This is a genomic window from Blautia sp. 1033sp1_1033st1_G9_1033SCRN_220408, from assembly GCF_040929965.1.
Classification (GTDB): Bacteria; Bacillota; Clostridia; order Lachnospirales; family Lachnospiraceae; genus Blautia_A; species Blautia_A ammoniilytica.
Window position 1 is genome coordinate 1 of record NZ_JBFKZO010000020.1, and the last position, 54,820, is coordinate 54,820.

The 54,820-nt window shown below is 40.1% G+C and carries 77 protein-coding genes; 3 read left to right on the forward strand and 74 right to left on the reverse strand.

The window, feature by feature from the left end; all coding sequences use genetic code 11:
* Positions 1-87: 87 nt before the first annotated feature.
* The 34 genes from AB5916_RS13175 to AB5916_RS13340 form a co-directional block, all read right to left on the reverse strand.
* On the reverse strand, positions 88-633 hold the full coding sequence (locus AB5916_RS13175; protein WP_368191343.1) for a hypothetical protein: 546 nt from the start codon (positions 631-633) through the stop codon (positions 88-90).
* A gap of 13 nt (positions 634-646) precedes the next feature.
* Positions 647-1,273 (reverse strand): hypothetical protein, encoded by a 627-nt coding sequence (locus tag AB5916_RS13180; protein ID WP_368191344.1) that lies wholly within the window; start codon positions 1,271-1,273, stop codon positions 647-649.
* A 37-nt stretch (positions 1,274-1,310) separates the two neighbouring features.
* Positions 1,311-2,273: a sigma-70 family RNA polymerase sigma factor gene (locus AB5916_RS13185; protein WP_368191346.1), complete on the reverse strand. Its 963-nt coding sequence runs from the start codon at positions 2,271-2,273 to the stop codon at positions 1,311-1,313.
* A gap of 219 nt (positions 2,274-2,492) precedes the next feature.
* Positions 2,493-2,903, reverse strand: coding sequence for a hypothetical protein (locus AB5916_RS13190; RefSeq protein ID WP_368191347.1), 411 nt, complete (start codon positions 2,901-2,903; stop codon positions 2,493-2,495).
* A gap of 14 nt (positions 2,904-2,917) precedes the next feature.
* Complete coding sequence (locus tag AB5916_RS13195) at positions 2,918-3,274, reverse strand: hypothetical protein (RefSeq protein WP_368191348.1); 357 nt, start codon at positions 3,272-3,274, stop codon at positions 2,918-2,920.
* Between the two features lie 146 nt (positions 3,275-3,420).
* A complete protein-coding gene (locus tag AB5916_RS13200) occupies positions 3,421-4,944 on the reverse strand; it encodes an RRXRR domain-containing protein (protein ID WP_368191349.1) in 1,524 nt (507 codons plus the stop codon).
* 377 nt (positions 4,945-5,321) lie between these two features.
* On the reverse strand, positions 5,322-5,645 hold the full coding sequence (locus AB5916_RS13205; protein WP_368191350.1) for a hypothetical protein: 324 nt from the start codon (positions 5,643-5,645) through the stop codon (positions 5,322-5,324).
* Positions 5,629-5,793: a hypothetical protein gene (locus AB5916_RS13210; RefSeq protein WP_368191351.1), complete on the reverse strand. Its 165-nt coding sequence runs from the start codon at positions 5,791-5,793 to the stop codon at positions 5,629-5,631. The genes AB5916_RS13205 and AB5916_RS13210 overlap by 17 nt, the downstream gene beginning before the upstream one ends.
* A gap of 96 nt (positions 5,794-5,889) precedes the next feature.
* Positions 5,890-6,732: a hypothetical protein gene (locus AB5916_RS13215; protein WP_368191352.1), complete on the reverse strand. Its 843-nt coding sequence runs from the start codon at positions 6,730-6,732 to the stop codon at positions 5,890-5,892.
* A gap of 507 nt (positions 6,733-7,239) precedes the next feature.
* Complete coding sequence (locus AB5916_RS13220) at positions 7,240-7,698, reverse strand: hypothetical protein (protein ID WP_368191354.1); 459 nt, start codon at positions 7,696-7,698, stop codon at positions 7,240-7,242.
* 96 nt (positions 7,699-7,794) lie between these two features.
* On the reverse strand, positions 7,795-8,694 hold the full coding sequence (locus AB5916_RS13225) for an AAA family ATPase (RefSeq protein WP_368191355.1): 900 nt from the start codon (positions 8,692-8,694) through the stop codon (positions 7,795-7,797).
* Positions 8,648-8,845 carry a hypothetical protein gene (locus AB5916_RS13230; RefSeq protein WP_368191357.1) on the reverse strand — a complete coding sequence of 66 codons (198 nt, stop codon included), beginning with the start codon at positions 8,843-8,845 and terminating at the stop codon, positions 8,648-8,650. The genes AB5916_RS13225 and AB5916_RS13230 overlap by 47 nt, the downstream gene beginning before the upstream one ends.
* A gap of 117 nt (positions 8,846-8,962) precedes the next feature.
* Positions 8,963-9,115 carry a hypothetical protein gene (locus tag AB5916_RS13235; RefSeq protein WP_368191359.1) on the reverse strand — a complete coding sequence of 51 codons (153 nt, stop codon included), beginning with the start codon at positions 9,113-9,115 and terminating at the stop codon, positions 8,963-8,965.
* A gap of 173 nt (positions 9,116-9,288) precedes the next feature.
* On the reverse strand, positions 9,289-9,642 hold the full coding sequence (locus AB5916_RS13240) for a hypothetical protein (RefSeq protein ID WP_368191361.1): 354 nt from the start codon (positions 9,640-9,642) through the stop codon (positions 9,289-9,291).
* Between the two features lies 1 nt (position 9,643).
* A complete protein-coding gene (locus AB5916_RS13245; RefSeq protein WP_368191362.1) occupies positions 9,644-10,093 on the reverse strand; it encodes a hypothetical protein in 450 nt (149 codons plus the stop codon).
* Between the two features lie 11 nt (positions 10,094-10,104).
* Entirely contained in the window at positions 10,105-10,743 is a 639-nt protein-coding gene (locus AB5916_RS13250; protein ID WP_368191364.1) for a single-stranded DNA-binding protein, read from the reverse strand.
* 110 nt (positions 10,744-10,853) lie between these two features.
* Positions 10,854-11,639: a hypothetical protein gene (locus AB5916_RS13255; RefSeq protein WP_368191365.1), complete on the reverse strand. Its 786-nt coding sequence runs from the start codon at positions 11,637-11,639 to the stop codon at positions 10,854-10,856.
* A 27-nt stretch (positions 11,640-11,666) separates the two neighbouring features.
* A complete protein-coding gene (locus tag AB5916_RS13260; protein WP_368191367.1) occupies positions 11,667-12,674 on the reverse strand; it encodes a hypothetical protein in 1,008 nt (335 codons plus the stop codon).
* 47 nt (positions 12,675-12,721) lie between these two features.
* Positions 12,722-13,408, reverse strand: a complete 687-nt coding sequence (locus tag AB5916_RS13265; protein WP_368191368.1) for a hypothetical protein — start codon at positions 13,406-13,408, stop codon at positions 12,722-12,724.
* Positions 13,409-13,619: 211 nt separating this feature from the next.
* Positions 13,620-13,850: a hypothetical protein gene (locus AB5916_RS13270; RefSeq protein ID WP_368191369.1), complete on the reverse strand. Its 231-nt coding sequence runs from the start codon at positions 13,848-13,850 to the stop codon at positions 13,620-13,622.
* Between the two features lies 1 nt (position 13,851).
* Positions 13,852-14,202: a hypothetical protein gene (locus tag AB5916_RS13275; RefSeq protein ID WP_368191370.1), complete on the reverse strand. Its 351-nt coding sequence runs from the start codon at positions 14,200-14,202 to the stop codon at positions 13,852-13,854.
* Positions 14,203-14,220: 18 nt separating this feature from the next.
* Positions 14,221-14,649: a hypothetical protein gene (locus AB5916_RS13280; protein WP_368191372.1), complete on the reverse strand. Its 429-nt coding sequence runs from the start codon at positions 14,647-14,649 to the stop codon at positions 14,221-14,223.
* Complete coding sequence (locus AB5916_RS13285) at positions 14,642-15,214, reverse strand: hypothetical protein (RefSeq protein WP_368191373.1); 573 nt, start codon at positions 15,212-15,214, stop codon at positions 14,642-14,644. Before AB5916_RS13285 ends, AB5916_RS13280 begins: the two co-directional genes overlap by 8 nt.
* Before the next feature lie 479 nt (positions 15,215-15,693).
* Positions 15,694-17,106, reverse strand: coding sequence for an RNA-guided endonuclease IscB (iscB, locus tag AB5916_RS13290; protein WP_368191375.1), 1,413 nt, complete (start codon positions 17,104-17,106; stop codon positions 15,694-15,696).
* A 507-nt stretch (positions 17,107-17,613) separates the two neighbouring features.
* On the reverse strand, positions 17,614-19,020 hold the full coding sequence (locus tag AB5916_RS13295; protein WP_368191377.1) for a guanylate kinase: 1,407 nt from the start codon (positions 19,018-19,020) through the stop codon (positions 17,614-17,616).
* 19 nt (positions 19,021-19,039) lie between these two features.
* Positions 19,040-19,756: a hypothetical protein gene (locus tag AB5916_RS13300; protein ID WP_368191379.1), complete on the reverse strand. Its 717-nt coding sequence runs from the start codon at positions 19,754-19,756 to the stop codon at positions 19,040-19,042.
* A 10-nt stretch (positions 19,757-19,766) separates the two neighbouring features.
* A complete protein-coding gene (locus AB5916_RS13305) occupies positions 19,767-20,078 on the reverse strand; it encodes a hypothetical protein (protein WP_368191380.1) in 312 nt (103 codons plus the stop codon).
* 11 nt (positions 20,079-20,089) lie between these two features.
* A complete protein-coding gene (locus AB5916_RS13310; RefSeq protein ID WP_368191381.1) occupies positions 20,090-20,473 on the reverse strand; it encodes a hypothetical protein in 384 nt (127 codons plus the stop codon).
* Positions 20,474-20,493: 20 nt separating this feature from the next.
* Positions 20,494-20,739: a hypothetical protein gene (locus tag AB5916_RS13315; RefSeq protein ID WP_368191383.1), complete on the reverse strand. Its 246-nt coding sequence runs from the start codon at positions 20,737-20,739 to the stop codon at positions 20,494-20,496.
* Between the two features lie 101 nt (positions 20,740-20,840).
* Entirely contained in the window at positions 20,841-21,167 is a 327-nt protein-coding gene (locus tag AB5916_RS13320; RefSeq protein WP_368191384.1) for a hypothetical protein, read from the reverse strand.
* A gap of 21 nt (positions 21,168-21,188) precedes the next feature.
* Complete coding sequence (locus AB5916_RS13325) at positions 21,189-21,653, reverse strand: DUF3232 domain-containing protein (RefSeq protein ID WP_368191386.1); 465 nt, start codon at positions 21,651-21,653, stop codon at positions 21,189-21,191.
* Between the two features lie 544 nt (positions 21,654-22,197).
* Positions 22,198-23,529, reverse strand: coding sequence for an NYN domain-containing protein (locus tag AB5916_RS13330; protein WP_368191387.1), 1,332 nt, complete (start codon positions 23,527-23,529; stop codon positions 22,198-22,200).
* Positions 23,530-23,531: 2 nt separating this feature from the next.
* Positions 23,532-23,951 carry a hypothetical protein gene (locus AB5916_RS13335; protein WP_368191389.1) on the reverse strand — a complete coding sequence of 140 codons (420 nt, stop codon included), beginning with the start codon at positions 23,949-23,951 and terminating at the stop codon, positions 23,532-23,534.
* Positions 23,952-24,066: 115 nt separating this feature from the next.
* Positions 24,067-26,553: a YfhO family protein gene (locus AB5916_RS13340; RefSeq protein WP_368191391.1), complete on the reverse strand. Its 2,487-nt coding sequence runs from the start codon at positions 26,551-26,553 to the stop codon at positions 24,067-24,069.
* 239 nt (positions 26,554-26,792) lie between these two features.
* Between AB5916_RS13340 and AB5916_RS13345 the strand changes: the two genes are divergently transcribed.
* Complete coding sequence (locus tag AB5916_RS13345) at positions 26,793-30,299, forward strand: DNA polymerase III subunit alpha (RefSeq protein ID WP_368191393.1); 3,507 nt, start codon at positions 26,793-26,795, stop codon at positions 30,297-30,299.
* A 34-nt stretch (positions 30,300-30,333) separates the two neighbouring features.
* Here the strand turns inward: AB5916_RS13345 and AB5916_RS13350 are convergent, their stop codons facing one another.
* From AB5916_RS13350 to AB5916_RS13390, 9 genes are all read right to left on the reverse strand, one after another.
* A complete protein-coding gene (locus AB5916_RS13350; protein WP_368191394.1) occupies positions 30,334-31,377 on the reverse strand; it encodes a 5'-3' exonuclease H3TH domain-containing protein in 1,044 nt (347 codons plus the stop codon).
* An 11-nt stretch (positions 31,378-31,388) separates the two neighbouring features.
* On the reverse strand, positions 31,389-31,949 hold the full coding sequence (locus AB5916_RS13355; RefSeq protein WP_368191396.1) for a hypothetical protein: 561 nt from the start codon (positions 31,947-31,949) through the stop codon (positions 31,389-31,391).
* A gap of 375 nt (positions 31,950-32,324) precedes the next feature.
* The gene (locus AB5916_RS13360; RefSeq protein WP_368191398.1) at positions 32,325-32,888 is read right to left on the reverse strand and encodes an HAD domain-containing protein; all 564 of its coding nucleotides are present in this window, start codon (positions 32,886-32,888) and stop codon (positions 32,325-32,327) included.
* 119 nt (positions 32,889-33,007) lie between these two features.
* The gene (locus AB5916_RS13365; RefSeq protein ID WP_368191399.1) at positions 33,008-35,284 is read right to left on the reverse strand and encodes a coiled-coil domain-containing protein; all 2,277 of its coding nucleotides are present in this window, start codon (positions 35,282-35,284) and stop codon (positions 33,008-33,010) included.
* 214 nt (positions 35,285-35,498) lie between these two features.
* A complete protein-coding gene (locus AB5916_RS13370) occupies positions 35,499-35,924 on the reverse strand; it encodes a hypothetical protein (RefSeq protein ID WP_368191401.1) in 426 nt (141 codons plus the stop codon).
* Between the two features lie 78 nt (positions 35,925-36,002).
* Positions 36,003-36,203 carry a hypothetical protein gene (locus AB5916_RS13375; RefSeq protein WP_368191402.1) on the reverse strand — a complete coding sequence of 67 codons (201 nt, stop codon included), beginning with the start codon at positions 36,201-36,203 and terminating at the stop codon, positions 36,003-36,005.
* Between the two features lie 110 nt (positions 36,204-36,313).
* Positions 36,314-36,499 carry a hypothetical protein gene (locus AB5916_RS13380; protein ID WP_368191404.1) on the reverse strand — a complete coding sequence of 62 codons (186 nt, stop codon included), beginning with the start codon at positions 36,497-36,499 and terminating at the stop codon, positions 36,314-36,316.
* 24 nt (positions 36,500-36,523) lie between these two features.
* Entirely contained in the window at positions 36,524-36,970 is a 447-nt protein-coding gene (locus tag AB5916_RS13385; RefSeq protein WP_368191405.1) for a hypothetical protein, read from the reverse strand.
* A gap of 109 nt (positions 36,971-37,079) precedes the next feature.
* Entirely contained in the window at positions 37,080-37,289 is a 210-nt protein-coding gene (locus AB5916_RS13390) for a hypothetical protein (RefSeq protein WP_368191406.1), read from the reverse strand.
* Positions 37,290-37,503: 214 nt separating this feature from the next.
* Here AB5916_RS13390 and AB5916_RS13395 point away from each other — a divergent pair, with 214 nt between their 5' ends.
* A complete protein-coding gene (locus tag AB5916_RS13395) occupies positions 37,504-37,815 on the forward strand; it encodes an HNH endonuclease (protein WP_368191408.1) in 312 nt (103 codons plus the stop codon).
* 94 nt (positions 37,816-37,909) lie between these two features.
* On the opposite strand, the gene AB5916_RS13400 is transcribed toward AB5916_RS13395, so the two are convergent.
* The 9 genes from AB5916_RS13400 to AB5916_RS13440 all read right to left on the reverse strand — a co-directional run bounded on the left by AB5916_RS13400 (position 37,910) and on the right by AB5916_RS13440 (position 42,105).
* On the reverse strand, positions 37,910-38,080 hold the full coding sequence (locus AB5916_RS13400; protein WP_368191410.1) for a hypothetical protein: 171 nt from the start codon (positions 38,078-38,080) through the stop codon (positions 37,910-37,912).
* Positions 38,061-38,567, reverse strand: coding sequence for a hypothetical protein (locus AB5916_RS13405; RefSeq protein WP_368191411.1), 507 nt, complete (start codon positions 38,565-38,567; stop codon positions 38,061-38,063). The genes AB5916_RS13400 and AB5916_RS13405 overlap by 20 nt, the downstream gene beginning before the upstream one ends.
* Positions 38,545-38,847: a hypothetical protein gene (locus tag AB5916_RS13410; protein WP_368191413.1), complete on the reverse strand. Its 303-nt coding sequence runs from the start codon at positions 38,845-38,847 to the stop codon at positions 38,545-38,547. Before AB5916_RS13410 ends, AB5916_RS13405 begins: the two co-directional genes overlap by 23 nt.
* Before the next feature lie 198 nt (positions 38,848-39,045).
* Positions 39,046-39,309, reverse strand: a complete 264-nt coding sequence (locus AB5916_RS13415; protein ID WP_368191414.1) for a hypothetical protein — start codon at positions 39,307-39,309, stop codon at positions 39,046-39,048.
* 10 nt (positions 39,310-39,319) lie between these two features.
* Entirely contained in the window at positions 39,320-39,724 is a 405-nt protein-coding gene (locus tag AB5916_RS13420; protein ID WP_368191416.1) for an SLOG family protein, read from the reverse strand.
* Positions 39,721-40,155, reverse strand: coding sequence for a hypothetical protein (locus AB5916_RS13425; RefSeq protein WP_368191417.1), 435 nt, complete (start codon positions 40,153-40,155; stop codon positions 39,721-39,723). The genes AB5916_RS13420 and AB5916_RS13425 overlap by 4 nt, the downstream gene beginning before the upstream one ends.
* Positions 40,152-40,373, reverse strand: coding sequence for a hypothetical protein (locus AB5916_RS13430; RefSeq protein ID WP_368191419.1), 222 nt, complete (start codon positions 40,371-40,373; stop codon positions 40,152-40,154). Before AB5916_RS13430 ends, AB5916_RS13425 begins: the two co-directional genes overlap by 4 nt.
* A gap of 207 nt (positions 40,374-40,580) precedes the next feature.
* Complete coding sequence (locus tag AB5916_RS13435) at positions 40,581-40,931, reverse strand: hypothetical protein (protein WP_368191420.1); 351 nt, start codon at positions 40,929-40,931, stop codon at positions 40,581-40,583.
* A 208-nt stretch (positions 40,932-41,139) separates the two neighbouring features.
* A complete protein-coding gene (locus AB5916_RS13440) occupies positions 41,140-42,105 on the reverse strand; it encodes an RNA-guided endonuclease InsQ/TnpB family protein (protein ID WP_368191476.1) in 966 nt (321 codons plus the stop codon).
* Between the two features lie 55 nt (positions 42,106-42,160).
* Between AB5916_RS13440 and AB5916_RS13445 the strand changes: the two genes are divergently transcribed.
* The gene (locus AB5916_RS13445; protein ID WP_368191421.1) at positions 42,161-42,472 is read left to right on the forward strand and encodes a hypothetical protein; all 312 of its coding nucleotides are present in this window, start codon (positions 42,161-42,163) and stop codon (positions 42,470-42,472) included.
* 238 nt (positions 42,473-42,710) lie between these two features.
* Here the strand turns inward: AB5916_RS13445 and AB5916_RS13450 are convergent, their stop codons facing one another.
* From AB5916_RS13450 to AB5916_RS13555, 22 genes are all read right to left on the reverse strand, one after another.
* Positions 42,711-43,649, reverse strand: a complete 939-nt coding sequence (locus tag AB5916_RS13450; protein WP_368191422.1) for a DUF5688 family protein — start codon at positions 43,647-43,649, stop codon at positions 42,711-42,713.
* A gap of 143 nt (positions 43,650-43,792) precedes the next feature.
* Entirely contained in the window at positions 43,793-43,993 is a 201-nt protein-coding gene (locus tag AB5916_RS13455) for a hypothetical protein (protein ID WP_368191424.1), read from the reverse strand.
* Between the two features lie 163 nt (positions 43,994-44,156).
* Complete coding sequence (locus AB5916_RS13460) at positions 44,157-44,495, reverse strand: hypothetical protein (protein WP_368191425.1); 339 nt, start codon at positions 44,493-44,495, stop codon at positions 44,157-44,159.
* Positions 44,496-44,537: 42 nt separating this feature from the next.
* Positions 44,538-44,858, reverse strand: a complete 321-nt coding sequence (locus AB5916_RS13465) for a hypothetical protein (protein ID WP_368191426.1) — start codon at positions 44,856-44,858, stop codon at positions 44,538-44,540.
* Between the two features lie 100 nt (positions 44,859-44,958).
* Positions 44,959-45,609, reverse strand: coding sequence for a DNA cytosine methyltransferase (locus AB5916_RS13470; RefSeq protein WP_368191428.1), 651 nt, complete (start codon positions 45,607-45,609; stop codon positions 44,959-44,961).
* Between the two features lie 137 nt (positions 45,610-45,746).
* Positions 45,747-46,121: a DNA cytosine methyltransferase gene (locus AB5916_RS13475; protein ID WP_368191429.1), complete on the reverse strand. Its 375-nt coding sequence runs from the start codon at positions 46,119-46,121 to the stop codon at positions 45,747-45,749.
* Positions 46,122-46,373: 252 nt separating this feature from the next.
* A complete protein-coding gene (locus AB5916_RS13480) occupies positions 46,374-46,658 on the reverse strand; it encodes a hypothetical protein (RefSeq protein ID WP_368191431.1) in 285 nt (94 codons plus the stop codon).
* 2 nt (positions 46,659-46,660) lie between these two features.
* Positions 46,661-47,605 (reverse strand): hypothetical protein, encoded by a 945-nt coding sequence (locus AB5916_RS13485; protein WP_368191433.1) that lies wholly within the window; start codon positions 47,603-47,605, stop codon positions 46,661-46,663.
* Between the two features lie 11 nt (positions 47,606-47,616).
* On the reverse strand, positions 47,617-47,781 hold the full coding sequence (locus tag AB5916_RS13490) for a hypothetical protein (RefSeq protein WP_342982411.1): 165 nt from the start codon (positions 47,779-47,781) through the stop codon (positions 47,617-47,619).
* 13 nt (positions 47,782-47,794) lie between these two features.
* Entirely contained in the window at positions 47,795-48,121 is a 327-nt protein-coding gene (locus AB5916_RS13495; protein WP_368191434.1) for a hypothetical protein, read from the reverse strand.
* A gap of 28 nt (positions 48,122-48,149) precedes the next feature.
* Positions 48,150-48,326: a hypothetical protein gene (locus AB5916_RS13500; RefSeq protein WP_368191436.1), complete on the reverse strand. Its 177-nt coding sequence runs from the start codon at positions 48,324-48,326 to the stop codon at positions 48,150-48,152.
* 14 nt (positions 48,327-48,340) lie between these two features.
* Entirely contained in the window at positions 48,341-48,775 is a 435-nt protein-coding gene (locus AB5916_RS13505; protein WP_368191437.1) for a hypothetical protein, read from the reverse strand.
* A gap of 1 nt (position 48,776) precedes the next feature.
* Positions 48,777-49,403 (reverse strand): hypothetical protein, encoded by a 627-nt coding sequence (locus AB5916_RS13510; RefSeq protein WP_368191438.1) that lies wholly within the window; start codon positions 49,401-49,403, stop codon positions 48,777-48,779.
* Positions 49,390-49,872: a GNAT family N-acetyltransferase gene (locus AB5916_RS13515; protein WP_368191439.1), complete on the reverse strand. Its 483-nt coding sequence runs from the start codon at positions 49,870-49,872 to the stop codon at positions 49,390-49,392. The genes AB5916_RS13510 and AB5916_RS13515 overlap by 14 nt, the downstream gene beginning before the upstream one ends.
* 21 nt (positions 49,873-49,893) lie before the next feature.
* Positions 49,894-50,346, reverse strand: coding sequence for a hypothetical protein (locus tag AB5916_RS13520; protein ID WP_368191441.1), 453 nt, complete (start codon positions 50,344-50,346; stop codon positions 49,894-49,896).
* A gap of 21 nt (positions 50,347-50,367) precedes the next feature.
* Complete coding sequence (locus tag AB5916_RS13525) at positions 50,368-50,739, reverse strand: DUF3846 domain-containing protein (protein ID WP_368191442.1); 372 nt, start codon at positions 50,737-50,739, stop codon at positions 50,368-50,370.
* Positions 50,740-50,883: 144 nt separating this feature from the next.
* Positions 50,884-51,018 (reverse strand): hypothetical protein, encoded by a 135-nt coding sequence (locus tag AB5916_RS13530; protein WP_368191444.1) that lies wholly within the window; start codon positions 51,016-51,018, stop codon positions 50,884-50,886.
* Between the two features lie 135 nt (positions 51,019-51,153).
* Complete coding sequence (locus tag AB5916_RS13535; RefSeq protein WP_368191445.1) at positions 51,154-51,540, reverse strand: hypothetical protein; 387 nt, start codon at positions 51,538-51,540, stop codon at positions 51,154-51,156.
* Positions 51,537-52,145, reverse strand: coding sequence for a hypothetical protein (locus AB5916_RS13540; protein ID WP_368191447.1), 609 nt, complete (start codon positions 52,143-52,145; stop codon positions 51,537-51,539). The genes AB5916_RS13535 and AB5916_RS13540 overlap by 4 nt, the downstream gene beginning before the upstream one ends.
* Positions 52,146-52,149: 4 nt before the next feature.
* Positions 52,150-52,878 (reverse strand): hypothetical protein, encoded by a 729-nt coding sequence (locus AB5916_RS13545; RefSeq protein ID WP_368191448.1) that lies wholly within the window; start codon positions 52,876-52,878, stop codon positions 52,150-52,152.
* Complete coding sequence (locus AB5916_RS13550; protein ID WP_368191449.1) at positions 52,875-53,027, reverse strand: hypothetical protein; 153 nt, start codon at positions 53,025-53,027, stop codon at positions 52,875-52,877. The genes AB5916_RS13545 and AB5916_RS13550 overlap by 4 nt, the downstream gene beginning before the upstream one ends.
* Positions 53,028-53,168: 141 nt before the next feature.
* Entirely contained in the window at positions 53,169-54,689 is a 1,521-nt protein-coding gene (locus AB5916_RS13555; RefSeq protein WP_368191451.1) for an RRXRR domain-containing protein, read from the reverse strand.
* Positions 54,690-54,820 lie beyond the last annotated feature (131 nt).

Genomic DNA, 54,820 nt, shown 5'->3' on the forward strand with positions numbered 1-54,820 from the left:
CCATAAAATAAACCTCCAAACTGAGTAATTCTATCTTACATCAGTTTGAAGGTTTACACAAACTTTGGGATACTCCCTAAAAAAAGATTAATCGAACGGATATCTCATTTTCGGATTTTCTTCCGGTGGATTCATAGCAGATACTTCTTCTGCAGCAACGTCTGAGTTCTCTTTGACATCCTCTACTCCTTCAGAATCTTCTTTTGATTCAACAGTTAAAAAAGCAGAATCTTTCTTGAACTCAACTAAGTCATCCCCGTATTTTGCTAAAATATTCATATTGCTTTCTTCACCAAAGCATTTTTGAATACGGATTTCCTGCACTTCTGCCCATGGACGATTCCCAAAGTATGCAGGATTAAAACGATATACACCGTTCTCTACACATTTTAAGAATCCAGCCTCAGACAGCTTATTCAATCCGCTTCCTACCGGTCCTGGGCTTTTAAGTCCAAGTTTTTTTGCGATTTCTTTTTTAACATAAGTATTTGTTACAATTTCCATGCAGGCTTCATCCTGATTAAAATAAGCACGGGCAAGAGTCCTTGCTGCTATGGCTGCAAATTTTTCAGGAACATTTTTTTCCTGAAGAATCGTTGAAATATAACTTTTTACTGCTTTTTCTGGTAACATAAGGTCTCCTTTCTTATTCAGCGTATAATGCACTATCGCTGCTTATCTTTTTGAGTGACAGTGTTTCTATTTTTTTCATTATTGCTTCAAAATCCTTATATTTAGCATAAATATAAGTTGTGCAGTTTTCTTTGTCATCCAGTTCTGCATCTTCAATGGAGTTGATGGATGCGAGATCCTTAGATTTCTGAATCTGACAGTCCGATTTGATGGCCAGTCTTTTTTTTCGATCATCATATTCCATGGAGCGGATATCACAAAAATAGATATTGTTTTTGATAGCTTTATACTTTCCTTTTGGAAGGTAGTAAAAAATCATCAAATGGTCTTCATAAATAAAGACACTCTCTTTTTCTTTTCCGAGCAGATCCTTTTTGCCTCCTGAAAGCATATAAAAAACAGACAGGACAATCACTGCCACAAAAATAAGAAATACTGCAACATGGATAGCAATATTGACTGCATCACATCCAAATTCAATCCATAGGTATTGGTTATATGCATCGTAAATAATCCCGGCAATCATAAGCAGACACATTAGGATTCCGATTTTAAATTGGAAATATCTATGTCTAGTTTGTTTATAAACAAAGTTTGACACTTCTGGGCTGGATTTAAAAATATATAATGGATTTAACATAAATTTTCACCTCTTCTTGTTCTGTTAGTTTCCGGCTTTATGATAAAAATAACTTTGCCGGGTCTACATAATCCTTCAAAAGAACACGTTTTCTACTATGTTTAATTTTTCGTATAGCTTTTGCTTCAAGTTGCCGGATACGTTCTCTGGTCACCCCATAGATACTGCCAACTTCTTCCAGAGTAAGTGGCTTATTGCCGTCAAGGCCAAATCTGTATATAAGTACTCCTTTTTCTCTGTCTGTCAAGTTAGACATAAGAATTTCTATAATTTTGGTAAGTTCGTGATTAGTAACAATCTGGACTGTATCCATTGTATTATCATCCTGAATAAAATCAGAAAGTCTATTATCTTCATTTTCGCCTACGGGAGCATCAAGGGATGTGGGTATAGTGGCCGCAGAACGTATTTTTTCAATATCTTTTACAGACCATTTGAGAATTTCAGCTATTTCATTATCAGACGGTTCAAAGCCATGATTAAGTTGAAATTCTTTTTTGATCTTGCAATATTTATAATATTTTTCGTTCATATGTACCGGAATACGAATTAGCCGGCTCTGATCTGCCATAGTTCGAGTTATGGACTGACGGATCCACCAGGTAGCGTAAGTACTGAATTTATAACCCTTTGTATAATCGAACTTTTCTACAGCTTTGATCAGACCAAGATTTCCATTTTGGATAAGATCTTCTATTTCCATACCATGATTTACATATTTTTTCGCAATTGAAACAACAAGACGAAGATTGGCATTGATTAAGGCTTCTTTTGCATTCATATCACCTTTTTCAAATTTCTTAGCTAGTTCAATTTCCTGTTCCGCATTCAGAAGCGGAATCATGCCGATTTCATGCAGATAGAGCTTCATAGAGTCTTCCATGGGAATCTCTACTGCCACAGCATCCATATCTTCATGGAGCATTTCTTCTGTTTCCTGCTCCAGTTCTTTATCTTTTAATTTTTTATCTATATTCTCATCAATATTTTTTTTACTCATAAACAAGCCTCCGTTTTGTATCTAATATGTCATTTTATTGAAGGGTCAGTCAATTTTTGTGAACATTCCCCCTGTCTACGCTTGCACTTAGAGGCGGGGGGATTTTCCGCGTTCAGGATAAAAAACGCCCGAAGGCGTCTTAATAAAATATATAGATGCCTTTTTATGCATTTTGAAAATACGAAAAAAAAGCAGCCCGAAGGCTGCTGAATATGTGAATTAAATCTCAATCACAAATACATAATCTCCGTCACGGAGAGCATCTGCAAGAGCATACAGCTCTGATTCTGTGACGCAGAAAATATCATGATCATCTTTATCCCGGATTCCATTTCTTTCATAACTTCGCACATGAGAAAGGAATTCCCGGTATGGGTCTGTACTGTTGATCACATAGACCTGATTGTAGCCATATGAATCTGTGATAGATTCATGAAGACTTCCAAAATCGGAAAAACAGTCGCGTCCAAGCAGACAGTTCTCCGGATGTTTGGCAATCTGAATATTATAATTTTCAGCTTCTTCCATCCATCCAAGGAAATAATACTCTCCTTTTTCGATACGGATAGCCACTACTGTATCCATATAAGGCTCATTCTGAATAAAGTTACCGTCACCAATTCTGATCATAATTTTTCTCTCCTTTATGCATCCAGTGAATATCCCTGGTTTTTCATATCTTCATAGTCATCAAATCCATACTGCTGGGCACGGATATCAAGATAATTATCCCGTGGGATAGAACCAATATTAGTCTCAACAAGATCTTCTGGTTCTTCCGAAAGGGTAAATCCACCATGGCAGAATCCATATTCATCGGATAACCAGTCAGAGATATCCTTCTTCATCTCATTGTATTCAACCTCTCCAAAGTTACCGTCTTCATCAGCATAATTTTCTTTTGAAAAACGCTCTGGAAGAGCGACTTCCTGTGGGAGGGAATCAAATACTTCCTGATCTTCGTCTGTGTCCCATTTAATTCCTTTTACAATATAGCTCATAAAAATTCCTCCTTAATTTGATAATTTTCGGTAATCCATATGCCAGACAAAGCAGTTTTCATTAACAATCTCCTTCTAAAAAGCGTTCGGAGACCCGCAACTTAGTTATGGAAGGAGAACGCCTTTTTTCTAGTATGGGGACTGGCTTATGAAATAAACACCAGTCCCGTGTTTCTTGTTATGATCTTACATTCTTTTGCAGGAAAGTCCCTGCTTCCCATACCGACTGCCTGAAGGTAAAATCCTTTACAGTGCTGTCCCTTCATCACGTACCGTACTCCTTTATACAGGAATACCGCACCAGGCATCAGACGACCCGGGTTATTGTATCTTCTCCTGCTCTTTACTACTTTTAGCCGGCTCCGCATCCGGTCCGCTGTCTGCATCCCGTATGCTTCCACCTGTTTGTGATACCAGTCCTCCAGGGAGTCTGTTTCCTGTCCGGTACGTTTCTTCCGGTTCTTTGCGACCGTCTTACCGTCCAGCTTATAGACTCTCTCAGTCTGGGCCTTGATCAGGCTCCTGTCCTGTCTGCGGAACTGTCGGATGAGATGGACTTCTGTGAAATCAGGTACCTTTTCCGGTATCCGTTCCAGGGCAAGTGCCCCAATACACCAGGCATCCACTTCATGGAGCTGGTCCTTTTTCGTTTTTTGGTAACCGATGGAACGGCGTACCAGGGAAGCCTCCCTTCCGGTACAGTAATGGACGTGTTCTTTTCCGAACTCCGCTTCCAGCTTTTGGCAGATAAACGGGATAGCCTGGTTCAGGACACTTAACGCCCCGTACTTCTTATCCAGTCCAGCTTTCTTATCCTTCAGCTGTTTTGCAAAGTCCGCATCTTTATGTACCCGGTCATGACAGGTATCACATAACCCTGCGATGTTGTTTATGGTATTGGAACCATTTCTTGAACGTGGGACGATGTGGTGGTACTGGGTGATCTCACCCTTACACATGAGGCACTTTCCATCCTGCAGGTCATAGACAGCCGTGTCTCGGTCATCATAACCTTTCAGCGTCCCGTTTTGGAAGTCCACACCGCATACGGAAGGGTCTTCCAGCAGCATAAAAGCGAACCGGTTAACTTCCAAAGCCACATCCGTTACCGGCAGGTACTTCTGTACCTTGTGCACCAGGTTCACGTGTGTCTGTACCAGGTGTCTGGCAGACGGTGTCAGCCATCCATCCTTCCGTTTCCGGTTACAGAACCGGGCTTCGGTATTACGTATGAACTTACAGGTAATGAACTTATCTGCCTTATAAAGCGGCAGCTTACGCATCCGCATCCCAGCCCTGATCATGGTCCCGTACTTCTTCGCCAGCCGCTGCCTTGCCTTACGCTCCCCGTTCCGGGAAGCCCGGCGGCACTGGCGGCGTTTCTCCATCAGTTTTGCGATCTCCTTATTCCTGGTCTCCACGACCGCGGATAACAGGAGCTCCCCTTTTAGGTCAAGGATTGCAAGACCGATATTGGTACGTCCCGGATCCTCCGCCAGGGTCACCGGCTGGAGGACGGGATCATTGTCATAAAGTAACTGTATGTTAAAAGGAACACGTTCGGCTATGCGTGCTTTCCCGGTGTCCAGAAGCTTCTGGACATGTCTCCTCCTTGTAGTAGGCATCTGCGGTTTCCCATCCATGCCCAAAACGTAAATATACTCCGGCATCCGATGTCTCCTTTCGTTAAGTGTCATGCAGTATCACGGGGAATACGGTACTCCCCGTATCGGTGGTAAGCCTGTGCATGACGGGATAACTGTTTTCCGAGACTTGGTGCCTGCTCTGCAGGGCTGCAGGCTGGAAAAACCCACAGGTGCCATCTCCCAGAGGGAGAACGCAGGCATCATGTCTCTGCTCAATAACCCACTGGCAAAGTGAGACCTGTATCAGCAAGTTCGCGACTTTAGTCGTGGGTTATTGACCGGTCCACTCATAATTATAAGCTTCACAGAAATCTAAAGCTTCTTGTTCTGTTTCACAATCCGCAAAATGTTTCTGGACGCCGCCACCGCTATAAATATATATTTCGCACATAGACTCCTCCTTAGTTACGCTGCCTTGCACTGTAAGTTTTTCCGCCTTCGTCATAAAAGCAGAGATTTGAAAATGCTTCCGCAGAGTAGTCAATATGATAATCAGAATAGGTAGCGAAAGCATCAAAACGTCCAATCCCATCAGCTTCTACTTCGTCAACCGACTCTGTGCCACAACCATAACTTTCTTCATCATTTTCCTTATCTTCTTCTACAAGGCTGACAAGAAGGCTCTTAACCTCATCTTCAGTACCGAAAAAACGTTGGATAGTAACTCCGTCACTATCTGAATTTGCAATCGCTATGATCCAATCTGTTTTATTCATAATCAACATCGTCATCGGCAACCTGTGCATCGTCAAAGTCAGACCAGTCAAAAGCAGAATCAGGAAGATTATTTGCTTTTTCCAAAGCTTCGCTTTCTGTATCAACTTCTACGTTCACATATCCGTATTTGATGACCATTACTTTCATTTTTTTCATAATATTTTCCTCCTTACGCAATCTCTTTTTCTTTTACCTGAAGCTCATCTATGAAGAACAGGCAGCCCGAAGGCTGCCCATAAATATGTAAATGTATTAATGAGAGTAGAAATATCTTCTAGCACATTCTATGAATATGTTAGAACTTTCTACATTTTCAAGGAACTGCATAGTTCCAAGATCCTCTGAGAAGAAGACCTTTCCCTTTCTTCCCCTGAAGAACACAAAAGATGTAGTTGATGCATTTATATAGAGCACATCATTTTCAGAAGTAATCTCTGCATCAACCAGATACACATGTTTTCCCACGTTTACACGTGCATAATTGCTAACGTGGGAATTTCTTAACGAAACATTTGTAAGAGAGACATAGTTTACATTTCCGTTTGTGTCTCTCAAATCGTACCCTCCCTGGATACGATTTCCTTTTATAGAGGTATTGCCACTTATCTGGCAGTTGCGGATATGGCAATTATCTCCAATCGTTGCCCAATCTGCAACTTCAGTTGTGGAGATATAAATTTTATCTCCACTGATAATTGCCTTGCCACAAATCGTGGAATCACTGACTGTAATTCCACGTCCACCAAGATCCTCTTTTCCGTAGATACATGCGCTACCAAATATCTCGGAATCATAAACCTTGGTGACACCGGCTACCTTGGCGTTGCCTTCGATTCGGGATTTCCCGAAAACGAAGGCATGAGGGTACACCCAGCATTCCCCATCCTGGGACAGGGTTTTTTCAGACTCAATGAACCCTCCCAAATCTCCAGCTTTAACGCCTGGGAGATCACGTAATGCCCGGATCTGGTATAAAACCGAGCATTCTATAATCTCCCCGTCGTCGTCATAGACGGGATCCATGATTGCCTGATGTTCTACGTCTTTGAGCACTTCATATTTTTTCATTTTTTTCATTTCTTTAATATTCTTCATATTCTTCATTCTCCTAATCATAATAAAATATTTACTGATGTAATTTTGCTTCACTTCATGTCAGTAGGGGATACAAATCTCTCACCTACACCGTTGTCATTAATTTTTCACTCTGCCTATGTTTCACTTAGAGGCAGGGTTTTCTTATTTAATTTACATATTCACTTTTTCTCCTTTCTTCATAAATTATTGTTTCACTATTAATATGTATTATTGAAAAAAATGCAAGAAAAAAGCCGTTCGAAATGAACAGCCCAAAAAATCGGGTGAGCTTACCCTTTGCCTATGCTAACGCTTAAAGGCAGTGATATTCTATAATTTTCTCCTTTCATGAACGCTACCGTTTGCGATTCTGAGGATTTTCTGAATTTTCGTAGCTCCGGAAATAATATGGATGTCCAGCAAAATCGTATTTTAGGATGCTCTAATACAGCATACACATGATGACGCTCGCAGAATCTCATGTTCTGTTTTCAAAGTTTGTGAAATGGTGTTGCCCAAAGCATATTATTTTCTTCTTTCTCTTGCGGCTGACCGGAACATCATTAATAACATCTCGGATACCGGCTTTGTCCGGTCATGTCGTTTGGCTTTTTTGGTACAAGTCAGTTCTTGACCATCCAGAGTATAAACTCCGACATAATATGGAATTTCTTTAGATATTGCTTCATATACATCAGAAGGTGTCACGAGATAATTATAATCACCCAGGAAATTTAGTCCGTGACCGGAATGAAAATCTTCTACCGACGATTTGACTTCGTAGCAGTAAAAGTCACCTTTTTCAATACCGGAAACACTGTTGTTGACAGGTTTAAACCGTATATAATCCACACGCACAGCACGTTTTGTTGAGTAATCAAAAGTCACTTCTTTGGCCCAGTATATTCGTGAATCATTATACGGATTGATTTTCTTCTCAATGGCTGCAGACAAAGCTGCTGTAATTTCAGGTCTTTGACTCATAGGCATTTTCTCCTATATTTTTTCTATCTTTAATATGTCATATTTTGGGGTTAATGGCGGGTTTTTATAAGAAAAAAAGAACATCCGAAGATGCTCTTATTTTTCAGAGGAAAGCTTTTCTGCTAATACCTGTACGGTATTACTCATGATCTGGCGCTGATCTGTATTATTTCCGATGACACGTCTTATCTCTCCTTCTGTAAACCAATACCCTATGTCATCCAGAAATTTTTCAACCATCTGTCTGCTTTCGCTTTCTGTAAAGGGAAACATTTCCTGCTTAATCGGGAAACGGCTGATAAAAGCTTTATCCAGAATATCCAATCTGTTTGTTGCGGCCAGAACGATCACATCATTAGGTAATTTATCGAATTCCTGCATAAGCGTGATCGTTACTCTTCCAATCTCTTTATCAGCTCCACTATTCAGACTATTTGCACGGTTGCAGCTGATAGTATCTACTTCGTCCAAAAGAAATACACAGGGATTTGAAGCCGCATATGCAAAAGCTTTTGCTATATTACGTGAAGTAACCCCCATATAACTGTCCACAACTCTGGAAAAATTCAGATAGCAAAAAGGAATCTCTTTTTTATAGGCAATGTATCTTCCAAACATGGTCTTTCCGGTTCCCGGCGATCCATAAAGAAGCGTTGCGTTTTTATACGGAATCTGCATTTCCATGAGTTTCTGGGAAACATTGGACATCCGGAATATTTTTTCAACAAGCTTCTGTTGGGAATCTGTTACATAGTATCTTTTTTCGTGGAAAGACAAAGACACATCTTCACATATCAGAATATCTTTTAAGTCAGATGGAAGCTCAAATAGATTTGAACCTTCGGATGCTAGGACAGACTTATAGCGTTTGGTAAAATACTGGTTTTTCTGAGTTTTATCTTCATCCAGACATAATACAGCACATTTTTTTGCAGTGTGGATATCATTTTCAGCAACTGCCTTGATCAGATTCATCTGATTGTTTGTTAAGCCCATGGTTTGTCTCCTTTTCAAAAAAGATATTTCCAACTACTTTAATTTTTTCTTTATGAACCCAATATCCAAAATCCTGACGATAATATTCTGCTTCTTTATCTTTCCATTGTATATACCATCCGATTTCAGTACCGTGTTCTCCAAATAACACTTCACCTTTTAGATGATCATCAGTTTCTACAATATCATGTTCCCAGATATCATTATCAAATGTATCTGTATAACCTGTAAATCTGCACAGGGTATCCGCATTAATTGGAGCATATTCCTATATATTTGCTCTTTTGGTAGAAAATATGAGCTTCTCTAATCTTTCAAATGCATCGTATTTCTGCATGTACCAGCCCACAGTCCATTCTTTCCTGTCTGCTCGAATTGCCTTGTAAAGCGTTCCCATCATAAAATCAGGATAATCACTCATCACCTGTCTCCTTTCTGTCCGCAGGATCTTCCGAATAATAATAGCAGTCCCCTGTACATATATCGTTTCCCCGAGGGCACTCTTCTAAGACTAACGGACTTCGATGATTTTCATCTGCCAGACAGAAATTATCGTCTAGCAGACAATAAACTTTAACTCCGTCTTGTGTCATATCAAGCATCTTCGTTCTCAGCCTCCATGGAATCATCTTCCATTTCATCCATAATTTCTTCCAGAAGAGCTTCCTCGGATTCTCCAGCTGCCTTTTTTTCTTCCCACATTTTACGGAAACGTTCTTTTGCGGCGGCTCGCTGCTTTTCAGATACCTTTCTTGGCGGAGCAACATGGATATAGCTGACCGGAGCATGGCAGACCATACTTCCATCCTTGTTGATGATCACATGATTGACTTCATCCGGTCGCTTTTGTGAATACTTAAGAAGTTTTGATTTGAGAGCAGAACCACTTGGAACAGTAATTTCTGCATATTCTCCACCTTTTACCCAATTGATTGCAAATTCGTTCATATTAGATTCCTCCTTTGTCCAAAGAAATTACATTATCATCATCCAGAAAATTGAGCCAATATCCGAGATCTTTCCTTAGATAAATACCTTCACCCCATTCCACGTAAAAGCCATCGTGTTCTGCAGTTTGAGAGTCAAAGCAGTTTTGGTATCTTCCAAATCGAATAGTTCCGATTTCCTTTCCGAAATGATACTGGATCTTATCGTTTTCCCAAATATCAATCCCGTTTTTTCGATATCCGGTATGTCTGCAGATTGAATCTGGATCAACTTCGATCATGTCCGGCTTAGTGAGACTGCCAGGCGACATAATACTGTCAGCGATGACATAACTTTTTTTCTCATTTTCCTTTGTTTTCTGATAAAGATATCCATGGATCCACTGCCCTGTCTGCAGGACTTTTGCCTTGCAGAGAAAGCGATCTGAGGAATAAGTCGCATTTTCCTGCATAAGATTCCTCCTTAATCTGCTCTCTTTCTTTTGGAATTATCTCTGATAATTCTGGCAATAGAAAACTCATTTACGGTAATACTATGTACTTTCCCCTTGGAATCCTCTTTGTCATACTCTCGACTTTGGATTCGTCCGCTGACATATATCCAGTCGCCTACATGATAAGAACCGGCGTGTTCAGCATCTTTATTCCAACATATAGATGGGATGTAGGAAGAAATCTCCTCTCTATTTTCATCATACTGATTATTTGCCAAGAGAAGGTCTGTGATTTTTGTGCCAAGCGGAGTTTCTCTAAAAACAGGTTTTTTACATATATAGCTGCTAAGCACTAGACGGTTCTCGTCAGGAATTGTAAGAGCTGGTTCCAGTGTTGTGGTCATAATATAAAGGATTAATCTTCCTCTGGAATCGTTCCTTGACTGGAAGGCTCCTGTGATATGGATTCTTTCTGGAAATTTTTCCTTCAAAAGGCTTGAAGGAATAACAACTCGCATTCTGTCGATAGATCCAGAAAGACGGGCAACATCAAGTGTTACCTCGTACAGATTTTCTCCTTTGTATTTCAAATGCTCATGAGTTCCGGCATCTTCAAAAGGATGAATTTTGTCAGTGACCGTTCCGGTCAGCGTACATTCATTTCGCATAATGTATACCTCTTTTCTTTGTTTTTATATTTTTAATATGTCTGATTTTTCTAAACTTGGCTATTTTTTATAAGAAAAAACCGCCCCATAAGGGACGGTATAAACATAGCTTATTTCTTTGAAAATGATGATAATCCGTTTCCAAAATCCGCAAATTTTGAGGTGGATTCTTTTGATGCAGCAGGATTTTCTTTTATCTTTGGATCAGAGATTTCAGGAGAATAGCAATTGCAGATTTCCTCATTGATCGTATCCAGTATTACTTCTCGGTAGCTTTCTACAAAAAAAAGCTTTTTATCAAGAACCTCTGAATTGTCAGTTTTAAGTGCATTATCTACGAACGCTTGTACTTCCTTTTCTTTGTTCTTTCGGTATTTGTAGATCATTCGAACCAGAGCTTTGTTTGCAAAGATTTCTTCCTGATGCTTTCTCAAAGAGTATTTCTGATCGTTCGTAAGTTCATTGCAGAAAATAGCAAAATCATCATTAAAGCGTTCCCGGTCATCAGGATAGTAATCGCAATGGACATACTGCGGTTTCGCATATTCTCTTCTGCGCAGGTCCTGCACATCTTTTTTTGCAGGCTGTAACACAAAGACCATTCTTTTTAAAGAATCCATCGGCATCATTCCGTTGGCAGCCATCATAGCCTCTTTTGTTACATTACTTCCGCTATCTTTTGCAGTAACTATTTTTTCAATATCATCAACTAAATAATGGCCTTTTTTCTTCTGATGCTTAATTTTGGTATAAAATCCATTGTAAAGTCCTGCCTCTTTTTCAAAATGACATTTTCGCCGTAATCCTCTACAGTTTTCAGTCATTGAATATAAAGCATTCAAATCAGGTTTTTCTACGACACAGTATTCCCCATCGGATGTATTTATAGTTTTCATAATATTTCCTCCATGTAAAAAAGTCGCTCATTCCAGCAACAATTTATCTAATTTTTTTTCAATAACTTCAGGCCTTTTGTCTTCCGTGTCAGAAAGCATGCCTTGATGTAAATTAAAAGCCTTTACCTCAGTAACCTTTTTATTCCATGCAAACTCAGTGGTAAGCCTGAATTCTCTTAACAGATCTTTTACTTCCTGGCTATTTTTGTATAGATCCTTACATTTGAGTCTAACCACAGGAAGAACTTCACGTGGCTTTCTCATGAGATAAAACGCCATATCTTTAAGAAAGTCATCGTAAGTATCTGTTGTTTTTGGAAGTTCTAGTTCTTCTTTTACATCACTTGAAGCAACTTCATCCAAAACAATTTCCATATTATTATTTTTCTTGTCAGAAAGAAAAAGGAAATTTGCTTTCCTAAGCTGTTCCAGTGTAACTGGACTACCTGGTTCTCTGTTTTTATAAAGAGCTTTTAATTTTGAATCTTCTAAAGGAGTTTTTCTCCTTTTATTTGCAATATAAACTAACGTCCCTTTTGGAATGCTGCAATCGAACGCATACTGGGCGTAGTCTCTGTTTCCTCTCATTTGATTGATAAGGATTTTCATTTCAGCGCAGGCCTTTCTGCAGTCTTTCTCTTTTTTTAATTCTTTTTTATCTGGTTTTTTCATAGTAACATTGATTCCACCTTTTTTTAGAATCTTCTTTTGTGCCTTAACAATATCTCTTGTTAGCATCATTCCGTTTGCAGCAAGAAGGTGTTCGAAGCCGACAGAGCAATCAGGATCCCTGTGATTGTAAAGCGAAAGAAGCTGTTCATACTGAAAAGGTCTTTTGCGTTCTCCTGTAAAGGATCTGTATAAAGTAGATACACTGACATTACATTCATACGCATACTGTTCTAAAGTACGGCTTCCTCTCATCATATCAATTAAAACTGAAATCGCCTGGTTGTTAATACTTGCGATTACAGAAAAATCTGTTTTATCTAAAGTATTCCAGAAATTAATATCTCTGTATTCATGTCTTTCCATATAAGTTTCCTCCTAAATATATTGATATGTATTATTCTTTTATAAATTTAATAATCTGATAATAAGTCTGTAAGTACCGTATGCAGTTTTTTTACCTTAGAATTTTCAGCAACCGGAATTCTTTGAATATCCTCATATTTTAGATACGTAAAAATATCTTTTTCATAAGTTCCATAAACCTGTAATGTATCAGTGTGAAATTTATGGAGCAATCTTACAAGTGTCTTTTCTTCATATATTTTATACAATCGCTGTCTGATTGCATTAATATTACCGTTGGGCAAAGTTGCCTCAAAAAAAGAAATGTCATCAAGAAATTCGACAAACTTCACGTTTTCCTTTTCCTTCTCTGACATTTCATTCAAGATTGAATCATATAAAATTTGGTAGTTATAGCCCGGAGAACCATTTCCTCCATAAACTTTTTTGATATAGTACTTATAAGCCGCTTTTATGTATTCTTTGGGTAAAAAACCCATAGCTGCAAACATTTTTTCTTCTGTAACGCCGGAATCTGTGGCAGCGTTTTCTACAATAGGATCCACTAACTTTCTCAGTGTTTTTTCTGTTGCACAAACAGATCGTTCCCCTTTTCTTGTGTAAGAAGCAAAAATCCTGGCGTTTCTGCCGCATTGAATTGCAAATTTATTTAACGCAATTCGTCCTCTGGCCTGATGTATCAAGTTTCCAAACAGGCTGAAATCACTTTCGGCTATTTTTTCGTATGTATTCATAAAATTTCCTCCACAGATATAATAATCGAACATAAGCTATATTTATTTTTTCTCCTTTCATCAAAATTTTTATGTTCACGCTTAATATGTAATTTTGAAAAATACACAAGAAATTTTGAAAACTGTTCGTATCCAAGTAATCAATTGTTTTTTAAGATACACAAAAAAAATAGGCAGCCCGAAGGCTGCCTGAAAAAATATGTAAATTGTTTTAATTATTAGCCGGAATGTGAAACATAAGCAATTTTCCGGAATCACTGAAAATATTTCCGCTAATGTTCATCCGAAAAATTTTCCCTCCTTTTTTGATTGCTTCTACTGCAAAGTATAACCCTTTTTCTTTTGCTTCATCCAACGGTACCTCTGAAAATGATGTATTCTCAGACCAGCCGTCTCTTATAAATGCTTCAGAAATCTCTTTTGTATTGGTATATCTTGCCATATCATTTCTCCTCATTTTTTGCAATATAGTATTCTTCACCGTTGGAATCGATGATATAGAAACCATTTTTTACGACACGGACATCTGCAATATCATCCAGAGCCAGATAAGCGCGTTTCTTTGCAGCAAAACATTCGTCTTTTTTGTATGCATAGCATTCGCTGCCATCGGACAGACACATGGAAAGTTCATTTCCATCCGTGTTCCAGTCAACGATATCTGCCGGATCAATGGAATAAGTATCTGCCTGTACCGCCTGGCCAAGTGGCTGGGCGGTACAAAGCATAATTGTTGATACTACTCCAAAAATAAAGAATTTCTTTGCATCGTTTCTTTTAAAAGTTGTACGCATTATTATTTCCTCCTTTGGTTATTCTGCAAACCGGATATATCCAAGATTATCCGGCAGCTTAAAAAATTCTCCTTTTCCTCCGTGAAGCAATGCCCTGGCTTCTGTCCTGGTATATCCAATGGATGTCCAGTCAGAAAAGAAATCCTCCAGATTAGTGTAGTACGCACAAACATCACCATGCAAGGCATAACGCATGGCGTGTTTTCCGACAGCCAGAACAATTTGATCTGTCAGTGTGATATACTGAGACAAATATTCCCGGCTTCTTTTTGACAATGGATATGCAATATACCTGGTTGTCTTCTGGCAGAACTCTTCCGCTTCAGATAAAGTAATATTTCCCTGTAACAGTTCTTTATCACGGGGAGCATACACATTGTAACGGTTGTTATCCTGTGTCCGGATAATCATCCGGTTCAGTTCTTTTACACATACGCCTTTAGACATGATAGATTTTCTCCTCCCGTGTCAGATTATTCCGGATTACTGCTTCACAGTATTTTTCTGGATCTTTTTCGTGGAATTTCTGGAATCTTTCCAGTGCCGATTCCCGGTCTTTCATTCCAGAATAACCAAATTCCAAACGTTTTCCTTCTTTATCCAGGAAATGCAGGTCACAGCCTTTCCGGGTAAACGAGTCAAGGTTTTCATTCATAATTGCATTGTATGCAATCAGACACTCAGCATAGAGTGCAGCCATACGTCGGATACCTTCTTCTGTCTCATACAGAGTTTTGATAGTTCCAAGGTTCAGAGTATTGACCGTATCAGTCAGAGTGAACCTTCCATGAATTGCAAGATCCAGGTAATAACCCTCACTTCCGCCTGCTTTTAAAACAAAACAAGGATCAAACGCATAATCGTATAAACTTGTTTTGTCGTAAGTACTAGCCAGGCTATAATCAATAAGATCATCCGGCCATTTTCCTGATTCTTTGACCTTTGATATAATTTCATTAAAAAGATCAACATTGGTAATCACATCCGACTCTTTTTTTATTTCCTTTAACATTTTATTTTTCCTCCATAATCACATAGGTATGACAGTCTCCACCCGACATGGAAGTAACGAAACGTTCTCCAGCCTGAAGGCGCGTATCAATGTAAGAAACAACCTCATCATTTGGAACTAAAGCTCCGTACTGCTCCTTTTTAGCCAGTTTTTTTGTTAAATCGGGTAGTGTCCTGATTAATTATCCTTTACGTGAAAATAATTTGTTCTTGATACACATTCATAATTTGCCATAATAGTTTCCTCCAATCTCAAAATCATTATTTCATTATCTTTCCGCCAAACATATTTCTTCCGGATACGCCGACATTGTATCGCCGTTTTCAAATTTAATATTCCACATAGGTAAGCATTCCAGATCAGCACCGTTATCGCTGTCTTTTGTAATATCCTTTACTCGATTAATTACTTTAAGACACTCTGCGGGAATTCTCGGTAATTTAATTACCGGGATGAAAGCAGTATAGCTCTTTGAGCCATCAGCCTTTTCCCAGAGGTTTTCGTGCTCCTATGACCCAGTTCCCGCAGTGATGCAGGATCCTGAGCTTTGACAGGCTGACCTGGTTATACTTTCCGGATGTGCGGATGTAGTTATCCTCTGCATCTTTCATATAACAGGATGTTCCGGTAAACCCGGAGATCCAGCCCTTCTTCCCGTTCAATTCCACAAGATCGAACAGGCATGCGGTAATGGATACTTTCTTTCCACCCCGTCTTTTTGTGAAGGTCACGGCCTTCGTGTTCTTGCTGTTCCGTGCGGCTTTCTGGTTCGGTTCCTTCCGTCCCTTCCTCGGTGTCTCCTCGTGAAGGGAGCGTTTCTTTCTCCTTACCTGCTGGATATAAAGGACCTGTTCCCCATCCTTAACGGAAGTGACTCCTGTCTTCACCAGAGCGATGGCTGTGGCATCATTCCCATGGCTCTTTGGGAGCTTCAGCTTCTCCCGGTCCACTTTCGTGATGTTCCCATAGGTAAATACCGCATCCGGGAATGTCTTCCTGAGGCGTTTCCTTAAGATGTTCATGAACGTGGCATCCCGGAGACCCCTGGTGAACTTCTTCTGTTCCTGCATCCACTGATAGAGGATCCCACCAGGAAGATGGTTCTCCGTGGTATGGCAGCAGCTGCATACCGTGGCCATATACTGCGGGTTATCGGAAGCCCCACGGCTCCGGTACAGGATATGGTGCACATGCAGCTTCCCGCCTTTCTTTTTACAGACCTGGCAGGTATACCTGTCACGGGCAAGGACGTAGGCACGGACATTTTCGTAGTCGTACTGCGGCCCTTTCTGGTACAGATCCCCGTGGATCCCAGGGTCTTTCATGCGGGCCGGGTCGAAACGTCCCAGCTCGATGGAAAGGCGGTACCCTTCCGGGAGAAGATCCTGCAGCTTCCTGATCCACCGGATATGGTGGTCCGTCTTTGACTGCAGGGACGGCGGCAGCCATCCTTCCGCCCTATTGGGCGAAAACGTGTTCTTCTGTTTCTTCCAGTGCCGTCCCTTTTTGTCGGGCATCTCACAGTAGACACGTTTAGTCTTCGGTCTCCATTTTGGGTGGCGGTACCGGGTTTTCCGGTAACGTCTCCCTCTCCTTAAGGAAGCCCTTGCTTCCAGGAGTTTCCTCTTCGTCATGGAATCCCTGAGGCTGATCTCCTCCTTATGCAGGACCGTACCGTCTTCCCGCACAACGGACACCCCGATCTGCTGAGACCCAGTATCTATGCCAAGATAACCGGGCTGTGTGGTACTGCCTGTCTTATAGTTCAGTTTTATGGTAAACGGGACTTTCCGGTATACGGAAGCTTTCCCGCCATCAAGTAATAAACGGGCTTTCCTTTCAGACACAGGCATCAGCCGGCATCCGCTTTGCCCTACCACGAACACACTCATGGCTGGTCCCTCCTTTTGTTATTGTGGCAGGTACGCAAGAGTCCTGCCCTCCCATACGGGAGTCATCGCCCTTCGACAAGGTTCCGGATACTTCGTGCACCAGGTCAGTGTCTCCTTCTCCGGGGAGACATCCGTTGCCTGAACCCTGTACCGGCTTTGGCACAACCGGGGCGGGTATTGATATCCGGGACGTAGTGCAATGATATCCACCATCATAAGTGGATCCCATCACCCTGAATCTAGTCAGCGCGCCCTTTCGGGTACTACGGATAACTTCACATGCCTTTCAGCATGCTCGGTTATTCAATAGCCGAGAAGCTGACGTTTTTTGATAAGATTTTTGATTTGCATAAGATTTTCCTCCTAAGATATTTTTTGAAACAAATTTACATATTTATTTTTTTCTCCTCTCTTCATAAATTTTTGTTTCACTTTTAATATGTATGTTCGCTAAAAGTTCAAAGAAAAAAGCAGCCGTAGCTGCTTTAAGTAATGATTAGATAATGGTTAACAAAATTCTTTGCGAAGAGACTGGATTATATCCAGATTTTCTGATGTCTTACCCTTTTGTCCTTTGATGATGTTATGTACCAGCTCGATATTTTTATCAAGCTTTCCATTCTCATTCATGATCAGATAATCATACTTCGGGATCATGGTGATCTCTTTCCGGATTTCTGCCAGACGTTTTTTCATGTCATCTTCCGAAATCCCTGTCTCTTTCATTCTGGATTTCAAATCTGCAGCAGGTGCAGCTACAAAAAAAGTAAGTGCTGTTGGAAAAAGGTCTTTTACTTTCATAGCACCTTCTGTTTCAAGGACAAGAACCATATCTCTTCCCTCTTTCAGGGCTTTTGTAACAGGAAGAGCCAGTGTTCCGTAGGAATTTCCACAATATTCGGCTGTTTCCAGAAAACCGCCGCTTTCTTTGATTTTCTCAAAGCATTCCGGTGTGATAAAGTGATAATCTACTTCATTACGCTCATCCGGACGCGGCTGTCTGGTTGTTGCGGAAATAGAATAAATATAATTGTCACTCAGCTCTTTTAAGCCATCTGCAATCGCATTTTTACCGGCCCTTGAGAACCCGGAGATAATGATAAGATGTCCCTGATGTTCTGATTCCTTTTCGAAATCCTGAATATCGGTAGCAGGGTAATCAGGGTCAATCATGCCATAACCAAGCCTACGTCCGGATTCATTGTCAAACAGCTGGTAAAACAACCCTTCCACATCATGAGCAAACAGTTCCTCAATGGTATTAAATTGGATCGTTTCTTCCAGGTTTCCTTCCCATGGATGGTCTGAAATGTAAGCAAGACCTGGTCCGTCGGGCTCACTTGTAATGATACAGGTATACTTTGGCTTTTCTGGAGAAGCTTTCAATTCTCTGATTCCGTTCATGTTCTGAGATGTATTTACCCAGAAATTCATATCTTTTTTCAGATTGTCAGAATCCTGTGTTTTATCAGTTCCCTTTTCCTGATTCTTTAGCATATCTTCATATCTCTTGATTAATGCACTGAAAAAGAGATAGATTGCGGTTGTGAAAAGATTTTCCTGATAAAGTTTAAGCCCCATATTGAGTGACTTAATTAACTGTTCAATGGAAAACTGTCGGAGATCAATACATGGGGCGTATTTTTTTACCCCTATATCCGTAGAAGAAATCCGTAAATAGTTTTTCTCATGTGCATATTCGGGGTGCAGCCGGAAATACCTCCAGCATTTGACAGGAAGATACTTTTCAAGATTACCCATGATCCAGTGTTCATTGAACATAAACTGGTAAAAATCCATAGTATTAAGATCACCACAGATATCCAGCTTTGTTTCAGTAACTTTCAAAATAGTAAGCTTGCTGATTGGAAAAAGTTTTCCCAATTCTTTGTAAAATTCGTTGATTATAGTCATAATATTTTCTCCTCCTAGATTATCTTGTGGTTTTTTTTACGCATTTTTCCAGGTAATGCATAAACTTCATTCCAGTCAAAGTCTCGAACATTTTTGCAACGATTTTTCTTTCTTCGATGGAACCTGTATCTTTCCAGATTCCAACAATCTCGTCGAAAATGCCTGTGTAATCACAGTCTTCCAGCGCATCAATCTGGTCTTTTAACAGAGTATCGCCATCTACGATGCAACCATCCGGTGTATGCTCATACAATTCCGCTCCCATTCCGAGAAGGTGGGTATAATTGTAATCTTCCAGGATCTCCGGTTTCAGAGCACAAAACACACGATATCCTTCCGATTTTTCAAATTCCTCAACTTCAATCTCTACATATTCCGTAGTTTTGGGTCTAGGTCTGCCAACCTGAAGATATCTTTCCGCAATTAAGGAAAAGTCCAGGATTTCGGTTAGATACAGCCCGTCATCTTCAGTGGCAATATTGCATTCATCCAGAGTTTCAATCCTTCCTAATGCATAATCCTGTAAAGCCCTTGATTCAGGAAAAGTATCTGTATCCAGATTACGTCCTTCATATCTCAGAATGGTAGAATCGTCCTTATCAACATAACCATAATAAGTTACGAAATCAAACCGGTACTGTTCACCGCCAGCTGTCACAGCAAATCCTCCTATAGTGATGCAGTCTGATTCCTTATTGATCGGTCTGTTAAATTTGAATCTTGCATTTAAAATCATAATTTTCCTCCTAGATTAACTGAATGCACTGGATGCTTCCACGCATAGATACATTGTCAAGGTTCTCTGTTTTGAGAAGCCTTGTTTCCCAATGTGGATTATCATCCAGTCGTTTCTGAATGGCTTTCTCAACTAGATCACTGTATTTGTCGTAGCCCTCCTGCGTAAACCAGCATTTAGATTCTTCATTCGGATGGTTCTGGTACCATTTCGGTTCTTTGAGCCATCTTCCGATATAACGGCTTTGGTCAGGAAAGAAGTACTGGAAGCAGCCTTTCCACGGCTGATCAGGTCCGGTACGGATCTCATAACGGTAAAACATAAAATTCCTCCTTAGATTTCTGAGACAATATCGTTGGAAGATAATAATTCATAGAGTGAGTTTGCTTCGTTTTCTGGTGTAGGACTGTTCTTGTAATCCTCGATTACAGCATCTACAGTCTCTCCAATCCAGGAATTCTGATCATTATCCTGATTGACTTCTAAAGCATGGGCGATTGCTGATCTTGTAGTTGCAAATTCACCGTCTTCCGTCCGAAATACTAAAACATGGTTCATTTTTGAATCAAACGCTTTACATTTTCCAGAAGCAGCAATATCGGCACACTCTCCATTGGGGACAATACATCTGCAGCATCTAGCTGTGGTTTTTAAATATGTATTGATCAGTTTACAATACATAGCACTGCTCATAGGCAATTCTGCTTTTAACTTCATAAAAATTCCTCCTTAGATTTCTATTCCGGCATATTCCCATAGACAAAAAGCTTTTCTTTCGGTACTCCAGATTCCTGTTCTCTCGTAAGACTCCTTGACAACAAAATCGTCATCGGGAAAAAATTTTTCTTATAGTTTTCCAGATCTTTTTTGATACCTATAAAGGCTGCTTCATGTGAAGGAAAATGCGGGATCACATCCTGCCCGGTATGATCCGTGTAATAGACCTTTACCTTCTTTTTCTTAGAATCATTTGTTTCCACCATTTAACTTTTCTCCTTTCTTCATAAAATTTGATTCACTTTTAATATGTATTTCTTGGAAAAATGCAAGAAAAAAAGCCACCCGAAGGCGGCTTGAAATTGAATCAATGTAATATTCCAGGAAAATCTTTTAACAGACACTCTTTGATCTTTAACACCATGTCAGAAGCAGATTTTAGCTTCTGGATATGAGATTCTGTTTCATCCACATCCATAAGTCTGACTGTGTTCGGATCGATCACAAGATTCTGTCTTGTATCTTCCGTTTTCAGAATAGTCAGGATATTTGGGTATTCCGAACTCTTGGATTTTACAGTAATGGATACTGCAACCGGATCTAAAGATTTCTTTTCAAAATCCGATTCATAATCTCCAAGATAACGGATGTTTACGGTATATCCTTCATTTATAAGTTTCTTTTTATAATACATAAAATCTCCTTTCGGGTTACATCATTCTGATTTCTGTCTCATACAGTATAATGGATATTCTGAAATTTTTCCAGTCACAGTAGTATCCATTTTCTTGGATTTCCCATCTTCATAAATTTCAGAGATCCACGTTCCGACAAAATCAGCAACAGCGTAACGGTCTGAAGTGTCGATATCTGCATATGGGGATAACCCATATATAGAACAAAGCCGGTTAAGTTGTTTGAGACTGCTGATAGCTGATTCATGATATACATGACGGGACTGGTCAATATCCTGAACCTTATCTCGAAGTTCTTCGCCATCGAAACGGTTCCGCCAGATCGGAATCATGACCTGCATCCGGATCACACAGTTCGCATACTCTACAAAAGTAGAGAAGATATGTTCCAGCGTGTCATAAGCATCGTCAGCATCATTATCAAATAGTTCGTAATTACTTTGTTTCATAGCAGACATAATTTCCATTTGTTTTTCCATAAACATTTTAAGTTCCTCCTATTTTCAATTTACAATCTCCTTTTTTCAAAAAATATTAGTGTCATCTTTAATATGTATTTCCTGCAAAATCGCAAGAAAAAAAAGGAGTGCTTTCGCACCCCTTTAAACACATTATATCAAAGATCGTTCGCAGTCTTCTTCGTTTTTCTCATAATAGTCCAATACCAGATGCAAGACTTTGTTTTCATCATATGAAAAATCAGGGAAAAACGTTCCGTCATTACCGTATACCGTAGAACCATCAGCGTCATCTCTTATCTTGTTTCAACCCACAGTCGATATTTATGGAGTCTGGCACGCCGAGATAATCCCGACTGTGATTAACCTCATGTCAGCAGTGGATACCGATTTCTCTCCGCCCACCGCTGCCGTTAAATTTATTTTACAATTCATCCCACTACCTACACTTTGTTTAGAGGCAGGGGACTTCTTGCTTTTCTACAAACCGTTCTCATTTCTAAAACAGTTACACAACTAATATGCAATCCTTTTAGAAAGAAGGACTGTTTTTATAAGAAAAGTTCATTTGTTAAATCGTAAGACGCATCTCATTTCCGGTTCTTTCGATATGGATATCTTTACTGTATTTATTACAGTAAGATTCCACTTCAGAAGGCGAAATGTCCAGTCTCGCATTATGTGCGGCAGTTGAGAATAAACGTTGCAGATCAATATACGTCTTCTTTTCAAGAAACTCCCTGATTTCAAGTCTCATGGCATCCATATACAGGTTTTCCAGATTTCCAGTACAGAAATCATCAATGTAACAGAAACCTGCATCGTACTCATCCATGGCATCAATGACATAATTGGATACATTCTTTCTTTCGACCATAAGATGGAAATTGCATTCCGGACGGGCTTCAATCAGTCCGAAGAAGTCGGAATCTGAGGAAACCAGGATAAAATCATGAATATGGTCCACATGATAAGAGTCACACACTCCTGCGGTAAGACGGGTATCAACCAGAGACTTATCTTCTTTTACACGGCCGGTAAGCGTGTGGTCGATCTTGATGTCCGTAAAACGCTGGAGCAGCTTCCATGCACTGGAAGTATGAATATCATCATACAATTTGATTTTTTTGATCTTTTTAAAAAGATCCTGCGAATAAGCCTTCTTTAGGCCCTCCAGCATGGAATAAACTTTGAATACATCCGCATTTTCACAGTCAACGACAATATAAATATCATCGGCAGCTTCAAGAAATTCCTGGAAATCATCCTTAGCCACAGATGAGATATCATTGACTTTCGATGAATCAGTAAATTTATCTCTGTTTTTACGATAAAGCAGATCCAGGAATTTTCCGTCGTTAAAAAGGATATTTCCCTCAGAAGCTTCAAAATTTAGAAACATCTGATATGGATAATTATTCAGTTTTGAAGAAAAATTCTGCGCAAGAGCTTTTCCTTCTTTTTTGTTTCCACATTTTACCGTAAAGATACTTTTCAGATATTCCGGTTTGATCCAAACTGGAAAACATATTTTGACCATTTCAGCAGCTCTTTCATTGATCAACTTTGAAATGATGAACACGTATTCATCAGCTCTCGTATTGGCTTTTAAAACCTTAATACCATGTTCTGACAGAAATGAAAGAGCATTCTGGTCGATATATTCCGGAAAAGAATCCAGATTTTTCATTTCATAAAAAATCTTGGTGTTGATCTCTTTAAAATTCTTCATTACACCGGTTCGGATGATGTTTAATGCACGGAATATCTTTGCTTCCGAAACATTATTCATTTCAGAAAAGACTTCATATCGGAGGTTGTCCCCATCCTTAAAAAGCCGTTCTTCCGCACCGATGAGGTACGCTACTTTTGACACAATCGTATAAACATTTACTTGATACATAATTAAGCCTCCTCGTCAGTATTATTTTTTCTCGCCATAACAGACTCATATTTCTGAAAAAGATTTTCCAACAGCAGGTTCTTCATATAATCCCTGTCATAGAAAAAGTTTTCTGCAAAGTACTGTGCGCTCATAGGAACTTCTTTTTCAATACGGCATCTTTCCAGGTAGATTCCATAAGATACTTGGGAAAGAAGCACATCGTCATACTGGCAGTAAATGGATTCCGGTTCGTCTTTTAGGACATCCATATACGAGCGTAATGCCAGTGTTTTGTCTGATTCTTCAAAAAGTGCCAGCTCTGTATTACCACCGCCACAATTAGGTACAAAGCTGATACTGATACCTGCATAATCCGGGTCAGTATTTTTTTCTGCAATAAGCATGCCTCCAGTTACAGATACTTCAATTTTGTTATTCATTAATTTTCCTCCATTATTATTTTTGATACAAATATGTACTTGCTCTCCTTTCATCATAAATCTTGTATCATCTTTAATATGTATTTTGGAAAAACTACAAGAAAAAAAAGCAGGATCATCTCCCACTTTTTCTCTCTTCCAGATATGCAGATATTGCAAACAAAAGAATTGCAGCCAGGCTGATCAGCGTTCCGTAACTATATCCAGGTGGATTATATTTCATTTCAATGGTATGTCCTCCTTTGTCAAGATGAATCCCTGTCAGTGCTTCTCCAACTGCATACGTACTTGTATTTTTTCCATCCACGGTGACTGTCCAGCCTTTATCGTAAGGAATAGTCAGTAACAGAGTTCCGTCTTTGTGAGCAGTTAACGTACCGGATACACGTTCTCCTTTTACCTGCACATTTTCCAGCTGGTTCTGAGCGAGGGCATCGACCACATCCTGATAATCCTTGTTACTGCAGGTATAAACATAGGCTTTTAATTCATTATCATCCCATTTGTCCCCAAGGCTGACTGTGAAATCTGCAAGATTGCTCTCTTTTGTTCCGTTTGCCTGAAAAACGAAATCCGTAAAATTTTCATAGGTCTTGGAGTATTCCGGTGTATTCAATTCCAGGGAATCCATATTGACACCCATGTAGAAGTAAACCTGTTTATCATCAGGTATCAGAAGCTCATTCTTCACTCCGTCTGCAAGCTCGATCTCCCGGTCATAATAATAGATAGGATCTTTCCCAGTTGCCAGCTCGACAAAGGAGTTCTGGATTTCCAGGGGATTTCCGTCATTGATATCCCAGTCCTTGATATCGTCATTGACCATGAAGCCAAGGGATAATGCATTTTTATTCTTATATAGAGATAATTCATCATCGGTCTTTTGGTAATTGAAGCCATACATAGTCTCTGCTTTGTGTGTCGGTGACAGCATATATTTGATACCAAGGACATCATTCATCAGTTTTGTAACACCTAAATACCCGTTTTTATTAGTCCGGGCCTCTATCCCCATCTGCCTGCAGAAATCTACGACTGTGCTGTACATAGTAGAATTGAACATGACAAGACCGTTTCCACCGGAATACATGGTCACATTCCGCATCCACTGGCGGTCGATTTCACTTCGGTAAAAGCTGCCGTCATCGGTAACAAGTTTCTGATAAGAGGTTTGGTCCTTAATGTGCCGTTCCCTGGTATCACCTGAATTGCTCTTTATTCCTAAAGTACAATTACCAGTAAGCTCTCCTATAAGGATAATAGAGATCAATGCAGCATAAACCGGATACTTCAGTTTTTTCCAATAATTCCGTAATACAGTAAGGAGAAAATATCCTGTGAGAAGTCCCATATTTGCAAAATACACCCATTCCTTGATCTCTGCAGTCCTGGTAACATATGCATAGATAAGGAAGCTAAAAGGAAGTCCCCATGCAAGGAATAGCTGCCATAGCCGGTATTTTGTCCCAAATGCATCAAAAGCCATGATGATAATGACCGCTATGTAAAGGAAAGCAAACCTGTTTGGAAGTCCGTTCTGTACATGAAAACCATGCCAGATATAATTCAGGATATTGAAAGAAAAACTGAATAACAGGAGCCCGCATAATACAAAATGGGAGATTTTTTTTCGGATAAAGGAGTTTTTATTAAATGCGAATAGAATTGCAAAAAATACGGCTCCGATTCCACAATAAGCATTTAAACCAACCTGTGTATCAGAAATATTGATCGGTTCTATAAATACCATATGCTGCTTTAACATATCAGCCAGGCTGGTAAAGAATTGGATCGTTGTCGGAAAACTGCTGTCTCCGGCAATCGCTTCTGTTGCAGTAAGTCCCATATATGCCGGCAGGAGGACCACAGCTGCCATTGCTCCTCCGAGGATCCCGAACCAGGCAAATTTCAGTCCCTTCTTGATCAGATCCCCTATGGAGAATTCCAGTATTTCTGATATATAGCATACGACAAAATACAGGCAGGAAAACAGGCACAGCATAAAACCAATATAGTAATTACACCAGATGGAATAAAACAGAGCCAGACAGAAAGTCCGCCCACTCTTACCTGAAATGATCTTTTCGATTCCGTACATGACGATAGGCGTCATAGCAATGCTGTCAAGCCAAATGAGGTTAAAGTAATATCCCAGCACAAAGCTGCTGAGGGCAAAGGCCAAACCGAAAGCCACCGGGGTCAGATTCTCTTCCGGTCTGCGTTTATGCAGATACCAGGTAAAGCAGCCGCCACAGAGTCCTATACGGAGGATGATCATCAGATCCATAAAATCCCCAACATATTTCATAGGTACGAAAAATAGCAGCAGGTTTGACGGAGCTGCCAGATAATAAGCATAGGTAGACCAGAAATTGTAACCTAAACCACCGGACCACGAATAAAGAAGGGAATCTCCACCTGCTAGTTTATTCCGGAAATCGGTATAAAATGGAAGATATTGATGGATAGAATCCACGATTAGTGCATAATGGTCACCTGCCGGCCAGACCTTTATAACATAGAAGGCCACAGTCATGAGCACAGCAGATAATAGAAATCCTATAAAGAAATAATTTAATTTGAAGTGCCTTAATTTTTTCATTTTGAATTCTACTCTCCTACATATTTTATTTTTAATATGTAGGATTTGGAGCAGAATGTCGGAATTTTGTCATGAATGCGGGAATATTCTTATGAATTATGAAAAAGAGATTCAACGAAACTTCTTTTTTGTTGTTAGGAAAACACACTTTCTATTTCGAATACTTTTTTCACAATGCTTATCCCCAAAATACATATTAAATATGGAAGTGAAAATAACGATGAAAGGAGCTAATACATATGGAATCTATAAAAGAAGAACCTGGATTTGCACATCTGCATGTCCATACAGAATATTCTCTGCTGGATGGAATGAGCAAGATTAAAAAGTTGGTGCAAAAGGTAAAAAAGGCAGGAATGACCGCCTGTGCAATCACGGATCATGGAGTTGGTTATGGACTGGCTGATTTTTATAATGTCTGCAAGGCAGAAAGAATCAAGCCTATCCTTGGATGTGAATGTTATGAAGCACCTGGCAGCAGATTCGATAAGTCATCAGGAAATGAAGAACGGTATTATCATCTGATTTTGCTGGTAAAAAATGAAATCGGATATAAGAACCTGTGCCACCTCATTTCCCGCTCCAATATGGAAGGCTTTTATTATAAGCCCCGTATTGATTTTGAACTGCTGGAACAGTTCCATGAAGGACTGATCTGCATGAGTGCATGTCTGTCCGGACGTGTTCCGAAGATGATCTTAAAAGGACTGGATACCGGGGATATGTCAGAAGCTGAACAGACTATCTTGAAATATAATAATCTGTTTGGTGATGATTATTACCTGGAGATCCAGAATCATGGAATCGTAGAGGAACAGAAAGTCGCAAACGAACTGGTAAGATTTTCAAACAAATTTGGTATCAAGCTGGTATGCACGAACGACTGTCATTACGTAGACCATGAAGATAAGGAAGCTCATGAATATCTTCTCTGTATTCAGACAAAAAAGACCATTGACGATCCGGATCGAATGGTTTATTACGGTGATTATTCTGTAAAGACAGAGGCTGAAATGAGGCAGCTCTTCCCTTCTCTCCCGGAAGCTTTTGACAATACTATGGAAATTGCGGATAAATGTAATTTTGAATTTGAATTCGGAAATTACAGGATGCCTAAAGTACATATTCCGAAAGAATATGGAAAAGATTATTTCCGGTATCTGGAAGATGAAGCCTGGAAAGGCTGGGAAAAGCGTTATCCGTTAGGCCATATGGAACGTGAAACTGCCAGAAAAGACCTGGAATATGAACTGAGTGTGATTAAGCAAATGGGATTTGCTGAGTATTTTATTGACACACGAAAGACCATCATGTGGGCCAGATCTCATGGAATCCTGGTCGGTCCCGGACGCGGTTCCGCTGCCGGCAGCAGGATGTGTTATTGTCTCGGAATTACCGACATTGACCCTATTCCATATAATCTTCTGTTTGAAAGATTCCTTAATCCTGAAAGAATATCGATGCCTGATATCGACGTAGATTACGACTACAGTCACAAGGATGAAGTTATTGCTTTTGAAGCTGAAGACAATGGGAAAGATCACTTCTCAAAGATCCAGACTTTTACTACCATGAACGCAAAAGGAATTGTCCGGGATATTGCCAGAGTTGCAGGTTATCCGCCGAGTGTAGGATCAAAGATTGCCGGATTTATTCCAAAAGATCCGAAAATGACTTTGGATAAGGCCTGGGAACTGGATCCGGAACTGCAGAACTATATCAATTCTGATGAAGGACTGAAAAAACTGTGGGAAATCGCAAGAAAACTGGAAGGAACCAAGAAAGCACCTTCTACGCATGCCTGCGGTCACATTCCTACCCCTGTTCCGTGCGAAGATCTTTATCCTGTATCTGTTGATCCTGAAACAGGTTACCTGGTCTGCCAGTACAATATGTCAGATGCAGAACATCTTGGAAACCTGAAAAAAGACCTCCTGATGCTCCGAAACCTGACAATCATTGACACTGCGCAGCGTGAGATTAAGGAAAAATATGATGTCGATATTCCATTATGGACAGATGAGATTCTGAACGATAAAAAAGCTTTGGAGCTGATTGCTTCAGGTGATACAAATGGTATCTTTCAGCTGGAATCCGAAGGGATGAAAGACTTCATGAAAAAGCTGCAGCCATCCTGCTTTGAAGATATTATTGCAGGTGTTGCTCTTTATCGTCCTGGTCCTATGGATTATATACCTAATTATATCCAGGGAAAGCATGATTCTGCATCCATCCAGTACCTTACTCCAGAGCTGGAGGAGATTTTACAATCTACTTATGGGGTAATCGTTTTTCAGGAACAGGTAATGCAGATCGTAAGAAAATTGGCCGGCTTCTCCATGGGACGTGCCGATCTGATCCGCAAAGCGATGGGAAAGAAAAAGCAGGAAATCATGGATGAAGAAGCTCCCCGTTTTATTTATGGAGATAATGATTTGAAAATTGACGGATGTGTAAACAGAGGCATTTCTGAAGACATTGCACAGAAAATCTGGGACCAGATGGTTGATTTTGCAAAGTATGCATTTAACAAAAGTCATGCTGCTGCTTACGCTGCTGTTTCTATGCAGACAGCTTACCTGAAAGCCCACTATCCGTTGGAATTTGCAGCTGGTCTTTTAACATCTGTAATGGATAAAACGGAAAAACTGGTGGTTTATCTGAATGAGTACCGGATGAAAAAAATTGAGATCCTGCCTCCGGATATAAACAGCTGCGAAACAGATTTTACCGTGGTCGGCTCCTCTCTCTGTTATGGACTGGCATCTGTAAAAGGTATCGGAAAAGCTGCTCTTAAGGAAGTCATCAATGAAAGAAAAGCAAATGGTGCTTACAAAGATTTCTATGATTTTATCAAAAGAAATCCGGAAATCGATAAGAAGATGCTGGACAGTCTCGCTGGTGCTGGCGCATTGGATTTCACCGGACTGACCAGACATACGTTGATTGAATCCGGTGAAAAATACCTGGATGGTAAGAAGAAGGATGATAAAAAACAGCTGGAAGGACAGATGAATCTCTTTGATTTTCTTGGTGATGATCCTGAAAGCCGTGCGATTTTATCCTCGGATATGCTTCCAAATTTACCGGAATATTCCAAGAATGAACTGCTAAAGCTGGAAAAAGAAGCTACTGGTATTTATATCAGTGGCCATCCAATGGAACAGTATGCAGAAATGCTGGAATGTAACTATATTACGGATAATTCCTGTTTCATGGATGATCCGGAAGTTGGTTTCAGGGTGTATGACGGAGACAATGTCAGGATTGCCGGAACTATTTCCAGCATCAAGAAGATATTCACAAAAAAAGACAGTAAACCAATGGCATTTGTTGGTATCGAGGATCCGGTAAACACTGTTGATGTCGTAGTCTTTCCTAAAGTATATTCTGAAATCTTTGATAAATTACAGGAAGACCGTCCGGTGATCGTATCTGGAAAAGTCAGCGTAAAGGATGATAAAGCCAGCGTATTGGCTGATAGGATCTTTTTCCTGGACGGAGATAACAACATAGTCTGGGTACGTTTTCGGGATGCACAGGATTTTTATCAGAATAGTGATGATTTAAACAGTATTGCAGACAGATATTCTGGATCTTCTCGGATCAATGTAGTTTTTAATAATACTGGAAATAAGGAATCTTTGCAGATTCATATTTCCTCAGAAGAGGCTGCATTGGAGGAACTTAAGGCAAAATTTGGGGCAGATAATATAGCTGTTACCAAAGCAAAATATTTAATGTAAAACTAAACCCGCTGCATTTCGCAACGGGTTTTTCTTATCTTAGATTCTCAATTTCTGATACCAGACTATGCATTTCATAATTTTTTAACTGTCTTATCAACTCGTCAATGTCGATATTTAACCTCAAATCATTCAAATCCTCTTGAATGACAATGTCTTTTTTCATTGTTGCAAGTTTTTCGCTGAGATAGACCATCTCTTTATTGGCCTTTAGAGCCTTCATCGGGCTTCTGCTGACGCCTAAGGATTCCTTCCAAAATGCATTCAGTTCTTTTTCATTTTTCGTAATGCCTCCGCAATCTTCGATTGCCTCATAAATTGCATCAAGCGTTTTGTATTCTGCAACCAGTGGAGCTGCTGCTGAAGAAACACCCTTACACCCTGGAATCCCGTCACCGGGATCACCTGTAATTGCAAGAAGAGCCGGAATCTGTTCTGGATACACTCCTTCTTCAGAATACACAATTTCTGGGGTATACTCAAAAACATTTGCAGGCAGAACGTCATATACATCTTTTCCGTATAAACTATAAGCGTCCTTCAGAACCTCCAGCTTGTCCTTCGTAACCACTCTCCACATACGCGTATATGGACTAACTAACTGAAAGTAATCATGGTCTTTCGTCAGAACATATGTCTGTAGGTTCGGTCCTTGGAATTTTTCGACTAGGGATGCGGCATAGTCATCCGCTTCATAATCAGGACTCATAAATACCGGGCACCCAATGACCTTCAGGAATTCTTCCATCTGTATAAACTGCTCCTTTAAAGGCTTTGCTGTCGCTTTACGGTTGGCCTTGTAAAAATCTGCACCAAGCTGGGTACGGCGGAAAGTATCCCTTGTCATATCGAAAGTAAACGCTATATATTCCGGTTTCACTTTCTTATAGACTCCGATGAGAGTTCGGAGCATCGTGAACATAGCATTAGTATATTGCCCTCCAGAAGTATGTAAAATCTCTGAATAATGCTTTTCTTTCTCCTCATCCGTTTTTGCAAACAAAATAGATTTTGGCAGATTCCCGTAGTATGAAGTTGACAGCATTGAAGAGCCATCAATAATCAAAAACTTTGGCATAGCTTCTCCTTTCAGAACAGACTCATCTGTCCTTCAATATCATCATTTTTTACAATTCTTTTTCGTGTTTTTTTCGTAGTTTTTTCATTTTTTGTAGAAGAAGTTTTCTTTGCCGGAACTTTCACTTTTGTAGTCTCTTTTTTTAAAGAATCTTTCTTTGGGACTGAAGATTTTTTCATAGTATTTTTGAGGGAAGAAATTCCTTTTTTAGCAGAAATTTTTGTGGCTGCTTTTTCCTTGACCGTTACATCAACTTTTTTACCAAGAATTTTCTCTTCTTTTTTTGTGCTTTTTTGTGGAGAAACATTCACTCTTTTTTTAGCAGTATTTCTTTTGGCAGCTGATTTTTCAGGATTTTTTTCATCCTCGCCCAGATCTTCACCGTCCGGCTTCCATTTTAATTTTCGTTCAAAAGTTGGTTTACATTTATCGTCAATTAGGCCTTTCTCTTTATACATTCCCACAACTTCCATTGCTGCATTCGCAGACAAATGATAACGGACCATCAGCGTAGAAAATCGAAGTATTCCTTTTTGATTTAATATTTCAACAATTTCATTCTCAGGTATCATAATATCTCCTCGTATTCATAACAATTTAACATTTGTGCATCTATTATTAAGTCTGCTGCTCTACTCCTACAATACACGGATCACCTTCGTCAGGAATTTTATAAGAGCGTGAAAACCAAGCTGCTGAAAATAATGAAAAAAAATATTATAAGAAATATAATAACCTTATCTTTCCAAGACATAGAAAATACCTCCTGAAATACCATGCCTTGCAGAGAGAAAATTAAATTCGAATTCAGCATTTATTACTCTTCAATGGTACACCCTCCCATACAGGGAGGAAACACTGAGTGTTTATGCGGGTTTCAGCCACCTTAAATACCTCGTTGTGCAATTTGCACAAATAGTATTCTTTCACTATTAATATGCCATTTTTCAATGTCCTGGCTGATTTTTATAAGAAATTTTTCTGTCCAAAATATCGCAAATTTTATCAATATGTTTTTTTAAAAGTCCTGCTTCACAGTCCGGTCCATAATAAGAAGTATGGATCCAATTTTCATCCAATCCGTATTCCTTCCAATCGTGATCTTCGTCATCCAAAATGACGAAATCCTCTACAGAATGATCATGAATCCATTTCTCCACTTCTGCTGCCCGTCCGGTTCCATGTAATCCCTCAATATTATCCAAATCCTCAAGGGAAAATGTCTGTGGCAACGGTTCTTTTATTTTCGCTGGAATATCATCTGTGATATCAAAAATTTCCAAACCATATTGCACCAATATACCTTCTAAAACTTTGAAATAGTCTTCTTTTTTGCCAGAATCCTTATCATATCCCATTTTCCATGTGGAGGTCAATACGATTTTTGCTTCGGTCCGGTTCACTGTCTGGCTGAGAATCTGTACTTTTTCCGGATTTATATGGTTGGTATCAGGATTATGATAGGAGCAGGTCGTTAGAACCCCATCTACATCAAGAAAAATAACTCTCATAATAGCTTCCTTTTTCACAAAATCATAATCTTCTCATCACAAAATCATCACCATTGACGGTTATATTAATAATCACAAACAAGCGATACTGCTTTTTATCATAGATTTCTCCTTTCGTTTTACCGGGGCTTACACCCCGGTTTCGTTTTTTCTGCGGCAAACTTCTTTGCCCTGGTATCCGTCAAACGATGGTAATTGTGCCTCAGTCTCCACTCAGAAACATCCACCTGCCAGTCTTCATAAAGTGCCATGTATTGCTCCAGCATTGTAGCTTCTTTTTTTTCCCGTTTCCTCAGGTATTCCAGAGCTGTGTGGAGATATGGCAGACTGTCAGCATAATCTACCACTATACCAGCACGTTTCCACCCGCCAATTTTCCGATTCTGGATCGCATAGGCAAGGTATACGGAATTCAAATACGTTAAATTCAGGTATTCTCCCTCAAAAATTTCCATATTCGCATAGGAAGTTTTTTCGCTCCAGTTTAATTTTTTCGCTGATATAAAACAATTTTTTTCCATTCCATAGAATTCAGTATGGTCATAAATTCTATAATAAGACTGGTTTACATCATGTGTTATATATTCATCCTCCTGGCGTTCATATCCGTAAATTTTTGCAGTCTGGAAAATATCTTCTGGAGATTTTCCTTTTACTGGAATTTTTTGGTACAGTTTCCCATTATTTATTTGCAGATAAGATCTTTCCACACCAAGGAATTCATCAGTTCTGTTTGTTTCATAATGATAGCTGGTTAATGCCGCATTTCCGTCTTTTAATTGTTCGATCGGGACTTTTGTAACTTCCAGCCTGTATTTCTTCCAGTACACAACATATTGTTCATGCGTATCGATAAGATTCACAGGGACCACCTTTTTATCCGGGATGCTTGCGTCATGCGTCCGGTTCTTTACGCCGCGCCCACGGTCATTGTTATACTTATCGTATCTGGTTGTCCTTCCATTATTCCAGATATTTCCCATCCCAGCATCATTCCTGGTAATACGGCTGGTTGTCAGGATCATATCCCCAACAGCCAGAGGTGCATCCGTCCGGTTTACAATATCTGAAAACGTACCATACCGGTTATCTTCCAGCCATTCGTCTGCCAGAGAAAGAATGATGTATGGATTCGGTTTTAAAATGTTTACTCCATCCGGGATATGGAACAGTTTTCCATTCTGAATCAATCCCTGCAGAATAGAAAAAATGAAATATCTGGATGCCTTTTCTTCTTTTGTATCTGATACGCCGGCGGCTTCCTCTACAGGCTGTTCCTTGGTTTCCGGCTTCAGAAATGCATTCCCGTCATGGATCTGGATACGCTCTTCATCCGTCCAGCCGACCCAAAGATTCTCTCCGTCACGCACCAAGATGCCGATCTGCTGTCCATGGTATTTTTTATACATAGCCAGAGTATTTGCAACCCAGCCGCTAACCCCATAAGAGACTCCGTTTTTACTGATCTTGACGATAGAAATGGACTTTGGCCCAGGTGCAAACAGTTCGCGGAGGTCTTCTCTGTACTTTAAAGCTTCTTCAAAACAGGAAATATCATTGGAACTGCCGTCAAATCCGTAAATGGAAAGCCATTTGCCAAGTTCTTCATCCAGATAACGTACTTTTTGGAAAAAGACCAGCGGTTCTTCTGTATGGCTGTAACCGCCTTTCTGTAATGGGATGAAATCCACCGTTTCTCCCATAAAGCACCGGATGCTGTAAAGTTCTGTCTCAAGAAGGAACATCTGCTTTTCCAGTACATCTTTCTGCTTTTCGATTTCAGCTTTTTTAGCTTCAATCAGCTGTAATTGTCTGGCATATTTCTCTTCCAGCTCAAGACGGATCTTCTCCAGCTCTGCCTTCTTTTCTTCCTGAAGCTTTTTGATTTCATTTTCCTTTGTTTTGATTTCAGCCTGTTTACTCTGCAGCTTCTGATCCATGTCTTTTTTGCTGACATCGTCCTGACTGACAAGAGAAAATTCTGTTTTGGCGGTGCCCTTCAGCTGCGCAAGGGTATAATTGTCTAGATTCTGGAAAAGCTGGCATTCAACGGCTGATTCTGGAATTCCAAGCTGGAAATCTCCCGAACGGATAACAGCAACTCCTTTGTCATAGTAGATAAGATCCCATGGCAAATCCATGCTTTCCAGATAATCAAGATGTTCCTTCGCTGTCTCCATGCAGTATGGGCTGATAGTACATATCACTCCATTCGGATCTCTGTGTTCTCCCGTTTTTTTATATTGACGCCAGATAATGTTATCTATTTCATTCGGGACTTTGTAGCGCACGTCAGTATACCAGCCAAGTTCACGCTTGTCCGAATGTGCTTTTTCATTTTCAGTAAATTTTAAAAATTCATCCCATAAAAGCTTTGCTTTTCCGATTACCTGCATCCTTCCAGACCCCCCTTTCTTGATATTCACAGCATGTGTGCGCCTGTATCCGGAGTTTCAGACTTGAAATCCCCGGAAGTCGATTGGTGCGTTGATGCTCTGCTCAGAACCTCTTTGCAGTCTCCGTTTTAAGGCTTTTCAGGCGTCAGCCTTTCAAGCCCCAGACCAACAAAAACGCTCTGGGTTCATAACTTGTTTAGTATGCTTTTTGTTTTTACCATTTAGAAATTTCTGTATATACAAGTCCTTTTTCTGGCTCTAATTGACTTCCATCTGGTGCAGTACAGTGGCTTTCTTTCGTCACCTTTTTAGGGACTGGGATCCAGTGTCCTTTTCCATCAGAGCGGACACTGAATAATTGGTTTGCTTCCCCCTTTTTACCAAATACACGCACCACGATAACACCATCGCATGAAAGCATTTCAGCACATACAGCCTGAAGATATTTTCTGCCTTCCACACTTATTTTAGAATCAGGCAGTTTGTATGTAGAATATCCGTTTGCATTGAAACAGTTGAGTATTTTATCTTTTTTTATAGAAAGTAATTTTTCTGCCAGAGAAAAAGCTTCCAGTTTAATATTTTCAGAAGCTGTATTAAGAACATTTAATAGTTCCAGCTCTCTGTCTTGATCATACAAATCTTCCGTAAGGCGGAAAATAAACGGTTCTTGTCCCCAGTTTTCTATCCTGGCAGAATAGGTTTTTTCACCATATTTTTACATAAAATATCCATAGAAATCATAAAGCTGTTCTTTTTCTTCTGTAGAAAAAACATGATTTGTTCCGGCAAGAGCGATTAAATACGCATTGCATCCAGATAAAAACTGGATTATTTTTTTTACGGAATGTCCATTTTGCATGGCTTTTTCAAATTCCTGAATGAGTGTTCTTTTGGTTTTTGTAATTTTTCGGTTCATTTTAAACCTCCGTTTTTATTATTAATATGTTATTTATTTTGGAGTTCGAATGATTCTTATAAGAAAACATATGGCAGAAAAAAAGACCGGCACATTGTACTGGCCTTATCTTATTTGTTTTTTACCACCCATTTCCAGATACCAGTTTCTTTTCCTGTAAATTTTCCTGATGGAGTCAGCTTAAGAAAGCGAATCGTAAGCAGCGGGTCTGGATCCAGCTTATATGGTTTGTCCAATACTGCCAGCAGATGGATAGCATCTTTCCGCAGGGAAAATAATTCGGATCCGGGTTCCAAAATAGTTTCCTGGCATTTCCATTCCTATATTTCAATGGAATTGACTTCATCTAAAAGAATATTGTCTGGAAGGCATTCAGAAAAATTTTGGTAAGTCAGCATATAATTTTCGTTTTTGCATACGATATCAATCGTATTATCCTGTATGACGTTTTCTTTGTCATCCCATTCCCAATTACTTACTGCTGCTTCTCCAATTGGTTCTGAAACCGGTTCTGAAGATTCTGCTGCTATGGATATATCATTTTTAGTTTCAGTTTGATCTTCTGGCAACGCTTCTGTTTGAGCAGGTGCTTCCTCTGTATAGTTTGAATTTTCCGTAGTCTCTTTTATTGATATCGTTTCTGATTCTTTCTCTGTCTGGATGTCTTCCGTCTGCGGCTGGACTTCTTCCGCGGATGCCGGCACCGAGAGACACCCTGCTATCAGAATAGCTGCAAGACAGCCTGTTTTTTTATTCCCCTTATACACATGATGCAATATACCCCGTTTTCTTTTAATATGTTATATTTTCGGAAAAACATCAAAAAAAAGACCGGTTTCCCAGTCTTTTTTTCTAATACCAATAATCGTATGGATTTTATGGAACTTTTTTTTCTGCATGAATTGTCCTTTTTATGCTGTTTTCAGCAAGCTCCTGTGTGGGGAAGAGCCTGTTCTCACGAACTTGGATTCCGCCACCATTGTCCAGAAAGCGGATAAGATACATATTTCCAATGATTCTGACAATCTGTACTTTTCGGATATAGCGGTTCGATTCCACGATATACACAACATCCCCTATTTTCATTTTCTCACCTCTTATCCTAATAATATCATAAAAAGCAAATGTGAGCAAAAAATGTGAATTAGAGTACCTGATTCTGGATCAAGTATGTATTATCGTTGATATTTGATACAAAATTTGATAGAAGGAACCTGAGAATGAAAAATACCTTTTTTATCTAAAACCGTTATTTTTAAGGGAGTATGAGCATATATTGTATAAGGAGGAAAGACATAAGATGAAGAAAAGGTATCGGATAAGCTTAAAATACAAGAAAATAATATATGCAAAAAGTGGTGGCAGGTGTCAGATCTGTGGATGTGAGCTTCCTTTTGAGAAAATGAGTATCGATCATATCATACCGTTAGCCAAAGGGGGCGATGATCTGGTGGATAATTTGCAATGTGCCTGCAAAGTCTGCAATGCAATTAAACAGGACTTTCTACCAGGAGATTTTTACGAAAAAATCGTAGAAATATACTGGTATCAAACAAAAATACGCTGTGGAAGAGATTTTTCCGAAGACCTGAAAAGGCTTCTACAGAAATAAAAAAAGGCAGGTTCCCCTACCTCAGTTAAAGTCGCAAGAGTCTTCACAAATTGCAAGAAAAAACCGCCGGCGTAAGCCAGCGGTCACAGAAACATTAATCAGCAGAATAGTTTTTGGACAGCATTCGTCCTTCCCTGCGGGACTGTTTATTTGTTTTTCCATAAAAAACTGTTGGGCGTCCAACGGCAGGCCGGTCATGTCTGACCTTAGAAATACCCATCTGCTGTTCCATTCTGGAAAGTTCCTTATGCGTAAGCTTTTTCATAACGATTTCCTCCTATATATCTTCTCATCCTAGTTTCCTCTTTTGAAGCTTTATACGGCATCATCAGGGTAAACCGTACCCATCCGTCACTTCCGTCACTCTGCCAGGCACCAGCGTCTTCATTCCAGTACATATTCAGGATTGTATTATAAATACGTCCATCTGCAAGTACGGATGTATAGCTGTCAAAATATTTGGAATAGATACGTTCCATGTCCGCACATTTTTTGAATACATATTTTTCGTATTCTTCCATGTTGCAGTCATCAATAAGCAGTTCCTTAATATGGCGGGCAGTATCATCATTTATCAGATCCTGTCCGATAAGGTTGTTCATATAGGCCTTATTATTCATGTATACATTAAGCCCGCTCACACAGATAACGGCCATTTCTTTAAGGGCAGCGTAGATGACTTCCTTCTGAAGTTCTTTATTCCCAATGTCATTATAGTATTCATGAATTTTATTTTCGAGCTCTCCTAACACGGCGTATCCTCCTTTTTGTAAGATTTGTAAGCAGTAAGACGAGCACTGCAAGTGGCAGCAGGATCATAAATGAATAGATCCGGCTCTGATATCTTAATTTGAACAATGCCGTACAGAAATCCGCAAAAGATTCACACCATGGCATAAAGTTTTTTACCCAGTCAACCATCGCATTTCCAAATGGGACCAGCACGCTGTTCCATAGGGCAACCAGACTGTTCCAGATCGGCTGCAACAGATGTATTAACAGGTAATTCCAGATTGATAGTAATGTTTCCATAAAATTTTCTCCCTTCATCAAGAATTTTAGTTTCAATCTTAATATGTATTTTGGGAGAAACTGCATGAAAAAAAGTCCACTGGAATGCACCAGTGAGCGGGAAGGAAAGAAAAAGAAAATGAAAAAACTTTTCATAAATAATATGTCATTTTTTTCGTAAAATAGCAAAAAAGAGTTCCCACAATGGGAAACTCTTTCTTATGATTTTCTAAGGTACATCCTATTTTTAAAATCTCCAATATTGACAAAAATATTGCGGAATGGTTCCTTATACAGAACCGGACGTTTATAGCGAAATCCGGTAACATACCGGCTAATTTCATCGATTTTCCCATCATATAATTCTGCAATATAAATCTCTGTTTCTTCCGGAAGGGAACGAACCTCTTCCGTACTTAACTCCTGGTATCTGCATCCACTATAATATAAAGTATCTGCAGTATCCGGAAATATTTCTGTCATGACAACCTCCTCAATTAACCATAAATTTGTTGACTTTTAATCCCTGAACTTTAGCCTGCTTGATCATATCCCTGGTTCCTTCACTTTTTCCATTCCAGAAAGCAAACAGAACTCCAGTAGCTCCATCAGCGGTAGCATAATTAGCCATTCGTACATTCCGTTCTTTTACTGCTTTTGTCCCGTATTTATTCCTTTCCATAGGGAACTCATGAACCTCAAAATCGTGTTCATAAGCATAACGTTCTCCATACATGTCTGCACCGGGACAGGTCCCGATCACGAATACGATCTTTGTATTTTGAGGGAGGGAAGAAATATAAGAATCCAAGGCTTTTGCAATCGCTGCATAATAGCGCACATCACGGCTTCCAGTTACAATGATCCTAACTTCCATGTCTATCACCCCGCAGTTCATGCAAAATACCCTCTGCTCATTTTGTCGGCATACTCAAAGCAGATATCAACAAAATCAATATTTTTAAACCCTTCTTCCGTTACAGGGTTTACAATATAATAATCACCAATCATAAGGATGCTGTTAAGGAATTTTTCACATCCACCCATACCATTAATAGTCATGTAGTTTTTAGGATGGAAAGACACCTTGTATTCATAATCATCCTTTCCATTTTCAATATCTTCCGCATACACAGTTTCATTTGGAAGTTCCGGGTCTGGATAAAGTTTTACTCTTTTATTTTGACCGAAACAAGGTGATTTCTTTTCTGTTTCAATGCAGTCCATGACAAGCTGGACATATCTGTAATCCGGGTCTGCATCTTTTTTCATACGGAATCTGATATGTATGGTCAGTTCCTCATTATTATCCAGTATATCTCCTGTCATTCTGTTTTCCTCCTGACCAGTTCATCCCAATAAATTGCTTTTTTCTTCTTTGCTTCTGCGGCCAGCCGTCTGTCTACGGATTTTAAACGGACAGAGTCTGTTTTATATTTTGTATAAAGAATATAAAGTGTGTTAGTTGGAATCGTGGTTACATCTGCGTATGCTTTATGCATTGCATATTTAAAAGCTTCTTCTGAACAGTTTCTTGCGTCTACCATAATGTTTTCCTCCTGTAGTGTTTTTTTCGTTTTTTCGTACCTCATAATGCGTACTCCTTTCTGCGTTAAAATTGGTTCATAACTAATATGTCATTTTACCCACATCCTTTCGAAAATTTTCTTTATACTTAATATGTAATTTTTCCCGGTTCCTGTTCGATTTTTATAAGAAAAAAGGCACACCCGAAGGTGCGCCTCAAAAATATGTCATCTAATATATAGTCTGCTAGATACCTGGATTTCTGGGAACTTACGTTTCAGAAACCTTTTGATTCTGTTTGATTCTTTTTGTATTTCATTTACATCATCCTGTAAAAGATTATACCGGTGAAGCATAATTGTTTTGCGTTCACCAAGTTTAACATGCTCTCCTGCATCCAGGGTAACCCAAAGTTCTGCAATATCATCGTCTACCCATGCATACCACAAAAAAATGCGATGAAATTCTGAAATATCTACAGATAATTCCTGGATTACTTCTGCAAGTTTTTCGTCAGAATACGTATAGCTTTCTTCATTAAGACCTTTTCCTGGATAATAACGAATCTGTTTTTTCATTCCTCGTCCTCCTTATATTCCAAAAATGATGGGAACATGGAGTGAACATTCCCACCGCCTACGCTTGCGCTTAGAGGCGGGGGCTTCAGCCTCACGGCTTTCATTTCCTGCCTAACCGGGTGACCTTTTCAGGGATGGCTGCGACCATCCGCCCCGTAGATGTACAGGCTACCCCCGGCGTTCCGACCGGTTGGGTTTACTGGTATCTTCAGGCTGCCTTTTGGCGGCCTTTTCTTTTTGCTTTATCTGATGCCTCCTGCTCCTCCTGGAGGATCTTTTTCAGGTAATCCGGGAAGATCCGTTTTCCTTCCTCACAGATGTTGACTGCTGCATTCACGTCCCGGTCCATGGTATTCCCACAGGCCGGGCAGACGTAAGTCCGGTCAGAAAGCTCCAGAGATTCAAGGACATGTCCGCAGCAGCTGCAGGTCTTAGAGGACGGGAACCAGCGGTCCACCTTCACCAGGCAGGAACCTTTCCTTCTGAGCTTATACGCAAGCATATTCCGGAACATCCCGAACCCGTTATCGTGGAGGTTCTTTCCCAGGGAAAGGGCCCCGCCCATCCCCCTAAGGTCCAGGTCTTCGACTACGATAACGTCGTATGCTTTCACCAGCCGGGTGCTTTCCTTCTGCAGGAAGTCCTTCCTCTGGTTTTTGATCTTTGTATGGAGTTTCCGGATCTGCTTTAAGAGCTTCCGGTAATTCTGGCTGTTCTTTTCCTTATGGGAGAGCTTTCTCTGGAGCAGGGCAAGCCTCTCTTCGGACTTCCTGTAGTATTTCGGGTAGTTGGCTTTCCTGCCCCCGTTATCTACATAGAAGTCATGCTGGGAGTAGTCCAGTCCAAGAAAAGTGGTTCCTTCCGGATGTGCCCCGTCCATGGCTGCTTCCTGCAGCGTCATGTCCACCAGCAGTGTATAGGAATAACAGATGCTGGCATGGACGGACCCGTCCATCTCCATGGACAGGGTGACGTTCTCGATATGGGCATCTTCTGGCAGGCTGTGGTGCAGCACCAGCTTCACGCCGCCTTTCAGCTTCGGGAGATATAAGGTATTCCCCGTAAGGCGTACCGTCGGCTGCTTCAGGCTGTTCTTTCCGGACGGGTATTGGCAGGCGGTACGGTAGGAACAGTATCCCATAGCCTTTGCATGGAACTTCGGGATCCCTTTCAGCCCGCGGAAGGAAAGGGGTTCCGTCCCTCCTTAAGGCACGTTTCGTATATGCCTTATGGGACGGCTGTTTCCGAAACCGTTTCCAGGCAGCCAGGAAGTCCATGACACTGTTGGCGAGCCCCTGGGAATCCACTTCCTTCAGGTAATGGTATTCTTTCTTAAGGGCGGAGACTTTGGGGAATACAGGATCCGGGATATCATCCCCGCACTGGTATCCGGCAGCTTCCAGCTGTCGGTACAGACTGTCCACGCAGAGGTTATAGACCTTGCGGCTGCAGCCAAAGTTTTTATAGAAAAACGCAAAGACATCCTCTGGGTTGTCCCGGCTGACCGCATACTTCTGTGCCATATGCATGGTGACTGGTAACTGCATGCAAAATCCTCCTTTCTGAAAGATCGTTCATACTTAATATGTCAGATAGAAAGGAGGCTGGCTGTTTTTTATAAGAAAAGATCGTACTGGAGCGTATTCATCCCGTCGCCTACGCTTGCGCTTAGAGGCGGAGGGATGAATCCGCAACCTGGATAAATTTGGATTCATAATTAATATGTGTTTTCCAAAAATGTACAAGAAAAAAGAGAGCCGAAGCTCTCTTAAATACGGATTAGCACACCTTAAAATCATGGTTACACACATCATAATGATACACATTATTTGTAAGGCGTTCTGCAGGTGCCACCTGAGTGGCATTGACTTCTGTGACCATCGCCCTTAATTCATCTGCACTGATTTCTCCGTTGTCAGGAAGAACCAGCATTTCGTGAATTGACGATGGCAGAATAAAATAATTCTGTCCAAAAACTTTGCCCAGGTTATCCAGCATTTCCGGATAGAAGAGGGCTCCGGCACCATTGATTTTTTGATGATTTGTTACTACAAAAAAGGATGGCATCTGAGCAGATTCTCTGATAGATTCCTGCAGCATTTCTCTTTCTTCCGGTGACATCATGAACAGATCCTTCTCGATCAATTCTTTCATCATTGCACCCAAAGAAGATACTTCCGGTGCCATGATACGTGGAGAATTCTTCATAGCATCTTCATGAAGCTGCTCTGCTGTAATGCCGTACTGTTTAAGCAGGCCATTTTTAATGAGAATGGAACTCAATCCTTCCTCATCCATGCTGACGGCCACATGATAGGTGATTGCAAGATCTTCCTTTAACTGATGTGGAACATTTGCAAGCATATCTTTATTTGTTTCCGCTGATGATACACGGATGAACAGATGATCTTTTGCAATGTCATAATCCATAATGGACTTGAGATTCACTTGGATCGGTGATTCCACTACGATATCTGCAATTCTTCTGTATATGCTTTCCATAGTTACTCCCGGCTGATTCTGATAGGCTTTATAGAGTTGATCCATGTTGATAGTCGGTGTGATTGTTTCGTCTTCCTTTTTCACCATCAGACCCTTGTAAGTCGTATTCAATTTCTGATAATCCATAACGGATACCTCAGCATTCTCATAAGTTACTGGTAAAAAGGCTTTTATATTGTTTCTAATCTCTTCACAAAAGCTTTCAAATTTAATCATATTTTTTCCTCCTAAAGATTATCATTTTTTAAAATCCGTATTCTGTTTTACTCCTTTCATCAATAAATTTGGATTCATACTTAATATGTATTTTTAGAAAAAATGCAAGAAAAAAAGAGAGCCGAAGCTCTCTTTAATATGGATTAATTCTGATATTTTTCCTTATCTTTGCTACTGCAGTAATCAGGCTTATCAGCGAAGCAACAATCTTCACATCCTTTGTAATAGCCACATTCCGCACAAGTACAATGAATATAACCATACTCTGGATACTCATCTGCAAGAGCATTTGGACACCAACCGTTCACGCATGTAACTCCACAGTAATTCGGACACCGACTCATATCTGACCTCCTTGTACTTTATGTTTTACTACTGAAATATCTGATGCAACACCAACAAAAGTAGGTTCGATCCATTTCAGTTCCAAAGTCGTCCGTCTTGGACCTGTCCAGTAGTGCTGCCAGTGGGCGCATCTGCTGTGAGGACGTGGGGACTTTCTGGTTTTTACAGAAATTGGCAGATCGTTACCTGAAACCTCTTCTTCAATGTTTGATTCTTTTTTGATCTTCTTTTATACTTTGCAACCGCATCTTCCCAATTGGCAATGATACAGATTTTGTCAATTTCTTCGGCAATTTGCTCTATTTGTTTTACCGTATTACCAAACGTATCTTTAAGACCTCGACCGAAAGCTAGTTGTATATCATCCAAAGTCTTTTCCTTTTTTAATTTTAGATTGTATCGTCTGAGAAGATCTGGCAATTTTTCTTTATGGATAATTCCATAATGATTATCCCATTCCAACCATAAGGCTTCTGCAAATAATTCTTGTGGTAATCGCATATTATATCCTCCATTCTTCCATAGAAAAATCTTGTTTCAAGTTTAATCATTGCATGTATCACAAGCCATACAATTTTCATCTTCCATCATCTCAAAAAGAGCTGCATTCAACGGTCCATTCTGAAGCATGCCCTTATTTAATAAGGCATATGGCCCATTATAATAAAACGTGAAGAAATCACGTGCAAAAACCATTTGCAACAGCTGCTTTGGTTCCAGGTTTCTTATATCCTGCAATACCGCCGTATTCAGGACCTTATTCTGAAGTGGCATACGCTGAAACCCGGTATTCAGTATCTCACGGATAGAATCCAGATTGAAATGTTTCGAAAAACGTAAAGGTGCATACTCCAATTTTGACATATTAATTCCTCCTGATAATATGCCATATACGACATAATGTAATTACAATTATGTCGTATATAACACAATAAAATTTTCGTTATGTCATAAATGACACAAATTACTTCTTACTATTTTTCCTGGCTTTCTTCTCATATGTATCTTCCGGTTTCGGAATGATATCATAAGAAGCAAGTTGCTTAAACAGAGCTTCCAGTACCGGAACGCAGATAGAGTTACCGGCAAGGGTACAGATCTGATCATCCGTAATACCGGCATCAGACATTTTTTTATAGTCTACATCCCGATATCCCATGAACCGCATATATTCTTTTGCTGTAAGCATCCGGATCTTCCCACCATAATAGACAGCCTGTCTTGGCCCTGTTGTGATCGTTTTACAGCATATACCAACACGGCCTCTGCGGGTCTGTGATCCTGGAAATGCCAGATTAACAATATTCCAATCTTCAATTTCTTTGTATCCTTTTTTTGTTCCTTCGCGGACTGCAAGAGTTCCATCCGGAAGCTTAAAGAGCAGTTTCTCTTCTGCTTCTTTAAGCTGAACACGAGGGTCATCAAAAGCAACTGTCTTGTCAATAAATTGCTTTAATGTCCACTTTGGTTTCGTCTTTTCAGGGAATGTGAAAGATTCTGCATTTGGAACTTTTTTGAGAATTGAAACTACAAATATCCTTTCCCTATCCTGTGGGATATTGTAATCAGAAGCCTTTAAAACCTGGTAATAAGACACATAACCGAATTCTTCCATTACACTTATTAGTATTCCAGGACATCCTTGTATGCCCACAATAAGCGTGGGACATTTTCCCAAACTACGACCTTAGGCTGTGCTGTCAGCTCAGGATGTCCGTTTAATGGAGAAGGATCCAATATCTGCAGAGCCCTTTAAAAAAGGATGGAACGTCCGGTGTTGATATTGTTCTTTCCTTCCTGGGACCAGTCCTGGCATGGACTTCCATGCACTACAATGTCTGGATGCATATTCCAGATACGGATATCCTGCGGTTTCGGACCGCATTCAAAGATCCGGTTATATGCCAGTACCGCATATGGAAGCACTTCCACATAATCAATGGACTTAACATTGTATCCACAGTTGGTTAAAGCTCTAAGATCAGCTCCAATGCCGCCAAACAGGGATAGAACTTTTAAAGGGTGTGCCTGATCTGCTGGTTCTGGCAGTCCTTTTTCACTCATTCTGCTAAAATCCTTGTTTCTGAAATCCAATACAACATCATTTTGTGTTCGTTTCTGAGCCATAATAATTTCCTCCAAATGTAATATATTTTCTTGAATCTAATCCATATTTACTTCTTCTCCTTTCCTCGGTATATTTAGATTCATATTTAATATGTATTTCATCGAAAAATACAATAAAAAAAAGAGAGCCGAAGCTCTCTTAAATATGGATCAATTCAGTGAACTACTCGACTACAAATAACTGGTCACAACAAGGAAATCGCAACCGCTATAGCCAGATGGTTTGTAACGATATCCCATAACATATTCCTCCTAGTATCCCATTTTTTCCAGTTCTTCTTCTGTATCTGCACTCGCAACTACCGTACATGAAAGAATTCGGTTACTCTTAGTGTTGAACTCTTTCGTAAGAGAATCAAACAGTTCTTCCAGTTCCTCGATTCCTGCTTTTGTCAAAATGTGATGGCTGACGTCCAGCTGTGTTTCGCAGTGGACACCATCCTTTGTGACATAATCGATATCTACAGCGGAAAATCTTTTAATTTCATCCACTTCTGTTTGCAATTTGTCATTTTTGATGATCTCTTTGATAGTCATAATTAATCTTCCTCCCCTGTATACGGAATCACAGCTAAGTCGAATTCTTTTCGCGACAACTTAAATGGTATCCGAGTATCTTCTTCCATCAAAACAACATAATCCGGTGTTATATCCATAACTTGACATGTTCCTCCGTCCATACAAGGAGTTCCATCGTCTGTTTTGAGATTATAATATACTTTGTCCCCTTCTGTTTCCTTCTGGATGTTTCCTTCTACTTCCAGTGGTACATAATCTTCTTCAGGATCATATCCTGCTAATGCATCAAAGAGAGACTGCAGGCATATTGTATATTCTAACCCCTTTTCTTTGCTTTCCTGAATCAAATTGTGAAGATTCTCCCAGTAAGAAAGATTGCAGTCATACCGCCCATTTACATAAGCAGATGCTGCTCTATCTGCTTCCTCATCTGCAACTTCAATATCTTCATTTTCAGAAAAGGTCAGAATATCTTCCTTGACATGCTCAGCCCAGACTTTCCTGTAAAACACATCTTTTTCCTCAAAAGACAGATATTCAGATAAGATGTCCGAAATATTTGTATTTGATCGTAAAAGAACAAAGTCCAGAATATTTTTCAATAATTCCAGCTTTTTACCATCCAAATCGATCAGATTTTTTGTCAGCAAGATATTTGCATCTTCCCTTAACTGATTCTCGATTTTACGTTTTTTCAGGATATCCAGAGCAGCTTCTTTGGTCAGATAGATCTCAAATGATCTTCCGTAATTGTATTCCTGAAAGATCTGCTCTGTTTCTTCATCGAATTCAAAACGGATTTTCTGGGAATTTGCAGAAACGGTGATATACACCCTGCCAACCGTTTCAACAATCCCTTCGATGATCCGTTTTTCCGGCTCCAGTTTATCAGAACCTTCCCCTATACGGAGAAGGTAAATTGTCTGTCCTTTATGCCAATCTTCTTTATGAAATTCTGTAAACATATAAGTTCCTCCTAATTCAGATCATCTACATCGTCGTCAACAACTTGAGCGTCATCGAAATCAGACCAGTCAAACTCGCCATCCGACATGTTTTTTGCTTTCTCAACAGCTTCTGCATCGGTTTCAGCTTCTACTACTGCATAACCATATTTGACAACCATAACTCTTTTTTTCACGTATATTTCCTCCTTAGATCAATCCATGTTCTTCGCAGAATTTCTGCATAGAATCAGCGACACTGTTACCCATATATTTGCGTACCATAGGGATATTGATACCGGCTTTCAGCATTTCCATGTAAACGTCCAGTTCATCGGTGCCATTTTCGATAGCATCGTCAAAACGGGACTGGATCTCATCTGCCATATCTGTGTCAGATTCACATTCCAGCCATACAGGATCAATCCCTTTTGCTACCATAACGAATAAGACTGGAAAACCTTCTTTTCCGTGCATAAGAACTTCTGCTTCTGGATTCATTTTCTGTAATTTCTCGATTAATGTTTTAACTTTCATATTAGTTCCTCCAAATATTATATTGCAATTACTGTTCTTTTCTGTTCTCCAGCCATTCACTAATAGAAGGCTGTCCCGATACCGGATGAAAATCACTTTCGCAGTTGCAGGCATCAGAATAATCAATGCTTCCATTTTCGTAATAAATGGCTGGAAAAGTTATCCCGCAGCACTCACATTCCTGCATAACGGTAATTTTCTTCATGATAAATCTCCTTCCTACCAATCTAAATCGTCATCAACCTTCCACCAGCGAATTTCGATTTCTGTGTCAGTAATCTGACAGATATACTTAGAAATCATAGCCGCAAACTGTTCCTCTGACAGATTCCGGACACTCGGATGAAACTCCCATGGAGCAGCAGCGGAAATGCCGATATATACCCCATCAGGATCATCAATATCGATCTCGACTTTTTCCTGCTCACGGATAACATCGTAGAGAAAAGCCCCAAGGCCTGATCTTCCTCCTGATTCGTACTGATCGAACCAGAACTCAATATCCCTGGAATCATTTTCTGCACTGTTTTCTTCCATATCGTCCAAAAAGTCGGAATATCGGTCATGATCATATTTTTTGAGCATACCTACAACATTTTCCCAGTTGATTCCTGCTTTTTCGATATCATTGATACAAACTCCGAATAATAACATATTATTTTTCCTCCTTAGTAATGGTACTGTTCAGTCTGGAACGGCGTACCTGCACTTCTGTATTCTTCTGAAGAGTTTCCTGAAGCTTTTTTTCGGTATCTTTCTGATAGGCTTCCTTGATCTTCTGGTAAGCTCCTTCCAAAATGGAATCCCAGTTGCGGCACAGAATCTCAATGACTGTCTGAATATTCTCATTCCGTCCATAATTTCTCTGTCTCGCAACATTTGGGTATTCGTCAGCCCAGTGACCATCTGCGTAAATTGCAGAATAAGAATGACAATCTTCCATGATCGCAATTTCATATTGGGTAAGTCCTGTATTGGAATCCATACTGTATATTTTCTGCCCGAATTTGATGGAAAAGTAAGCTAACGGATAAGATCCTTTCTCGTCACGTTCCATAAAATCCCTTACAGAAATACTCTGTGTCTCGTATATATCAGGTGAAACGTAAGAAAACAATTCTTTCAGATCTTTTACAATCTGTTTTTTGATTCTTTCGATGTCGTTTACAACATTACTTTCCATTTTCGCTGTAACAGAATTAATTTTTTCTATCAGGATTTCCGCTCCTTTTCGGTATTCCTGTAAAGACTTGATTTCTGCCTGCAAATCATTTTTCTGCATAATAAGTTCCTCCTAAAATATTTCCTGGTTGTAAAACCATATCTCCTTCGTAAGGAAGGATTACCTGAAAACCGATCTTCTGATAAAAAGAGACCAGATCATCATACATAATGGTAAGAAATACTGTGTTCTGCACATGGTCAAGTTCCCATCGGTGACAGATTGCTTCTTTGATCATCTTTTTTCCGTATCCCTGGTGCCGGTATTCCGGAAGGATAAAGACGTTGCTTAACAGTAAAGAATCATCTGTATGCAATGGATGATTTTCGATTGAGAATGGGCAATCATCCGCATATCCTGTTGTACAATAACCAACAAGCTGATCTTCCTTAAAAAATCCCCATGCAAAATCAGTGCTATCAAGCCATTCAGATACACAGTTACCTGATTTTTCATCAAGCATGAAAACAGCATCTGCATCTTCTTCCGTCAATGCTCTTGTACATAACATATCTGTCTCTTTTCTCATAATTTTTCCTCCTGATTTTTGTTATTGCCAATAAGTTTTGAAAAATCCTTGATTCGGGTCATTATAACTTCTTCCTTCGCAATCTTCATAAGTGCCTTTAAAAGAAACTGAAACCAGCTTCAGAGGATACTTCAGCTTATCAATGTCCTCTTTATGGCATCCTATGTAGATACCTTTAGTCCGGTTATTATCGGAACAGGTATCTCCCCGTTCCAGGATCTCCTGAATGGTTGCAGGGTAAGTATCCCCTTGATACTGCATACCTTTGCATTTGTTCCAATACGCAAGAATACCGTATAAATCCGCATTTGGTCTCGTACTGTCATATTCAAACACGTTTCCATAATTGTAATACGTATCAATGATGTACCCACCGCCAAATTCAGCCGGAATAAGGATTTTGTACTTATCACCCTTGACTAAGTTGCTCCTCTTTGTTGTTTTATCGGCTCTTAGCCATGAAAAACTTCCCATGATATGTTTTCTCCTATTCTATCAAATCTCGTCCAGACAAGTTTCTGTAATGATCTGTCCTCCGATGCGGTAAAAAGTCTCTGGATATTCGAATAATCCGGTGAATTTTTTGACCAGTTCATCAGAAAGAGAACCGAAATCATCCTCGGTGAGCCCGACTACCAGAAAATCTCCGACAATAATGTCGTAAATTTCCCCTTTTGCATCCCTCAGTGCACGGTTAAGAGGAAGACCTTTAAGTTTCCCTTCATCATTAACAATAAGTCCAACGAGATCGTCAAACGGATAAACCACTTGAATGTCTCCACCTACCATTTTCTGAAGGGATTCCAGTCCAGGTTCAATTTCCACAATTTCAGGTTTTTTGCCAGGTTTGATAAGTAATACTTTCATAAAAATTTTCCTCCAAAGATTATTTTTTGAATCTAATCCATATTAAATTTTTCTCCTTCCTTCAAAAATTTTAGATTCATATTTAATATGCATTTTCGAAAAAAGGCAAAGAAAAAAGGCCCGGAACCGGGCCTAAAATATGGATTATGCGCAAAAAAAAGTTCCTTCCAAAATCTTATCAAACAAAGCATCCATAAAATCGGACTTTGCAATGTCGAGACATTCCCTCATAGTTACTGTAGGATTTTCCGGATCCAGGTTCAGATTTTCAGAGATCATCTTTGCATATGGAACAAGACTTTCTGCTCTCTTTCCTTCTTTTTTGGGAAAGACGGATATCCCTGATAATATTGGTCATCTCAAGAGAGGGCATTTCTGCAAATATTTTGTATACATTATTCATAATATCCTCCTCTAGCAGTTACGAGCTTCTTTGACATGGGCCAGAGCTTCTTTCTCTGATTCGAACCAGTCAACGTAGATATCTTTTCTTGCAAGACTTTTACATACGTTTTCCGGTTTTAGGACAGCCTTTGTTGTATTTGTAATATTAGATACTACCCTTCCATCATCGTAAAATGCTGTGGTTACTGCCCAGAATGTTTTTAGATTTTCCGGTAGCAGTTCGTATTCAGCAGCTTCTTCTTCAGAAAGCTCTGAATTATAATCAATATATCCCCAGGCTTCCATACCTATCTTTTCACAAAATGTTTTTTCATCAAAATTATGAATTTCGGAAACTTCGTTTCTGCGTGGGCAGCATCCTGGAATAATCGGTCTTTGTGTACTATAATATCTCATTTTTTCAGCTCCTTCTCAGTAATAATATTTAAGCAGTTACTCAAAAAAGCATTTTCGTTTCCCGGATAGTAAAATTCAGAAAATTTAGGATCATCAAGTGATTTTCTGATACCATAGGCAGAAAATAATTTTGTAAAATTATCTTCCGGATATTCTGATAACAGGATCGTGGAAACATGAATAAGCTGTTCCCGTTTATCAATCTCATCATACAAAATATCTTTGATTTCGTACAGATGCATTTCCATCTTTGTCGGATCCGGACTGTCAAGCATCCAGCATTCTTTTGTCAGATAGGCATCCGGCACATAACGCTGTACATCCCCGGAAGGAAGCAGACGTATTCCGTCTGCCTCTTCATAGATAGAATGTACAATCCGGCATGCTGTTTCGGGATAAGTATACAGATACAATGTTGGATACAGTCCAAGTTCCAGCATCATACTTATATTCTCTCCAATAGATGGTATTGCAGATATTGCGTGGAATTTATCTTCCGCACTGAAAGAAATTCTAGGAAAAGTCTCATCTTCGTTTTCACACCGGACAAGAGGTATCCTGGGAACAAATTTTTTCACTGGAAACAAACTTGCATGGTATAGCATATCATTACCTCCAGATTCCTTCGCTGCGGATGATCTTACAGCGGTCTTCTGTGAATGGTTCGCCGATCAGTTTCCCACAGGCATTGCAGTGAGCCTCTATGCGTCCATTATTTTCTTCATAGTGAAAACATTTACTTCCACAATCGCAGGAATGACCTTGGGATTGCATATACGACCAAATGTTATTGTCATCTGGATGATACTGGATATAATGAGTTTTTTCTTTCCAGTCAGGATCAACAATCTCATACCAATACAGGTAATTAGCGATTCCCGCTATTTTGACTCCAAATGTACCAAATAAAGCCTCCAGGATAAAAGGAATTTCATTCATTGCAGTACCAGCTGTCTTTTTGTATAAAGAGGTCTTCGCAATCAGCATTTTTCTTGAATTGAAAAGTTCAATATGAATTGTATTTTCTTCCCTGCATACAAAAATATATCCTTCATTCCCGATATTCTGTCCACAATATTCTACATGGCTGACAGAATCATTATTCACCCAGTGAATTGTAAACTTATTCTGGTCATAAGTAAAAGCTTCTTCGTTTATCGCTTCTGTTCCACAACGGCTGCAGGACCAGCTGTTATCCTGATCCGGTTCCTGGTCTACCTGTACACAGCCATTAACTGTATCAAGATAATTTCCTTCTGCATTAACTTCCCAGTCCTGCATGACATGGGCTGATGTGATAAATGTATTGTTTCCGCATTTTGGACAAATTCTTCTCATAATGTTTTCTCCTTTGATGTAGATAATTTTGTTTCAGGTTTCTTATCGATAAGCTGGCTGCGTCGGAACACCCAGCCGTAAGCATTAATTTCTGTGATAAGACATTTCTTACCATTGATTTTTTTGGTGTAATCTATATAAACGATCATCGTATCCTCCTACTGCAGAATCCTCTTTTCGATTTCTGCTGCAATTTCTGTGAAATTCATAAATTTTCTCCTTTTGAAATGCGTTCGGAGACTCGTGACTTCAGTCCTGAGAGGAGAACGCCTGTTTTAAGACAGTATCCCTTATGAAAGAAATACCAGTCCCTGGTTTCTTTTTATTATCGTACATTCTTTTACCGGGAAATCTCTGCTTCCCATTCCGACAGCCTGCAGGTACCCCCCGTTACAGTGCTGCCCTTTCATGACGTACCGTTTCCCTTTATAAAGGAATACCGCTCCCGGAAGCATCCTTTCCGGATTATTATACCGTCTCTGGCTTATCTTTACCGTCAGTCGGCTCCGCATCCGGTCAGCTTCTTTCTGTCCGTGGAGCTGTACATGCTTTTGGTACCAGTCCTCCAGGGAATCGTTCTTCTGATCGGTACGTTTCTTCCGGTTCCATGCAACAGTCTCCCCATCCAGTTTGTAAGTACGGGATGTCTGTGCATTTATAATTGCACGGTCCTGTCTGCGGAACTGCATGATGGTATGTACGTCTGTGAAATCCGGTGCTTTTTCCAGGATGCTGTCCAGAGACAGTGCCCCGATGCACCATGCATCCACTTCATGGTACTGTTCCTCCTTGGTCTTGTGGTACCCAAGGGAACGCCTTACCAGTGAGGTCTCCCTGCCGGTACAGTAATGGACGTGTTCCTTCCCGAACTCTGTTTCCAGTTCCTTACAGATGAACGGTATGGCCTGGTTCAGGATACTTAAAGCCCCATACTTCTTATCAAGGCCCTTCTTCTTATCCTTAAGCCTCTTTCCTGCTTTTTCGTCCTTATGTACCTTCTCATGGCACTTTGTGCACAGCCCTGCGATGTTCCCTATGGTATTGGAACCATGCCTTGACCTTGGTACGATATGGTGGAAATGCTCGATCTCCTTCTTACAGAGGAGACATTTTCCATCCTGCAGGTCCCGGACGGCTGCATGGAGGTCGTCAAAGCCTTTCAGCGGGCCGTTCTGGAAATCCACCCCGGATATGGAAGGGTCTTCCATCTGCATGAACGCGAACCGGTTCACTTCCAGTGCTACATCCGTGACCGGAAGATACCTGCCCATCTTGCGTACCAAGTTGATATGGGTCTGTACCAGGTGTCTTGCGGAGGGCGTCAGCCATCCGTCCGGGCGTTTCCTGTTGGAGAACCTTGCCTGTGTGTTCCGGATGACGTGGCAGGTGATGAACTTATCCGCAGCATACTGCGGGAGTTTCCTCATCAGCATCCCTGCCTTCAGCATGGTCCCGAACTTCCTTGCAAGCCTCTGGCGCGCCTTGCGCTCCCCGTTCCGGGAAGCCCTGCGGCTCTGCCTTCTCTTATCCATGAGTTTTGTGATCTCCTTATTTCGTGTCTCCACTTTTGCAGAGAACAGGAGATCCCCTTTCAGGGAAAGGGCTGCAAGCCCGATATTGGTACGTCCCGGGTCCTCTGCCAGGGTCACCAGCTGGAGGATAGGATCGTTTTTATAAAGTAACTGTATCGTAAAAGGGACATGGCTGACGATGCGTGCCCTGCCAGTATCCAGAAGTCTCTGTACATGTCTCCTTCTTGTAGTAGGCATCTGCGGTTTCCCGTCCATGCCCAAAACGTAGATATACGGCATCAGGTGCCTCCTTTCGTAAATGTGCCATGCAGTACCGCAGGGATAAACGGTATCCCCGCACCGGGTGTAAGCCTGTGCATGGCGGTAAAACGGTCTTCCTAAGCTTGGTGCCTGCTCTGCAGTGTCACGGG

Bases quoted from the DNA above. Each gene is read 5' to 3' on its own strand.
- AB5916_RS13175 (WP_368191343.1), bottom strand. From the start codon at position 633: ATGTTACCAGAAAAAGCAGTAAAAAGTTATATTTCAACGATTCTTCAG.
- AB5916_RS13180 (WP_368191344.1), bottom strand. From the start codon at position 1,273: ATGTTAAATCCATTATATATTTTTAAATCCAGCCCAGAAGTGTCAAAC.
- AB5916_RS13185 (WP_368191346.1), bottom strand. From the start codon at position 2,273: ATGAGTAAAAAAAATATTGATGAGAATATAGATAAAAAATTAAAAGAT.
- AB5916_RS13190 (WP_368191347.1), bottom strand. From the start codon at position 2,903: ATGATCAGAATTGGTGACGGTAACTTTATTCAGAATGAGCCTTATATG.
- AB5916_RS13195 (WP_368191348.1), bottom strand. From the start codon at position 3,274: ATGAGCTATATTGTAAAAGGAATTAAATGGGACACAGACGAAGATCAG.
- AB5916_RS13200 (WP_368191349.1), bottom strand. From the start codon at position 4,944: ATGCCGGAGTATATTTACGTTTTGGGCATGGATGGGAAACCGCAGATG.
- AB5916_RS13205 (WP_368191350.1), bottom strand. From the start codon at position 5,645: ATGTTGATTATGAATAAAACAGATTGGATCATAGCGATTGCAAATTCA.
- AB5916_RS13210 (WP_368191351.1), bottom strand. From the start codon at position 5,793: ATGAAAAAAATGAAAGTAATGGTCATCAAATACGGATATGTGAACGTA.
- AB5916_RS13215 (WP_368191352.1), bottom strand. From the start codon at position 6,732: ATGAAGAATATTAAAGAAATGAAAAAAATGAAAAAATATGAAGTGCTC.
- AB5916_RS13220 (WP_368191354.1), bottom strand. From the start codon at position 7,698: ATGAGTCAAAGACCTGAAATTACAGCAGCTTTGTCTGCAGCCATTGAG.
- AB5916_RS13225 (WP_368191355.1), bottom strand. From the start codon at position 8,694: ATGGGCTTAACAAACAATCAGATGAATCTGATCAAGGCAGTTGCTGAA.
- AB5916_RS13235 (WP_368191359.1), bottom strand. From the start codon at position 9,115: ATGAGTGATTATCCTGATTTTATGATGGGAACGCTTTACAAGGCAATT.
- AB5916_RS13240 (WP_368191361.1), bottom strand. From the start codon at position 9,642: ATGAACGAATTTGCAATCAATTGGGTAAAAGGTGGAGAATATGCAGAA.
- AB5916_RS13245 (WP_368191362.1), bottom strand. From the start codon at position 10,093: ATGCAGGAAAATGCGACTTATTCCTCAGATCGCTTTCTCTGCAAGGCA.
- AB5916_RS13250 (WP_368191364.1), bottom strand. From the start codon at position 10,743: ATGCGAAATGAATGTACGCTGACCGGAACGGTCACTGACAAAATTCAT.
- AB5916_RS13255 (WP_368191365.1), bottom strand. From the start codon at position 11,639: ATGAAAACTATAAATACATCCGATGGGGAATACTGTGTCGTAGAAAAA.
- AB5916_RS13260 (WP_368191367.1), bottom strand. From the start codon at position 12,674: ATGGAAAGACATGAATACAGAGATATTAATTTCTGGAATACTTTAGAT.
- AB5916_RS13265 (WP_368191368.1), bottom strand. From the start codon at position 13,408: ATGAATACATACGAAAAAATAGCCGAAAGTGATTTCAGCCTGTTTGGA.
- AB5916_RS13270 (WP_368191369.1), bottom strand. From the start codon at position 13,850: ATGGCAAGATATACCAATACAAAAGAGATTTCTGAAGCATTTATAAGA.
- AB5916_RS13275 (WP_368191370.1), bottom strand. From the start codon at position 14,202: ATGCGTACAACTTTTAAAAGAAACGATGCAAAGAAATTCTTTATTTTT.
- AB5916_RS13280 (WP_368191372.1), bottom strand. From the start codon at position 14,649: ATGTCTAAAGGCGTATGTGTAAAAGAACTGAACCGGATGATTATCCGG.
- AB5916_RS13285 (WP_368191373.1), bottom strand. From the start codon at position 15,214: ATGTTAAAGGAAATAAAAAAAGAGTCGGATGTGATTACCAATGTTGAT.
- iscB (WP_368191375.1), bottom strand. From the start codon at position 17,106: ATGAGTGTGTTCGTGGTAGGGCAAAGCGGATGCCGGCTGATGCCTGTG.
- AB5916_RS13295 (WP_368191377.1), bottom strand. From the start codon at position 19,020: ATGACTATAATCAACGAATTTTACAAAGAATTGGGAAAACTTTTTCCA.
- AB5916_RS13300 (WP_368191379.1), bottom strand. From the start codon at position 19,756: ATGATTTTAAATGCAAGATTCAAATTTAACAGACCGATCAATAAGGAA.
- AB5916_RS13305 (WP_368191380.1), bottom strand. From the start codon at position 20,078: ATGTTTTACCGTTATGAGATCCGTACCGGACCTGATCAGCCGTGGAAA.
- AB5916_RS13310 (WP_368191381.1), bottom strand. From the start codon at position 20,473: ATGAAGTTAAAAGCAGAATTGCCTATGAGCAGTGCTATGTATTGTAAA.
- AB5916_RS13315 (WP_368191383.1), bottom strand. From the start codon at position 20,739: ATGGTGGAAACAAATGATTCTAAGAAAAAGAAGGTAAAGGTCTATTAC.
- AB5916_RS13320 (WP_368191384.1), bottom strand. From the start codon at position 21,167: ATGTATTATAAAAAGAAACTTATAAATGAAGGATATACCGTAAACATC.
- AB5916_RS13325 (WP_368191386.1), bottom strand. From the start codon at position 21,653: ATGTTTATGGAAAAACAAATGGAAATTATGTCTGCTATGAAACAAAGT.
- AB5916_RS13330 (WP_368191387.1), bottom strand. From the start codon at position 23,529: ATGTATCAAGTAAATGTTTATACGATTGTGTCAAAAGTAGCGTACCTC.
- AB5916_RS13335 (WP_368191389.1), bottom strand. From the start codon at position 23,951: ATGAATAACAAAATTGAAGTATCTGTAACTGGAGGCATGCTTATTGCA.
- AB5916_RS13340 (WP_368191391.1), bottom strand. From the start codon at position 26,553: ATGAAAAAATTAAGGCACTTCAAATTAAATTATTTCTTTATAGGATTT.
- AB5916_RS13345 (WP_368191393.1), top strand. From the start codon at position 26,793: ATGGAATCTATAAAAGAAGAACCTGGATTTGCACATCTGCATGTCCAT.
- AB5916_RS13350 (WP_368191394.1), bottom strand. From the start codon at position 31,377: ATGCCAAAGTTTTTGATTATTGATGGCTCTTCAATGCTGTCAACTTCA.
- AB5916_RS13355 (WP_368191396.1), bottom strand. From the start codon at position 31,949: ATGATACCTGAGAATGAAATTGTTGAAATATTAAATCAAAAAGGAATA.
- AB5916_RS13360 (WP_368191398.1), bottom strand. From the start codon at position 32,888: ATGAGAGTTATTTTTCTTGATGTAGATGGGGTTCTAACGACCTGCTCC.
- AB5916_RS13365 (WP_368191399.1), bottom strand. From the start codon at position 35,284: ATGCAGGTAATCGGAAAAGCAAAGCTTTTATGGGATGAATTTTTAAAA.
- AB5916_RS13375 (WP_368191402.1), bottom strand. From the start codon at position 36,203: ATGAACCGAAAAATTACAAAAACCAAAAGAACACTCATTCAGGAATTT.
- AB5916_RS13390 (WP_368191406.1), bottom strand. From the start codon at position 37,289: ATGAAAATAGGGGATGTTGTGTATATCGTGGAATCGAACCGCTATATC.
- AB5916_RS13395 (WP_368191408.1), top strand. From the start codon at position 37,504: ATGAAGAAAAGGTATCGGATAAGCTTAAAATACAAGAAAATAATATAT.
- AB5916_RS13400 (WP_368191410.1), bottom strand. From the start codon at position 38,080: ATGAAAAAGCTTACGCATAAGGAACTTTCCAGAATGGAACAGCAGATG.
- AB5916_RS13410 (WP_368191413.1), bottom strand. From the start codon at position 38,847: ATGGAAACATTACTATCAATCTGGAATTACCTGTTAATACATCTGTTG.
- AB5916_RS13415 (WP_368191414.1), bottom strand. From the start codon at position 39,309: ATGACAGAAATATTTCCGGATACTGCAGATACTTTATATTATAGTGGA.
- AB5916_RS13420 (WP_368191416.1), bottom strand. From the start codon at position 39,724: ATGAACTGCGGGGTGATAGACATGGAAGTTAGGATCATTGTAACTGGA.
- AB5916_RS13425 (WP_368191417.1), bottom strand. From the start codon at position 40,155: ATGACAGGAGATATACTGGATAATAATGAGGAACTGACCATACATATC.
- AB5916_RS13430 (WP_368191419.1), bottom strand. From the start codon at position 40,373: ATGGTAGACGCAAGAAACTGTTCAGAAGAAGCTTTTAAATATGCAATG.
- AB5916_RS13435 (WP_368191420.1), bottom strand. From the start codon at position 40,931: ATGAAAAAACAGATTCGTTATTATCCAGGAAAAGGTCTTAATGAAGAA.
- AB5916_RS13445 (WP_368191421.1), top strand. From the start codon at position 42,161: ATGGGACGGCTGTTTCCGAAACCGTTTCCAGGCAGCCAGGAAGTCCAT.
- AB5916_RS13450 (WP_368191422.1), bottom strand. From the start codon at position 43,649: ATGATTAAATTTGAAAGCTTTTGTGAAGAGATTAGAAACAATATAAAA.
- AB5916_RS13455 (WP_368191424.1), bottom strand. From the start codon at position 43,993: ATGAGTCGGTGTCCGAATTACTGTGGAGTTACATGCGTGAACGGTTGG.
- AB5916_RS13460 (WP_368191425.1), bottom strand. From the start codon at position 44,495: ATGCGATTACCACAAGAATTATTTGCAGAAGCCTTATGGTTGGAATGG.
- AB5916_RS13465 (WP_368191426.1), bottom strand. From the start codon at position 44,858: ATGTCAAAATTGGAGTATGCACCTTTACGTTTTTCGAAACATTTCAAT.
- AB5916_RS13470 (WP_368191428.1), bottom strand. From the start codon at position 45,609: ATGGAAGAATTCGGTTATGTGTCTTATTACCAGGTTTTAAAGGCTTCT.
- AB5916_RS13475 (WP_368191429.1), bottom strand. From the start codon at position 46,121: ATGGCTCAGAAACGAACACAAAATGATGTTGTATTGGATTTCAGAAAC.
- AB5916_RS13480 (WP_368191431.1), bottom strand. From the start codon at position 46,658: ATGACTATCAAAGAGATCATCAAAAATGACAAATTGCAAACAGAAGTG.
- AB5916_RS13485 (WP_368191433.1), bottom strand. From the start codon at position 47,605: ATGTTTACAGAATTTCATAAAGAAGATTGGCATAAAGGACAGACAATT.
- AB5916_RS13495 (WP_368191434.1), bottom strand. From the start codon at position 48,121: ATGAAAGTTAAAACATTAATCGAGAAATTACAGAAAATGAATCCAGAA.
- AB5916_RS13500 (WP_368191436.1), bottom strand. From the start codon at position 48,326: ATGAAGAAAATTACCGTTATGCAGGAATGTGAGTGCTGCGGGATAACT.
- AB5916_RS13505 (WP_368191437.1), bottom strand. From the start codon at position 48,775: ATGTTATTATTCGGAGTTTGTATCAATGATATCGAAAAAGCAGGAATC.
- AB5916_RS13510 (WP_368191438.1), bottom strand. From the start codon at position 49,403: ATGCAGAAAAATGATTTGCAGGCAGAAATCAAGTCTTTACAGGAATAC.
- AB5916_RS13515 (WP_368191439.1), bottom strand. From the start codon at position 49,872: ATGAGAAAAGAGACAGATATGTTATGTACAAGAGCATTGACGGAAGAA.
- AB5916_RS13520 (WP_368191441.1), bottom strand. From the start codon at position 50,346: ATGGGAAGTTTTTCATGGCTAAGAGCCGATAAAACAACAAAGAGGAGC.
- AB5916_RS13525 (WP_368191442.1), bottom strand. From the start codon at position 50,739: ATGAAAGTATTACTTATCAAACCTGGCAAAAAACCTGAAATTGTGGAA.
- AB5916_RS13530 (WP_368191444.1), bottom strand. From the start codon at position 51,018: ATGATCTCTGAAAATCTGAACCTGGATCCGGAAAATCCTACAGTAACT.
- AB5916_RS13535 (WP_368191445.1), bottom strand. From the start codon at position 51,540: ATGAGATATTATAGTACACAAAGACCGATTATTCCAGGATGCTGCCCA.
- AB5916_RS13540 (WP_368191447.1), bottom strand. From the start codon at position 52,145: ATGCTATACCATGCAAGTTTGTTTCCAGTGAAAAAATTTGTTCCCAGG.
- AB5916_RS13545 (WP_368191448.1), bottom strand. From the start codon at position 52,878: ATGAGAAGAATTTGTCCAAAATGCGGAAACAATACATTTATCACATCA.
- AB5916_RS13550 (WP_368191449.1), bottom strand. From the start codon at position 53,027: ATGATCGTTTATATAGATTACACCAAAAAAATCAATGGTAAGAAATGT.
- AB5916_RS13555 (WP_368191451.1), bottom strand. From the start codon at position 54,689: ATGCCGTATATCTACGTTTTGGGCATGGACGGGAAACCGCAGATGCCT.